Source organism: Knoellia koreensis (genome assembly GCF_013041615.1).
GTDB classification, from domain to species: domain Bacteria; phylum Actinomycetota; class Actinomycetes; order Actinomycetales; family Dermatophilaceae; genus Pedococcus; species Pedococcus koreensis.
Window position 1 is genome coordinate 741,109 of record NZ_JABEPQ010000002.1, and the last position, 56,308, is coordinate 797,416.

Below are 56,308 nucleotides of genomic sequence, written 5' to 3' on the forward strand. Positions count from 1 at the left end.
GCTCGCGGCCGCGGTGCTTCTTGTCCTGGCGCGCGTACCCGTAGAAGGGCAGCACCACCGTGATCCGCTTGGCACTCGCGCGCTTGAGGGCGTCGATCATGATGAGCTGCTCCATGATCGCCTCGTTGAGCGGCGTCGCGTGGCTCTGGATGACGAACGCGTCCGACCCGCGCACCGACTCCTCGTAGCGCACGTAGATCTCGCCGTTGGCGAAGTCGTAGGCACTCGTGGGCACGAGGTCGGTCCCGAGCTCGGCCGCGACCGCCTCGGCGAGGGCCGGGTGCGCGCGCCCGGAGAAGACCATGAGGTTCTTCTCGGTGGCCTTCTGGATGCCGGTCACGCGTTCGCCTGCCCTTCGCTCGTGGCGTTGTCGGTATGCCGCGTGCTCGCCTCCGCGTCGCCAGTCGCCTTGTCTCCCAACGACTTTGCGGCGCTCGCTTCCTGCGCGGCGGCGTGCGTCTTGGTGCCCGCACGGGCGCGCTCGACCCAGCCGTCGATGTTGCGCTGGCGGCCGCGGGCAACGGCGATCTGGCCCGGCTCGACGCCGTCGGTGACGGCTGAGCCCGCGCCGACGTAGGCGCCGTCGGCGATGTCCACTGGCGCGACGAGGACGCTGTTGGACCCGACGAACGAGTGCTTGCCGACCGTGGTGTGGTGCTTCTTCACGCCGTCGTAGTTGGCGAAGATGGTGCCGGCCCCGATGTTGGCGCCGGCCCCGATGGTGACGTCCCCGGCATACGTCAGGTGTGGCACCTTGGCACCCTCACCGATGGTGGCGTTCTTCGTCTCGACGAACCCGCCGATCTTGCCGCCCGCCCCGAGGACGGTGCCGGGGCGCAGGTAGGAGAACGGTCCGACGGTGGCGTCGGGGCCGATCTCGGCGAGCAGGGCCTCGGTGCGCTTGACCTCGGCGCCGTCGCCGACCTCGGTGTCGGTGAGGGTGGTGTCGGGGCCGATGGTGGTGCGCTCGCCGATCGTGGTGGCGCCGAGGAGCTGGGTGTTCGGCAGGACCGTCGAGTCGCGGCCGATGGTGACGTCGACGTCGACCCACGTGGTCTCGGGGTCCACGATGGTGACGCCCTCACGCATCCAGCGCTCGGCGGTGCGGCGGTTGAGCTCGCGCCCGAGGCGGGCGAGCTGGACCCGGTCGTTGACGCCCTCGGTCTGCCAGAGGTCGGCGATGAGGTGGGCGCTGACGCGGCCGCCGTCGTCGCGGGCGTGGCCGAGGACGTCGGTGAGGTACTTCTCGCCCTGGGCGTTGTCGGTGCCGACCTTGGCGAGGTTGTCGCGCAGGGTCTGGGCATCGAATGCGTAGATGCCCGAGTTGATCTCGGTGATCGCGAGCTGGTCGGGGGTGGCGTCCTTCTGCTCGACGATGCCGCTGACCGAGCCGTCGGCGTCGCGCAGGACGCGTCCGTAGCCGGTCGGGTCGTCGAGGTGGGCCGTGATGACGGTGACGGCCGACTCCGTGGACTGGTGCTCGTCGACGAGCGAGCGCAGGGTGTCGGCGGTGAGCAGGGGCACGTCGCCGTAGGTGACCAGGACGGTGCCCGTGAGGTCGCCGGGGAGGACGTCGAGCGCGCACTCGGTCGCGCGGCCCGTGCCCTTCACGTCGTCCTGGTCGGCGATGACGGCGTCCGGGTCGAACTCGCTGATGTGGGCGGCGACGAGGTCCCGCTCGTGGCGCACGACCACGGCGAGGTGCTGCGGCGCCAGCCCGCGGGCGGCGGCGATGGCGTGCCCCACGAGGGTGCGTCCGCCGATGCGGTGCAGGACCTTGGGAGTGGCTGACTTCATCCGGGTGCCCTCACCAGCTGCGAGGACGATGACGGCGGCGACGGCGGTGCCGGCCGGGGTGGTGCTCACGCGCGGACGCTCCAGTGGGTCGGGGGCGGCGGTCGGCTCATGCTACCCGCCGGTCGGTATGCCGCTCGCCCGGCTGCTCCTGCGCCCGAAGGCGAGTCGGGACGTCAGGCCGGCCACGCGGCATACCTGCCCATTTTGACCTGGTATGCCGCGTGCCTGGGTGGGGAGCGCGGGCTCGCTGCCCGTCCGGTCAAGTGCGCGAGCCCGAGTCGGGCACGCCCTCGTAGTCGGGCATGTCTGGGCCACCCACCGCGCGCTCGATCAGGGCGGTGAAGGCTTGCATGTCGGGCTCCGGACCGGGCGCAGCTTCCGGGTCGGCCGTGAGCATCTCCACGTGCATCCGGCCGATCTCCTGGTTGGCCTCGACGTAGTCGGTCATCCGCTGTTGGTAGCCGGCGAACCCGGCTGCGGGGTCCCAGCCGGTGGCCGCGAGCTCCCCGGCCAGGAGGTAGGCGCCCACCAGGGCCAGCCCGGTGCCCGCCCCGGACATCGGTGAGGCGCTGAACGCCGCGTCGCCGAGCAGTGCGACGCGACCGTGGTGCCAACGGTCCATCACCACCTGGGCGACCTGGTCGAGGTAGAAGTCCGGGGTGTTGTCGAGGTGGCTGAGGATGCGCTCCGTCTCCCACCCGAACCCGGCCATCTGCTCGCGCAGGAGGCGCTTCTGGGCATCGACGTCGCGGTAGTCGATGTCGAAGGTCGGCGAGGGGAAGGAGAGCATGGCAATCGCCCGGGTCGCGTCGGGGACGGGCCGCAGGCCGGCGGAGCGTCCTGCCTGCTGGAAGTCGAACATCCAGCCGTCCAGCCCGAACTCGTTTGGCACCGTGTAGAAGGCGAGGACGAGTCCGAGGTGCCGGACGAACCGCTCGCGCGGCCCGAAGACCATCGTCCGCAACGGCGAGTGCAGCCCGTCGGCGCCGATCACCAGGTCGAAGCGCCTCCGGTCGCCGCTCGCGAAGCCGACGTCGACCCCGCCCGTGTCCTGGGTGAGCTCGGCGATGCGGTCGCCGAAGACGTACTCGGCGCTGTCCTTCGTGGCGTCGTACAGCACCCGGGCGAGGTCGCCGCGCAGGATCTCGATCTCGGAGATGTACCCGTCGCCACCGTCGTCCTCCGCGCGGAATGTCTCGAGCACGTTGCCGGCCTCGTCCACCCGGTAGGCGCCCGCGGTGTTGGTGCAGGCGGCCCGGACCTCGGCGTCGAGGCCCATCCGCCGAATGACTTCCTTGGCCACGCCGCGAGCGTCCACGGCCTGCCCACCCGGACGCAGCGCGGGAGCCTGTTCGACCACGGTCACCTCGGCACCCCGCCTCGCAAGCCAGTGGGCCAGGGCCGGACCCGCGATACCGGCTCCCGTGACCAACACCTTGACGCTCATGACTGTCTCCTCTTGGTCCGTTGACTTTCTGAGGTGACTGACCCCCGGTGCAGGCGCTTCTCATCGGTCGCGGTTCGTGACGGCTTCGGCGTCCTGAGGCGCACCACGCTTCAGCCTCGAAGGTTGGCGGTCGAAGTGCGGATGCTCGAATCCACCAGACGCTGCACCGCGCGTTTCGCTTCTCAAACGACAGCAGCAAGGTCGTGCGCAGGACGATGCAACAGGTCTTCAGGTTCCGCGATTCGGCGGCGCATCCCTCGTCGGCCTTCGTGGAGCCGGTTGGCCATCCAGTTTTCCGAACAGGGATGGAGCCACGGTTTGTGATTTTCCGTGTGGAGAATGCAAACACGGCCTACCGGTTCGCTCACGACGTCATCAATCACTGCCTCCGCCATCCAAGGTCGCTTGGCAATGAATTCGCGGAGTGGTGCGCTGGCATGCTGGACCTTGTTGCCAAGACCGTTCCAGCGCCGTCGCAAGAAGGTCCGGCTTAACACCTTGGCCGGGTGGGGTGGCAAGTGGCACTGCGCGACGCGCTGATCGCGGCAGATCCGGGCAATCACGGCTCGGCGCGTACCGTTGCCCACCAAACTCTGCCGTCGCCTGCGAGGCCGATCCGCGATTGCCAGGTCAGGGCCTGCATTCCCTCGGTGTCTACCTCGATGAGCACTACTTGCACGAACCGATGTGCGTTGGCCCTGGTCCATAGGGGCTGCGGAAGCTCGCCCAGCGAGAACCTGGCCTCCGGATACCCGTCGACGGGATCGATCACCAGCCAGGAATCGCTCGCGGCATCGCGAACGTCGATCCCTTCGGGAGTTGGGCCGAGCGGGAGCGGCACACGACCTGCCGCAGATCGCAGTCCGACGACTGGTGCCCACTCATCGAGTGATGATCCATTCGCCAGCGCGTCGAGGGCGGCCGCGTCGATTCCAATCATCACTGCTGGATCGTGGTGGTCGTGGAGCAGGCCGAACTTGAAGGTTTGTGGCCCCGCGATTCCGATGCGGCGCTCGATGGGAGAGCTAGCGGCGTAGTGCAAGTCGAGCCGGCCATCGGAGCCTGTTCGCCACCGCGACCGCGCTTCTTGCTCGATGGGGACCCGGAACACCGGTGGCCTGCTCAAGCTGTCCTGTGGCATCTCTGGCCAGCATTCGAGCCGGTGGAGGACGTCCTCGGCTGCCATGTCTAGGACCGTGACGAAAAGCCGTTCCATGGCTGAGTCGCCGCGGTTGAAGCTCCACCTCTGGTTGAGGTCCATGGCAGTCAGGCCGGGATCGCGAACAACGTCGTGCCAGGTGCTGGATCCGATAGCCACCTGCAGCTGGTCGGCTTTGACCCCAGCGAGGGTCGGCGACGACGCCAAATGGTCGTGCGTGGTGAACCCAATCGCGACGTGGAAGTCGAGGTCGTGGGTTTGGATGGCGCCGCGGCCGCTGATCTGGATCACAGCCACGCCCCTATCGGAGACGGACCGGAACGTCCCGCTGCTCCGCTTGAATCCATGCCTGCGCAACACGGGTGCAGCGATATCTCTCACCATGAGCGCCAAGGGCTTCACGCCGCCGAGCATCGCATGCAGAGCTCGACGTGTCAGGGCCTCGCGGTCGGAACTATCGCCGTCACGCGCACTCCGAGCAGCGATGGCGGACGCTACGCGTCCTCCACGCGGCACGAGCGGACGTTAGCCCGCAGAGCGGCCACATACGCGTGAGTCCGCAGCGACGCACCGTCAGCTCGTCGGCAAAAGCATGCGTTGTCGCTAGGGCTATCAGGGCATCGCCCCAGAAGTCCGAGCCAGGTAGGCACTGAGCTGCGCGTCCGCATTGATGCTGGCTTCGAGCTCGAAATACCGGGCTCCCACGTCCTCAAACCGGGCAACGTGATGGCCTCCGCGGTCGATTCCGACCGGCCTGCTAACCCTGCTGTTAGCAAATCCGTGAGCAAGGCCGGCAGGAACGTTAAGGGGCCGAAGAAGCGCTAGGCCGCTGACCTGCCCCTTTGGCTCCCCGGGTAGGAGCCGCGTCTCGGCGCCGGTTCGTACCTCACCGCCGCACGCGCCGCTCCCAAGATTCCTACCCGGGTCGCTCACTCACTTCGTTCGTTTGCTCCCCGGGTAGGAATCGAACCTACGTCGCTTGTCCTGATTCAAAGTCAGGCGGGCCCTGCCAGCAGACCAACCGGGGAACGCCCCGCAAAGGGCAACCCACAGGTTATCGGGGCGCAGAGTGGGTAGATGACAGCCACAGGCGCCGGGGCGACTCACAGCACCCTCTCAGCCGCTGAGGATGACACCTACGGGACCGTAGGTTACGGTTTCGTAGGTTAGGTGAACGCCCCTGGCCCCGACGGAAAGGTCCTCGCCATGACGACCGTGGCCCCCTCCGCACAGACGTCCGCACAGACCGCCGCACCCGAGCGGGTCCCGGACCCGCGCACCGTCGAACCAGAGCACAAGCGCACGGGCGAGCAGGTCACGCTCGCGCTCTTCATCGGCGTCCCGTTCCTCGCCCTGCTCGCGGCCATCCCGGTTGCGTGGGGTTGGGGGCTCGGCTGGCGCGACATCGCCATCGCCGCCTTCATGTACATCATCTCCGGGCACGGCATCACCGTCGGCTTCCACCGCTTCTTCACCCACGGCTCGTTCAAGGCCAAGCGCGGCCTCAAGGTCGCCCTCGCAGTCGCCGGCTCCCTCGCGATCGAGGGTCCGGTCGTGCGCTGGGTCGCCGACCACCGTCGCCACCACGCCTTCTCCGACCGCGACGGCGACCCGCACAGCCCCTGGCGCTACGGCGAGACCATCCCGGCGCTCATGAAGGGCCTGTGGTGGGCGCACATCGGCTGGCTCTTCGACGTCGAGCAGACCCCACGCGACAAGTACGCACCGGACCTGTTGGCGGACAAGGACATCCAGAAGGTCGACAAGGCTTTCCCCTGGCTCGTCGCCACCTCAATGCTCCTCCCGCCACTCATCGGCGGACTCTGGTCAATGAGCTGGCAAGGCGCCCTCACCGCGTTCTTCTGGGGCTCGCTCGTCCGCGTCGCGCTCCTCCACCACGTCACCTGGTCGATCAACTCGATCTGCCACGCCATCGGCGAGCGGCCGTTCAAGAGCCGCGACAAGTCCGGCAACGTCTGGTGGCTGGCGGTGCTGTCCATGGGCGAGTCCTGGCACAACCTGCACCACGCCGACCCCACCTGCGCACGGCACGGCGTCGAGAAGGGTCAGATCGACTCCAGCGCCCGCATCATCTGGGCGTTCGAGAAGTTCGGTTGGGCCCACGACGTCCGCTGGCCCGTCGCCAAGCGCATCGACGCGCGCCGGCTCGCCGCCTGACCGTCACCCCGGCAACAACCTCACCCGACGTCGGCGACCAGCTGGCGGAACCTCAGCACCTCCGGACGCTGCCAGTCCACGTGGTCGTTGCGCCACCCGGCGAGGTCGCGAAAGTCCTTGTCATCATTGGCCATTGCGTGTCCGATGACTCGGTCGGGGGGTATGCCGTACTCCCGCTCCAGCCATGCCACCAGCTCGGCGCCGGCCTTGACTTGGGCCGGCCGCGCCAGCACCTGCTGCGTCGCCCACCGCGGCGAGTTGCCTTGCGACGACTGCACGAACTCAACGCCGATCGCCTCCTGGTTGAGGCCGATCGTGTGCCGGCAGACCATGCTCGGCGGCACCAGCTCGCGGATGGTGCCGCGCTGGTCCACGACGTAGTGCGCGCAGGTGCCCGGCCGCTCCCCCAGGTTCGGCTGGTTCGCCGCGAACACCGACCGCACCGACTCGTACGTGTCGCTCTCGCTGTAGTGCAGCACCACCATCCGCGGCTCGAGCTGCCACGTCGCCTTCCCCGCGTGGCGCTTCAGGTATGCCGCGGTGTCAGCCTTGCGCTCCGGGCCGAACGGGATGTGGTCGCGGACGATCCGTGGCTGGGTGGGTGCGGCCGTGGTGGTGGGCGCCAACGGCGTCGCAGTCACCGACGGCGCCGCAGGCGCGGTGGCAGCCGTCGTCGCGTCGGCATCGACCTTCGGCAGCCGGTCGGACACCACCACCCCACCGGCGATCACGGCACCGAGCAGGGCAGCCGAGAGGGCAGCGCGACGGGCGCCCGCGGCATACCCTTCCCTGCCCTTCACCTGGCCCACGCTACGGCGCAGGCATGATGGACACCGTGACCGACGCCTCCAGCAAGCCCACGTCCTCCTCAGCCCGCTCCCGCATGACGGGCAAGCAGCGCCGCGAGCAGCTCATCGAGGTCGGTCGAAAGCTGTTCGCGGACAAGGGTTTCGAGGGCACGTCGGTCGAGGAGATCGCCGCCAAGGCGAGCGTGTCCAAGCCAGTCGTCTACGAGCACTTCGGCGGCAAGGAGGGCCTGTATGCCGTGGTGGTCGACCGCGAGATCGCGGCCCTCCTGGGCGGCATCACCGGCACCCTCAGCGCCGAGCTGGGCAGCCGCGAGACCCTCGAGCGCGCGGCGATGGCGCTCCTCGACTACATCGAAACCAACACCGACGGCTTCCGGATCCTCGTGCGCGACAGCCCGCCCGGCCAGTCGACCGGCTCGTTCGCGAGCCTCATCTCCGACGTCGCCAGCCAGGTCGAGCACATCCTCGCGGCCGAGTTCAAGCGGCGGAAGCTCGACCCGAAGTCAGCGCCGCTCTACGCCCAGATGCTCGTCGGCATGGTCGCGCTGACGGGTCAGTGGTGGCTCGACTCACCCAAGATGAAGAAGTCCGACGTCGCCGCCCACCTCGTCAACCTCGCGTGGAACGGACTTGCCGGACTGGAGAAGAAGCCCGGCCTCATCTCCGAGCGCTGACCCCGCGGCTACACCTGCTGGAACTCGACGCGGTTGCCCACCGGGTCACTCGTGTGGAAGCGCCGCACACCGGGAACGTTGTCGTCCCACGTGACCGAACCGCCCTGTGCCGCAACAGCTTCCGCCGTGGCGTCGACGTCGTCCACGGCGAATGCCGGATGCGCCTTGAGCGCCGGTGAGAACGGCTCCTCGACGCCGCAGTGCAGCTCCTGGGTGCCCACCCGGAACCACACCCCGCCTCGCGCGGCGAGGACCGGCGGCTTCGGGATCTCAGGCAGCCCGACCAGCTCGCCGTAGAACGCGCGCAGCGCATCCTCACTCCCGGCCGGGCAGGCGACCTGCACATGGTGCAGGCCGACCACACTCATCGGCCACCGTCCGGACGCTGCGCGACGACGAAGAGCCGGCGGAAGGGGAAGATCACACCCGCTTCGCTGCGCGGGTATGCCGTCTTGAGCCTCGCGCCGTACTCCGCCAGGAAAGCCTCCCGCGCCTCGTCGTCGTCACCGAACGACTCGACGACCGGCCGGAGCCCCGTGCCGCGCACCCACTCGAGGACCGGGTTGTCCTGGGCCCCTTCGGGATCCAGCACGTGGAAATAGGTCGTCTCCCACCCGTCCACGTCGAGCTCGGCCCGGGTGAGGACGGCAAGGTAGTCCTCGACCGACGGGACGCGCAGGCGGTCGAGGTCATCGCCCAGGGCGGCCGGTGCGGCATACCCTCGGGCGACCTCACGCATGATGGCGTGCGACGGCGCGTCGATGTTGCCGGGCACCTGGTTGGCGAACCAGCCACCGGGCGCGAGGGAGTCAGCCCACGGGCCGAGGAGGTCCAGGTGACCCGGGACCCACTGCAGGGTCGCGTTGGTGACGAGGACGTCGATGGGCGCGCCCACCGTCGCCGGGTCCCAGGTGGCGACGTCGGCCTCGACCCACTCGACCCGCCCCTCGGCGTCCTGCGTGCGCGCGGACTCGAGCATCTGCGGCGAGTGATCGACACCGATGACCCGGGCGTCCGGCCAACGCTGGGCCAGGGCAAGGGTCAGCGGGCCGTTGCCGCAGCCCAGGTCGACGACGACCTTGGGATCGGTGGCGCCGATGCGACTGGTGAGGTCGTAGAACGGGCGCGATCGGTGGTCGGCGAACTTGGCGTACTGCGTCGGGTCCCAGGTCGTGCTCATCGTCGCGCCTCCTGCTTCGAAATTTATCTTGATATCAAGATACTTGATGGAGAGTAGAGTTGTCACCCATGGAGCCGCAACCCGACGATGTCGACCGGATCGTCGACGCGTGGCGCCGCGAACGACCCGACCTCGACGTCGAACCCCTGCACGTCCTGTCGCGCATCTCGCGCCTCGCGCGACGGCTCGACCTCGACCGGGTGCAGGCCTTCGCGCAGCACGACCTCGAGGGCTGGGAGTTCGACGTGCTGTCGGCGCTGCGGCGCGCCGGCGACCCCTATGAGCTGTCCCCCGGCCAGCTCGTCCGCCAGACCCTCGTCACCAGCGGCACCATGACCAACCGGGTCGACCGGCTCGAGCGGCGCGGCCTGGTCGAGCGCAGCCCCAGCCCCACCGACCGCCGCGGTGTCATCGTGCGGCTGACCGGCGAAGGCGCGCGCACCGTCGACGCCGCGATGGCGGACCTGCTCGCCCGCGAGCGGACCCTGCTCGCCGAGCTCTCCGGTCGCGACCGCACGGACCTCGCCGACAAGCTGCGCCGGTTGCTCGGCCCGTTCGAGACCGAGACCAACCCCGGCACCATCCCCACGACCACACCCGACACCACCACTCCCGACCCCGAAGCCAGCAAGGAGCTGCGGTGAGGCGACTGCGCCACCGGACCACGCGGCATACCCGACGCACGGCGGGCGTGGGCGCGACCCTCGCCGCCCTCGCCCTGATGACCGCAGGCTGCTCATCGGGCAGCGACACCGCGGGGTCACCCGGCACGACCAGCTCCACGACGACGCAGTCCCCGTCGGCCACGCCGAGCACCACCACCTCCGCGGCACCGTCGCCCACCGAGCAGGTCGGGCCACAGGTCCCCAGCCCCTCGGCCACGGTGGCCCCGGGCGACCCGGCCGCGGGTGAGCGGGGGCTCCAGGCCCTCCTGCCCGAGGGCGCGATGAAGAAGGTCGGCTTCAGCTACACCAACCAGCCGACCGCCGGGGTGTGGGCCTGGTACGACGCATGCGGCGGACGGCTGCCGTCGAACGCCCAGATCGTTGGCGGTGCGCACGCGCGCTGGACCGACTCGGTGAGCACCATCGACCAGGTCGTCGCCTACTACCCGAACGACGGGGCGGGCGAGGCCGTCAGCCAGGCGGAGGCGCTGACGAAGTGCGCGAACTGGAGTTTCGCCGACGGCACCAAGGTCACGGGCGTCAAGCCGCACAAGCTCGACAAGGTCGGCGGCCTGTCCGGGCAGTTCAGCTGGTGCGAGAGCATCAAGGCGGTCACGCGCTGCACCGCGGTGGTGTCGGCCGGCAACACCGTCACCCGCCTGTGGGTGCTCGCCAGCCCGGCGACGGAGGCCGAGCAGACCATCAACACCTTCGCGACACTCGCCTCCGCGCGGATCCTCAGCCAGCCGAGCTGACGTCGCCCTTGGCCCACTGCAGCACCGTCGTGGCGAGCGGCGTCCACTGCGGATCGGCGTCGGTGCCCTTGTTCAGCATGCCCCAGCCGTGGCCGGATTCCGTTGCCACGTAACGCTTCTGCTTCGCGGGTGACGCCTTCAACGCGGCCTCGACCTTGGCCGGCTCCATCTCGAGGTCGGTGGTGGCCATGGCGATGAGCAGCGGCACCGTAATGGCGGGCGTTGCCTCGGCGGCCGTCGGCAGGCCCTGGTAGCTGAACGGCCCGGACAGGTCGACCACGCCGTCCGCGCCCGCCTTGCCCCCGGCCGCCAGTGCGGTTGCCCCACCGAGCGAGGCGCCGACGATGGTCACGCGCTTGGCGCCCTGCTGCCTGGTCCAGTCGACCGCCAGCTTCACCTGCGCCGTGGGGTCCTCCGCGAACGCCCCCTTGCACTGCGACTTGCCCCAACCGCAGAGGTCGATGAGCACGCCGCGCACGCCCTTCCCAGCCGCCCACCCGGCATACGACACCCAGCCGCAGAAACCCGAGGGCGCGGTCTGGTGCAGATAGACCGCCGCTGTCTCCCCGTCCCCGATGCTCGCGCCGGTCACCACACTGCCGTCGGGTCCGTCGAGCGAGATGAGCTCGCCCCCGTCGAAGGGCACCTTGCACCGGTCCTGGATCGACGTCACCGTCGGAGTGGGCAGTGGTGTGGGCGTTGATCTCGTGGGCCCGCTGGCCGGGTCCCCGCTGCCGCCACACGCCGCCAGCAGCACCACGACCGCGGCGAGCACCGCTGCAAGACGTTTCATATGTCAACATTGACATATGCCGCCGGAAGCGTCCATCCCCTCGCACCTCGGCTTCGCCATCCTCGGGCTGCTCGCGCGCCGTCAGCGCACCGGCTACGACATCGCCAAGGCGATGGAGCGCCCGGTCGGCTACTTCTGGACCGCGCGGCACAGCCAGATCTACCCCGAGCTGGCGCGGCTCGAGGACGCCGGACTCGTGCGACACCGGGTCGTCGACGGGGCCGGCCCCAGACCGACCAAGAGGTATGCCGTGACGGCGGCCGGCAAGCGGGCGTTGCGCTCGTGGGTGGCGTCCGAGCTGGAACCGCAACCGGTGCGTGACCTCGAGACCCTCAAGCTCTGGTCCGTCTGGCTGGTCGCCCCGGAGATTGCAAAGTCCTTTGTGCGCCAGTCTCTTTCGGCACACAAGGCGCGGCTCGCGGCATACGAGGAAGAATTGGCGGGGGTGGACGCCGACACGGACTCGCGTGACCCCGGCCACCCCCTCTTCGCGAGCCGGCTCACCCTCGAGGGCGGCGTCAGGTCACGACGCGCCGCCGTGGAATGGTGCGAATGGATGCTCGATGAGCTGGACTGGGCCGGTGACCACCACCGATCCGACCGGCACCGCCAAGGTCACGGTGCTCGTCGAGGGACGTAGCGACGCGGCCGTGGTAGGCAGCCTGTTCGCGCACCACGGACTGGCCGACGCCGAGCTGATCGTCATGGATGGCATCACGAACATCGAGCGCCAGCTGGCACTGCTGTCCGCCGACGAGTGGGTGTCCGTCTGCGGGTTGTGCGACCTCGGTGAGGTGGGTTTCGTCGAGCGCGCCCTCGCCCGCCGCGGCATGGAGGTGCGCGACCGCGACGACCTGGCGCGCCACGGGTTCTTCGTCTGCGACACCGACCTCGAGGACGAGCTGATCCGCGCCCTGGGCGCCGACGAGGTCGTGGCTGCCGTCACCGAGCTCGGCGAGCTGGGACGGTTCCGCACCTTCCAGAACCAACCCGAGTGGCGGGACCGCACGACCGAGGACCAGCTGCACCGGTTCGCCGGGTCGGGGTCGGGTCGCAAGCTGCGGCTGGCCGAGGCGCTGGCGGCGCGGCTCACGCCGACCAGCACGCCAAAGCCGTTGCGCCGCTTGGTCGCCCACGTCGAGCAGCTCACTCGATGAGCTCTGCGGCCTCCAGCCACTCGAGCTCCAGCGACTCCCGCTCGTCGGCGATCTCACGCAGCTGCGCATTGAGCTCGGTGATGCGCTCGTGGTCCGTCGCGGCCTCGGTCATGGCCATGTGGATGCGCTCCTCGCGCTCGGTCAGCCGGGACAGCTGACGCTCGACCCGGGCGACGACCTTGCGCGCCTCCCGCTGCTCGGCCGGAGACGCTGCCGACACCGATGCGGGCGGCGCCGACTCGGCTTGTGCGGGGGTTGGCGACGGGGAAGAGGTCGACTGGTGACGCAGCTGGAGGTACTGCTCGACCCCACCGGGCAGGTCACGCACCTTGCCGTTGCCGAGCAGCGCGACCTGCCGGTCGCAGACCCGCTCGAGCAGGTACCTGTCGTGGGACACGACGACCAGCGTGCCGGCCCACCCGTCGAGGACGTCCTCGAGCGACGTCAGCGTCTCGACGTCGAGGTCGTTGGTCGGCTCGTCGAGCAGCAGCACGTTCGGCTCGTCCATGAGCAGCCGTGTCAACTGCAACCGGCGCCGCTCACCACCCGAGAGGTCCGCCACCCGCGTCTGCTGCCGCCCGCCCGTGAACCCGAGCCGCTGAGCCAGCTGCGCTGCGCTGATCTCCTTGCGTCCCAACCGGATTGACGTACGCACGTCCTCGATCGCCTCGATCACGCGCCGGTCGGCATACCGCTCGAGCTCACGCACCTCCTGCGTGAGGTGAGCCAGGCGCACGGTGACCCCCTGCTTGCGCTTGCCGCTCGTCAGCGGCACCTCGCCCGCGAGCGCGCGGAGCAGCGTCGACTTGCCCGAGCCGTTGACGCCGACGATGCCGATGCGGTCGCCGGGGCCGAGCTGCCACGTGACGCGGTCGAGCAGCACCCGGTCGCCGACGGTCACCGAGGCGTCGTGCAGGTCGATGACGTCCTTGCCGAGCCGCGCGGTCGCGAACCCCATGAGCTCGACGTCGTCGCGCGGCGGCGGCTCGTTCTCTATCAGCGCGTTGGCCGCCTCGATGCGGAACTTCGGCTTCGACGTGCGCGCGGGCGCTCCGCGCCGCAGCCAGGCGAGCTCCTTGCGGAGCAGGTTGTCGCGTCGTTCGGCGGTGACGTTGGCCATCCGCTCCCGCTCGGCCTTCGCCAGCACGTATGCGGCGTAGCCGCCTTCGAAGGACCCAACCGACCCGTCGACGACTTCCCAAGTCTGGGTGGCCACGGCGTCGAGGAACCAGCGGTCGTGGGTGATCGCGACAAACGCGTTGTCGGGGCGAGACCGGTGCCTGACCAAGTGGTCCGCGAGCCAGGCCACGCCCTCGACATCGAGGTGGTTGGTGGGCTCGTCGAGCAGCAGCACGGTGGGGTTGGCGACGAGGAGCCGCGCGAGCGCGAGCCGGCGGCGCTCACCACCGGACAACGGACCGACAAGCCCATCGAGGCCGCCGACACCGGGCGCGTCGACCCCACCCAGCAGGCCGTCGAGCACATCCCTCACCCGCGGGTCGCCGGCCCAGACGTGCTCGGGCAGGTCGCCGAGCACCACCGACCGCACGGTCGCACCCGGGTCCAGCACGTCGGCCTGCGCGAGCATCCCGACGGTCGCAGACCCGGTGCGGGTCACCCGGCCCGAATCCACCCCCATGGACCCGGCGAGCACGCGCAGCAGGGTGGTCTTGCCGCCGCCGTTGCGGCCAACGACACCGATGCGGTCACCGCCCTGCACCCCCAGCGAGACGCCGTCGAGCACCTGGGCGGTGCCGAGCGCGAGCGAGGCACGTTCGACACTGATGAGGTTGGCCATGCGCTATCCCGGTCGAGGTCCGCCGATGACATGCGCGCCGTGGGCCGGCCCGGTCGCACGCCGCACGTCCTGCACCGCACCCGAGGCCGTGAGCGCGACCGCGAGGTCGAGCGCCGACTCGGTGTCCTCACAGAGGAAGGCCACGGTCGGACCCGAACCCGACACGATGCCGCCCACCGCGCCGAACTCCAGTCCCGCGTCGATGACGTCGGTCAGCGCCGGCATGAGCGACAGCGCCGCCGCCTGCAGGTCGTTCTGCAGGGCGGCGCCGAGCGCCCGCGCGTCACCCGAGCGCAGCGCCTGCATCATCTCCGGGGTCGGCACCGGGTCGGGCACGGCGACGCTTCCCCGCAGGCGGTCGCACTCGGCATACACGGCAGGGGTCGAGAGCCCGCCCTCGCTCAGGGCGAGCACCCAGTGGTAGGTGCCACGCGCGAGGACCGGCGCGAGGATCTCCCCGCGCCCCGACCCCATCGCCGTGCCACCGCTGAGCAGGAATGCGACATCGCTGCCGAGGCCGCCGGCGATCTCCTCGAGCTCCTGTTTCGTCGTGCCGAGCCCCCACAGGTGGTCACACGCGACGAGGGTCGCGGCCGCGTCGGCGGAACCGCCCGCCATGCCACCGGCGACCGGAATGTCCTTGCGGATCGCGATGTGCACGGGTTCGTCGACCCCGGCCCGCTCGGCCAGCGCCTGGGCCGCCTTGGCGGCGAGGTTTGTGCCGTCGACCGGCACACCGAGCGACTGCGGGCCGCTCACGCTGAGACCCCACTCCTCGGCCGCCGTCACCGTCACCTCGTCGAACAGGTTGACGGCATGGAAGACGGTCGCGAGCGGGTGGTAGCCGTCGGCGCCCGGCGGCCCGACCAGCAGCTCGAGGTTGATCTTGGCCGGCACCCGCACCGTCACCGATGCGCTCGGCGGCAACGCGGCTGAGGTCATGTCGCCACCCTATTGGGCCCCACGGCAGGTCGCTGACCCGGACATCTGCACAGAACCTTCACAGGTTGTGCCCGCCTCCTGACCACACGCCCTCCTACGCTCGGTCCCGTGAGCCACCACACCAGTCCGCGCATCCTCGTGGTCGAGGACGAGCGCACCATTGCCGACGCGGTGACCAGTCGCCTCGTCGCCGAGGGTTTCGATGCGGTCGCCGTGCACGACGGGCTCACCGCCCTGGACCGCGCGCGGGAGTGGTCGCCTGACCTGGTCGTGCTCGACATCATGCTTCCGGGCCTCGACGGCCTAGAGGTATGCCGCCGGCTCCAGTCCGAGCCCACGTCGCCTCCGGTGCCGGTCCTCATGCTCACGGCGCGCGACGACGAGACGGACATGCTCGTGGGGTTGGGGATCGGTGCCGACGACTACGTGACCAAGCCGTTCTCGATGCGCGAGCTGGTCGCCCGCATCCGCGTCATCCTGCGCCGGGTCGAGCGCGCAGCGGCAGCGGCTGCCGACAACGGTGCGAACGGTTCGGGCAGCGACCGCGCCACGGCTCGCGTGCTCGAGGTCGGGCCGGTGCGCATCGACCAGGGCCAGCGGCGGGTGTGGAACGACGGCGACGAGGTGCACCTGACACCCACCGAGTTCGACCTGCTCGCCGCGCTGGCGGCCGAGCCGGGCACGGTGCTCAGCCGCGAGACGCTGCTTGCGGAGGTGTGGGGGTGGGGCGACGCCAGCGGCACCCGCACCGTCGACAGCCACCTGAAGTCGTTGCGCCGCAAGCTCGGTCAGGATCGGTTCCGCACGGTCCACGGGGTCGGGTACGCCCTGGAGACGGGCCAGTGAGCCAGGAGCCGAGGACGCCCTACGGGCTGCGTCCGCTGGACCCGGTGCGGTCGATCAAGACCAAGCTGGGGGCCCTCGTCGCGGTGACCGTCGCCGTCGCCACCCTGCTGGCCGTGCTGGCCACGCGGGCCGGCTGGTCGCCGTGGTTGGTGGTGCCTGTGGCCGTGCTGGTCGGGCTGGGCGTGACCCAGCTGCTGGCGCGTGGCATGACGAAACCGTTGCGAGACATGACGATTGCCGCCGGACACATGGCGCAGGGCGACTACACCCAGCGCGTGCGCACCGACTCCCGCGACGAGGTGGGCGAGCTGGCCCGCGCCTTCAACCGGATGGTCGCCACCCTCGAGCTCGTCGACCGGCAACGCCGCGACCTCGTCGCCAACGTGTCGCACGAGCTGCGCACCCCCATCACCGCGCTGCAGGCCGTGCTGGAGAACCTCGTCGACGGCGTCACCACCCCGGACGCGGCCACCCTGGCCGCTGCACACGCCCAGACCGAGCGGCTCAGCCGGCTCGTCTCCGACCTGCTCGACCTGTCGCGCGTCGACGCCGGCATCGCCCCCTTCCGAGTCGCCGACGTGGTCGTCGCCGAGCTGCTCGAGGACGCCGTCAATCAGGCCCGCACCGACGGCCTGCGGTATGCCGTGCGGGTCGACCCAGCCGACCTCACCGTCCCGGGGGACCCCGAACGGCTGCACCAGTTGCTCGCCAACCTCCTCGACAACGCAGCCCGACACAGCCCCGCGGGTGGTGAGATCCGTGTCGCTGCAACGGTTTCCGGTGATGACGTGGTCCTCACCGTCGCCGACCAGGGCCCCGGCATCGCCCCGGCCGACCGCGAGGCCGTCTTCGAACGCTTCACCACCAGCTCCGCCCAGCACAGCGGCACCGGCCTCGGCCTGGCCATCGCCCGCTGGGTCGCCCAGCTCCATGGCGGCGCCATCGGCGTCGCCGACTCGGCCACGGGTGCGCTCCTGCGCGTGACCCTCCCCCGTGACCACGACCGACCCGTCCGCCACCAGGAGGCACCGACGATGAGCACCCTCACCCCACCCGCACCGATGCCCGCAAGCCCGCCACCGCCTCCCGGTGCGCTCGAGCTCCGGCGGTTCTGGCCGGACGCCGGTGCCGGGCGCCCCGGGATCGTGGCTGCGTGCGCCGTCGCGGGCACCCTGGCGGCGCTCATCATCCCCGACCGCAACCTCGGGTTGGGCGTCGCGATCGTGTTCGCGACCATCGCCGGGGTGGTGCTGTTCGCCGGCAGCTGGCGGCCCTGGACCTGGCTCGACTGGGCCGACGTCGCCCTCGTGACGCTGTTGGTTGCCATGCTGGTCGTGCGCGACGCCGCGTGGATCACCATGCTCTGCCTGCTGGCCGCGCTCGCCCTGGTCGTCGTCAACGTCACCAAGGCCCGCACCGTCATCGGGATGCTGCTCGGGGCGGCCTCCGTGCCGTTCGCCGCCCTGCGGGGTCTGCCCTGGCTGGGCCGGTCCCTGCGCCCCGCCCAGGGGGCGCGCGCCTGGCTCCCCGTGGTCCGCACCGTCCTCGTCACCCTCGTGCTGCTGGTCGTCTTCGGTGCGCTGTTCGCCTCCGCCGACGCGGTCTTCGCCACCTGGGTCGACGCCATCACCCCGAACATCTCGATCGGCGACGTGCCGGCCCGGATCGTGCTGGGAGTCTTCATCGCCGCGGGCACCCTCGCCGCGGCATACGTCGCCCTCGCTCCCCCGGCCGTCGACTCGGTGCGGATCCCCCTCAAGGCGAGCCGTCGCCGGTTCGAGTGGCTGGCGCCGCTCGTGGCGGTCGACGGGGTCTTCGCGGTCTTCCTCGTCGCGCAGGCGACGGCACTGTTCGGCGGCCACGCCTACCTGCGCGAGACGACCGGGCTGACGTATGCCGACTACGTGCACCAGGGCTTTGGCCAGCTGACCGTCGCCACCATCCTCACGCTGACCGTCATCGCGTGGGTCGCGCACAAGGCGCCGGCCGACCTCGTGCGCAACCTGGCGCTCGGAGCCCTCGCCGTCATGACCCTCGTGGTCGTCGTGTCGGCGCTCTACCGGATGAGTGTCTACGAGGAGGCGTACGGCTTCACCCGGCTGCGGCTGCTGGTGTCGGTCTTCGAGGGGTGGCTCGGCGTCGTGGTGCTGCTCGTGCTGGTGGCCGGGGCGCTCGGCCGGGCCGGGTGGCTCGTGCCGACGGCGGTGCGGCTCGGCGCGGTCGGGCTGCTCGGGCTCGCGGTGCTCAACCCCGACCTGTGGATCGCCGAGCACAACCTGGCCCGTCAGGACACCGCCACCGTGCCGGTCGACTACGCCTACCTTGGCGGGCTCTCGGCGGACGCCTACCCGGCACTGTGGAAGCTCCCCCAGCCCGAGTTCGCCTGCGTCACCGGCACCGGCGAGCTGACCCTCCCGGACAGGGGCGACTGGCTGGACTGGAACCACGGCCGGTCCACCGGTCTCGACCTCGCGGCCCAACGCCCGCCGGCGACGACCGCCCAGGCCTCCGCAGCCGGCTGCGACACCCTCCAGCGCTGATGTCGCTGCGAGTCTTCGGAAGTTTCTGGACGCTGGAACGTAGGAAAACTTCCGAAGACTCGCGGGTCAGGGCTGGTCAGGGCGCAGGCAAGACGGACCGGGCGGCGGCGATGGCGGCGAACTGCTCGACGCCGAGCTGTTCGCCGCGGGTCTTCGGGTCGATCCCGGCCGCCACGAGGCATTCCTCGGCGCGCGCGGCCGACCCGGCCCACCCGGCCAGCGCCGCCCGCAACGTCTTGCGCCGCTGCGCAAACGCCGCGTCGATGCACGAGAACGTGTCCTCCCGTGTCGCCCCGACCTGCGGCGGGTCGCGGCGCACCATCTCCACGAGCCCGGAGTCGACGTTCGGCACCGGCCAGAACACGCCGCGCGGAACGTTGCCGGCGAGCCGCACCGCGGCATACCAGGCGGCCTTCACCGACGGCACACCATAGGTCTTGCTGCCCGGGGTGGCGGCCAGCCGCTCTGCCACCTCCAGCTGCACCATGACGAGCACGCGCCGCAGCGTCGGGAACGCCTCGAGGAACGACAGCACGACCGGCACCGACACGTTGTAGGGCAGGTTCGCGACGAGAGCCGTGGGTTGCGGGTCGGGCAGGGTGCGCACGTGCATCGCGTCCGCGTGGACGAGCGTGAGCCGGTCGGCGTATGCCGGCGCGAGCCGGCTCACCGTGTCACCGAGGGCCGCCGCGAGGGTCGGGTCGACCTCGACCGCCGTGACGTGCCCGGCGACGGGGAGCAGGGCGAGGGTGAGGGACCCGAGACCGGGACCGACCTCCACGACCGAGTCGTCCGGACCGACCTGCGCCAGGCGGGCGATGCGCTTGACCGTGTTGGCGTCGACGACGAAGTTCTGGCCCCACTGCTTGGTGGGTCGCAGGCCCAGGGAGGCGGCGAGCTCGCGGATGTGCGCCGCGCCGAGGTAGCCCGAGGCGTGCTCCGCGTCGCCGACCTCCTCACCCATGGGAGGTGACTCTATTGGCGTCGGTGGGCACGCGGCATACCGGCACCGGGCGTTGCCCCGAGAAACGCCGAGGACCGCACGAGCTCAAACCTCGTGCGGTCCTCGAGTGAGGCGCTGTTGCCTCGATGCGTGGGATCAGGCGGCGTGCGCGCAACCCCACGGGCCCAGACCGGCCTTGGCGTAGTAGCGGTTGGCCACGGTGATCTGCTCGGCGCGCGACGCGAGGTCGGCGCGGGGAGCGAAGTCGTCGCCGCCGTTGGCGAGCCACGAGCCGTAGTCGAACTGCAGGCCGCCGTAGTAGCCGTTGCCGGTGTTGATGCTCCAGTTGCCACCGGACTCACACTGCGCGATGCGGTCCCACATGGCGGCGTTGGAGAGGTTGATGCCGGCGCCGGAGGTGTTGCCGGCCGAGGGCTTGGTGCTGGAGGTCGAAGGCTTGGGCGCGGCCGCAACCGGCTTCTTCTTGGTGCCGACGGCGATGACCTGGGCGACCGGCTGCTGGGTCACCTGGGTGCCGACGGCCTTCTTGCTCTCGACCTTGCCGTCGACCTTGGTGATCTTGTAGGTCACGACCTTGGCGCCGTCCGAGCCGGCCTTCACGGTCTTGCTCTGGCCGACGAAGAGCGAGGAGTCGCTCTTGCGGGTCACGGTACGCGCGATGGCCTGGGTGTCCTTGAGCTGCGACACGGTCACCCGCTGCACGGCGATGCCGAGGCCCTTGGTCACCTTGGTGTCCAGGGCCGGCTTCACGCGGTCGTCGGAGTCCTTGGTGATGCCGAGCTCGGCGAGGACGTCGCCGACAGTGGCGCCGGTGGTGGTGACCTGACGGTTCTTGCCATCGGCCTTGACGGTGACCGCCTTGGGGGTGGTGACCGACAGGGCCAGGCCGTCGCGGCCGAGGCTCATCGAGCGCGAGGTCGACAGCTTCGCGGAGTCGGCGCGGATGCCGAGCTCGGCGAGCGCCGCGTCGACCGTGGTGGCGGTCGTCCAGTACTCGCGGGTGGCACCGTCGACGGTCACGGTCAGCTTGCGGCCGTACCGGACCACGATCTTCTGGCCGTCGGCCAGCGGGGTGCCAGGGCTGGGAGCGACGACGTCGTGCTCACCGACCTTGATGTTCTTCTTCTCGAGGATGTCCTTCACGTCGCCGCTGAACGCGTGGACGGTGGAGGTCTTGCCGTCGACCGAGAGGGTGACGGTCTTGTCGAGCTGGGAGACGCCGACGGTGCCGACGGCGAGGGCGGTGACGACGGCGCCTTGCACGATGCGCCGGACGGGACGGGTGATCACAATGCTCCAGTGGTCGAGCTCCCCGGGCATCGGTCCGTGCGACGCGCCCCGCCCCGGCAGCCGGTGCGGGCACCCGCACTGCTGGGAACAAAGGACGAGGGATGCCTGCCCTGGTGCCGCTGGTTCTGCGGCGGACAAGCACCCCTGCTCGCGTCACCCGGAGGTTCCGACCCCGGCCAACAGCCATCAACCATGACGGGTTGCCCGGCAAAGGTCAAATTTTGATAACGACCCCGTAAGCAATCGACCAACTCGCCGGGGCTCACCAGGGGCCGTAGACCGCCTCGGAGTTGGCACTGATCGCCTCGCACAGGGTCGGCACGGCGACACCGAGCACCCCCGCCATCACCCGCACCGTGAGCGGCACGAGGTAGGGCGCGTTGGTGGCTCCGCGCCACGGCACCGGCGTGAGGTAGGGCGCGTCGGTCTCGACGAGGACCCGCTCCAGGGGTGTCACGGCCAGGGCGTCACGCAGCCCAGCGGCGTTCTTGAAGGTCACCGTCCCCGCGAACGACAGGTAGTAACCCCGCTCGACGCACTCGCGCGCCATCTCCAGGTCGCCGGAGAAGCAGTGCATGACGGTGCGGTCCGGCGCGCCCTCCTCGGCCAGGATGCGCAGCACGTCGTCGTGCGAGTCGCGGTCGTGGATCTGCAGGGCCTTGCCGGTGCGCTTGGCGAGGTCGATGTGCCACCGGAACGAATCCTGTTGGCTCGCAAGGCCTTCCGGGCCGGTGCGGAAGTAGTCGAGCCCGGTCTCGCCGATGACGCGGATGCGTGGGTGGGAGGCCAGCGCCTCGATCTCCGCGTATGCCGCGTCGAGACTTCCCTGGGCGGCGAGCCTGGGTGCCTCGTTGGGGTGGATGGCAACCCCGCCGAGCATCTGCGGGTGCAGGTCGACCTGCTCGGCGGTGAACCGGGCGCCGGGCAGGTCACAGCCGATCTGCACGATGCGGTCGACGCCGACCGCGGTGGCGGCGGCGATGGCCGCGGCCACGTCCGGGAGGTCCTCGCCGTCGCGCGCGATGTCGAGGTGCGTGTGGTTGTCCACGACCGGGATCGGGAGCGGGTCGGGCGCGTCGGGGACGCGCCCATGCCCGCTGCGCTGGTCGTGGGGCGTCATGCGATCGAGCCGAGCTCTTCCTCGACCACCGACTCATCGAGCTTGGTGAAGATCGGGGTCGGCTTGGCGACCGGCGCCCCCACCGTCACCGGCACGGACTCCCAGCGCGGCGTCTGCGTGTACTCACCCGTGACGATCGGGTAGACCCGCTCACGGTCCCCGTCGTCGAGTCCGTGGACCTCCTCGATCCAGGGCATCGGCATGAACTCGCCCTCGCCCCCGATGGCCGCGTGAACGGCATTCGACGAGTGCGGCAGGAACGGCGCGAGGATGCGGTTGAGGTCGGCCACGGACTGCACGAGCGTGTGCAGCACGGTCGCCAGCCGCTCGCGCTGGTCCTCGCCCTTGAGCTTGAACGGCTCGGTGTCGGTGACGTACTTGTTGACCTCGCCGACAGTGCGCATCGCCTCGGCCACGGCCGCCTTGACCCGCTGCCGCGCGAGCAGGTCACCGACGGTGTCGAACGCCGCGAGCACCTTGGCCCGCACCGCCTCGTCGACCGGCTCGAGCGGCCCGGGCTGCGGCACCTCGCCGAAGTTCTTCGCCACCATCGATGCGGTGCGGTTGACGAGGTTGCCCCAGCCGGCGACGAGCTCGGAGTTGTTGCGCTGCACGAACTCGGCCCAGGTGAAGTTGGCGTCCTGGTTCTCCGGGCCGGCTGCGCAGATGTAGTAACGAATCGCGTCCGGGCCGTAGGTGTCGAGCACGTGCCGGATGCCGATGATGTAGCCGCGCGAGGTGGAGAACTGCTTGCCCTCCATCGTGAGGTACTCGCTCGAGACCACCTCGGTCGGCAGGTTCAGCTCACCGAACGAGCCGGGCTCGCCCCCGCGAGCCCCCTTCCCGGCATACCCGAGGAGCTCGGCCGGCCAGATCTGGGAGTGGAAGGTGATGTTGTCCTTGCCCATGAAGTAGTAGGACAGCTGGTCCTCACCGGTGGCGTCGGCGTTCCACCACTCACGCCAGCGCTCGGGCTCGCCGAGGCGGCGCGCCCACTCGACTGACGCCGACAGGTAGCCGATGACGGCGTCGAACCAGACGTAGAGCCGCTTGGTCGGCTGGTCGCGCCAGCCCTCGAGCGGCACCGGGATGCCCCAGTCGATGTCGCGGGTCATCGCGCGCGGCCGGATGTCGTCGAGGATGTTGAGGCTGAACTTGATGACGTTGGGCCGCCACGTGCCGCTCGCCTCGCGTCCCTCGAGCCACTCGCGCAGCGCGTCGGCCAGCGCGGGCAGGTCGAGGAAGAAGTGCTGCGTCTCGACGAACTCCGGTGTCTCACCGTTGATCTTGGACTTCGGGTCGATGAGGTCGGTCGGCTCGAGCTGGTTGCCGCAGTTGTCGCACTGGTCGCCGCGCGCCTCGGGGTAGCCGCAGATCGGGCAGGTGCCCTCGATGTAGCGGTCGGGCAGGGTGCGTCCGGTGCTCGGCGAGATGGCGCCCCGGGTGGTCTGTTCTACCATGTAGCCGTTCTTCCAGACCTGGGTGAACAGCTCCTGGGCGACCGTGTAGTGGTTGACGGTCGTGGTGCGCGTGTAGAGGTCGTAGGAGCAGCCGAGGTCGGCGAGCTCGTGGGCGATGATCGCGTGGTTGCGGTCGACGAACTCCTGCGGCGTCACCTGCGCCTGGTCGGCGAGGACGAGGATCGGCGTGCCGTGCTCGTCCGACCCGCTGACCATGAGCACGTCGTGGCCCGCCATCCGCATGTACCGGCTGAACACGTCGGAGGGCACGGCGAACCCGGCCACGTGGCCGAGGTGCCGCGGGCCGTTGGCATACGGCCAGGCGACAGCGGAAAGGACTTTGGTCACAGGCGAATCCTATGCGCGCACGGCAAGTCGCTTTCCCGCGCACATCACGTATGCCGCCCGCTCACCTCCGCGACCGCCTCCCCCAGCGCGCCCGCTGCAGCTTTCGGCCACCCGCCCGAAACCTCATCCACCCCCACCGATCGGACTGCAACTTTCGGCCCCCCGCCCGAAACCTCACCGTGCGCGCTGGGCCCGACGGCATACTCGGCTCTGTGGCGAAGCTCGCCGCAGCGCGCGACGTCGTGCGCTGGCGCGGCCCCGACGATGCCTGGCTCGACCATGCCGTTCTCGACGACGCGGATCTCGGCTGGATGGCCCCCGCTCGCCGGCTGACCCTGTGGGCAGTGATGGTCCCGGACGGCTGGCTCGCGCGGCTCCCACGGTTGGAGTGGCTCGACGTTCGAGGTGGCTCGCGGGAGTCGGCCGACTGCGTGCGCGGCTGCGACGGCCTGCTCTACCTGTGCCTCAACCAGATTCGCGGACTGACCGACCTGTCGGCCGTCGCCGAAGTGCGCTCGTTGGAGTTGTTGAGCCTGTACGGACTGCCGCGGGTCCACGATCTCCCGGACCTCAGGAACCTGACCCGGCTCGCCCGGATCGAGCTGGGCTCGATGAAGGGACTCTCGTCCATCGCACCAGCCCTGGCCGCGCCGGCGCTGGAAGAGCTCCAGCTCCAGAACCGGGTCGAGCTCGCCCCCGACGACCCCGAGCTGATTCGCACGCACCCCACGCTGTCGGCCTTTGGCTGGTTTGCCGAAGACGTTCCCTTGAAGGTCTGGCAGCCCGTCGTCGCCCACGTCGGCAAACCGCAGGTGCGGAGCCTGCACCCGCAGGAGTGGTTCGCCGGTCGCTCGTGAGGCGGTCAAGCGGACGGCAGGCTGAGGCTCAGCAACTTTCGGCCATTTGCCCGAAACCTCACCCCACCCCCACCAATCGGGCTGCAACTTTCGGCCACCCGCCCGAAACCTGCGCGGGTGAGGTCGCGTGACCCTGTGGACAACTCCCGACCCGCTCATGGCGAACTCGGCATGGTGGTCAGGTGCCCCGACGAGCCCTCCCGAGACGCAAGTTCAACCCGCGGGTTCCCTTCACGCGCGCTGAGGCGAAGCGGGCGGGTGTCAAGGACCACGCGCTGGCCGGGCCCGGCTACCAACAGGTGTTCTGGGGTGTCCACGTCTCCTCGGACCTGCAGCTCACCCTGCCACTTCGAGCCCTCGCGGCACTGACCATCTCCCCGGCCAAAGCAGTCATCACCCACCACACGGCGGCGCGGCTATGGGGCGCGATCCCACCCGATTCTTCGGCGATCCACATCACGGTGCCACACAAGAACCGCCAGAAAGTGGACGGGATCCGATCGCACCGCGTCGTGAAAATGCCGGCGTCCACGACCCAACGCGGTCTGCCCGTGACGTCCCCGGAGCGCACCTTCCTCGACCTCGGCCCCCACTGTGACCTGGTCGAGCTGGTGGTGCTCGGGGACTCGCTGGTGCGCGCCAAAGCCACCACACCGCGGAAGCTCGCGGCAGCGGCAGCGGCGTGGGACGGCCAGCATGCTCGGCTGCTCCGACAGGCGGCATCGCTGGTGCGCGCCAAGGTCGACTCGCCGATGGAGAGCCGGCTGCGGATGCTCATCGTGTTGGCCGGGTTGCCGGAGCCGGTCGTCAATTTCGAGGTGGTCGACGAGGGCGGCTGGGTGCGGTACCGCATCGACCTGTCGTTTCCCCAGCAGAAGCTCGGCATCGAGTTCGACGGTCGGCACCACATCGAGCGCGAAGACCAGTGGGAGGGCGACCTCATGCGCCGCGAGGACCTCGAGGCGGAGGACTGGAAGTTCGTGGTTGTCGTGTCGTCGCAGGTCTACGGCGACCCGACGCAGGTGCTGACCCGGGTGCGCACGGCCATGTCGTCGCGGGGCATCTGCGTGCCTCGCCAGCTCGAGCCACAGTGGCGACGACACTTCGCCAGCCGAGCCGACATCTGAGCCAAGCGGAGCGCGACTTTCGGCCACTCGCCCGAAAGCTTCCACCCCGGCACCATGGCTGACGCCGCGAAAACCGTTGGTGCGCGGCATACCTGCCCTGTCACCCTCGTCTGCGGCCCGGAGAGTCCGCGGTCACCGACGCACACACGTCCACGAAGGAGGTGCGTCATGCATCAGATCAACACCAAGCTCATCAACTGGGCCTCCGTCCTCGAGGACAAGACCCGAGAGCAGGCCCTGCGCACGTCCACCATGCCCTTCGTGTTCCCCCACCTCGCGCTCATGCCCGACGCGCACCTGGGGCTCGGCGCCACGGTGGGGTCGGTGATCCCGACCGAGCGTGCGGTCATGCCGGCCGCGGTCGGTGTCGACATCGGCTGCGGCATGATCGCGGTCCGCACGCAGTTCACGCGCGACGATCTCGACGGCAAGTCGCTCACTCCCCTTCGGGAGTCGATCGAGCGCGCCATTCCCCTGTCGGCCGGTGCCGCCAACCGCAAGATCGTCGCCACGGCCCAGCCGCGCATCGGCGAGCTCGAGGCGATGGCAACCAAGGCCGGGTTCGACCCCGACCAGCGGGCCGGGCGGTGGCGTGAGCAGCTCGGGACGTTGGGCAGCGGCAACCACTTCATCGAGCTGAGCCTCGACGAGCAGGACGGCGTGTGGGCGTTCCTCCACTCCGGATCGCGGGGTGTGGGCAACAAGATCGCGCAGCACCACATCGCGATCGCCCGGACCCTGATGGACCGGCACTGGATCCAGCTGCCCGACCGCGACCTCGCCTACCTCGTCGAGGGCACGGACGAGTTCTGGGCCTACATCCGCGAGCTGCGGTGGGCCCAGCACTACGCCCTGCTCAACCGCGAGGAGATGATGGACCGGGTGCTGCGCCAGCTCGGCGAGTTCCTCGGGACCGACGTCCAGGAGCACGAGCGGGTCAACTGCCACCACAACTTCACCCAGCAGGAGGACCACTGGGGCAAGAAGGGACTGTGGGTCAGCCGCAAGGGCGCCATCGAGGCGCGGGAGGGTCAGCCCGGGCTCATCCCTGGCTCGATGGGCACCCGCTCGTACGTCGTGGAGGGCCTCGGCAACAAGGTCGCGCTGAACTCGGCACCGCACGGCGCCGGCCGCCAGTTCAGCCGGAGCGCGGCCCGGAAGCGGTTCACGCACGACGAGCTGCGGGCGGCGATGGCGGGCATCGAGTTCCGGGACACGGACGCGTTCCTCGACGAGATCCCCGCTGCCTACAAGGACATCGACCAGGTCATGGCCGACGCTGCCGACCTGGTCACCGTCCGGCACACACTGCGGCAGGTGGTCAACGTCAAGGGCGAGTGACGCCCCGGTGCGTCGCCCACGGCGGCGGGTCGAGAGGTTGGGGGCGTGAGGGTGCGGTTTGCCGCACCCTCACGCCCCCAACCGGCATGGAACCGGCCCGTCGTTGCGCGCGTCTGGGCTGTGCCCGGTAGACAATGACCAGACCGGGCACGTCAGCGCCCCGCAGGAGGTAGCCGTGATCGCCGCACTCACCGGTATGGGGTTGTCCGCAGCAGCGGGACTCAACGCCTACATCCCGTTCCTCATCGTCGCGCTGCTGTCGAAGTTCACCGACGTCATCACCCTGCCGCAGTCGTATGCGTGGATCGAGTCATGGTGGGCCATCGGCGTCGGCGCCGTGCTGCTGCTCGCGGAGGTGCTGCTCGACAAGATCCCCGCGGTGGACTCGGTCAACGACGCGGTGCAGACGTTCATCCGGCCGAGCATGGGCGGGCTGATCTTCGCTGCGACATCCGCGGCCGAGAACATCGACAAGTCGACCTGGATGAGCGACCACCCGTGGGTCGGCATCGTCCTCGGCGTGGTCGTGTCCGGGCTCGTCCACACCGGCAAGACCGCCGCCCGCCCCGCGATCAACGCCGGCACGCTCGGCTTTGGCGCGCCGGTCGCATCCACGGTCGAGGACGGGACGTCGGTGGGGCTCAGCCTCGTCGCCGTCTTCCTGCCGGTGCTGGTGATCGTCGTGCTGATCGCTCTTGCCTGGCTGCTCGTGTGGCTGTGGCTCAAGGTGCGCCGCTGGCGTCGTCGCCGCGGCCGCGACCGCCCAGCCCTCGCCTAGTCGGCCCTCAGGCAAAACGGCGGTTACGCGCTGACCCCGACAGCAATTGCTGGTGGGTATGCCGCGCAACCGCCGTTTTTGCGACCGTGTCGGCTCCGGTCAGAGCACCTCGACCCGCACCTGGCCGTCGGCCACGTGCCAACGGTGGGTCATCGCGAGGTCCTCGACGAGCCGCAGGTCGTGGCTGACGAGGACCACCGTTCCAGTGAACGCTGCCACCGCCGCCTCGAGCTGCTCGATGGCCGCGATGTCGAGGTGGTTGGTGGGCTCGTCCAGCACGAGCGTGTTGACCCCGCGTCCCTGGAACACCGCCATCAGGGCCCGGGTCCGCTCACCCAGCGACAACGACCGCGACGGGCGCGCGACGTGCTCGGCACCGAGCCCGAACTTCGCCAGGAGCGTGCGCACGTCGGCCAGCTTCCACTCCTGCCCGGTCGCCGGATCCGCGCCCACTGCGGCCCGGACCACGTCCGCCACGGAGTCGTCGCTGTCGAGCAGCGCCCGCCGCTGGTCCAGCACGCCGAGCCGCACCCGAGTCCCGAGCGACTGCCGCCCCGACGTCAGGGGCAGCGACCCGAACAGCGCCGCCAGCAACGTCGTCTTGCCGCTGCCGTTGTCGCCCGTCACGGCCACCCGCTCACCCCGCGCGAGGACGAGACTGACTGGCCCCAAACGGAATTCGTCGCGTTCGACGACCGCTTCGGACAGGGTCGCAACCACGTCCGCCGACGGCGCGCCCTCCGTCAGGGAGTACCTCAGCTCCCACTCCTTGCGTGGCTGCTCGACTGCTTCGAGGCGGTCAGCCGCCCGTGAGATCCGCGCCGCCTTGGCCGACTGACGGTCCGCCCGCGCGCGGTGCTTCTCGCGGATGAACTTGTCGGCCTCGCTGCGCGTCCCGGCCAGGCGGTGCGCCGACTCGCGCCCCCGCTCGGCCCACTCACGCCGCTGGCGCGCCTGCGCGACCAATCCGTCGCGCGCCGCGGCATACGCCTCGAACTCCTCCCAGGCGTGCCGCCGGTCGAGGTCGCGCTGCGCCCGGTAGTCGCTCCACCCGCCCGTGTAGTGCGCCACCCGCTGCTGGTGCAGGTCGAGCTCGACCACGTCGGTGGCGACGGCGTCGAGGAACGCCCGGTCGTGGCTGGCGACGAGCACCGGCCCGCCGTGGCCGACCACGAACTCGGTGACGAGGTCGGCCCCACGCCGGTCGAGGTCGTTGGTCGGCTCGTCCAGCAACAGCACGTCATATCGGCTGAGCAGCACCGCGACGAGCGAGGCCCGAGCCGCCTGCCCGCCCGACAGCGACCCCAGCGGCCGCTCCGGGTCGGCGTCGAGGCCGACCCGGGCAGCCACCTCCGGCAGCCGCTCCTCGAGATCCGCCGCCCCGAGCGCGAGCCACCGCTCGAGCGCCACGGCATACCGGTCGTCGGCGCCCATCGCCCCCGACGACATGGCCGCCGTCGCGGCCTCGAGCTCGGCGTCGGCCGAGGTCACGCCGGTGCGGCGCCGGGCATAGGTGAGCAGCGACTCGGTGGCGTCGGGCAGCACCTGCGGCAACCAGCCGATCGTGGCGTCGCGCGGCGCGAGACGGATCGTGCCGTGCTCGACGGGCAGCTCCCCGACGATCGTGCGCAGCAGCGTGGACTTGCCGGACCCGTTGGGCCCGACGACGGCGGTGACGTCACCATCGGCGACGGCGAGGTCGAGACCGCTGAACAGCGGGCGGGCACCGAACGTCACGTCGAGATCGGTGAGGGTGAGGGTGGTGGGCATCAGGTTCCTGGGGACGATGGCGTCCCTTCGCGGCCACGAGGGGGCGGCAAAGGCGGGCACGGGTCGGCTCAGGAGATGTCCACGACCGAGACGGTATGCCGTGTGGGCGCCCAGGTCGAGTCGATTTCCACGGGTTACCCTCACCGCTGTGAGCGTGGACGAGCCCGCGGACCCAGGCGCCGACAGCGCCGACGGAGCATGGCGCCCGCCCACGCGGCGCGACCTGTTCACCGAGTCCGCCCTCGTCCTCGGCGTCGGCCTCGGCGCCTCGGCCGTCTGGTCGGTCCTGTCGCTGGTAAACAAGCTCACCCAGAACGTCGCGCTCAACCAGCAGACGACCGCGATGAACAGCTCGGTCACCCCCGACCGTCCGTGGCTCGACCTCGCCTACCAGCTCGTCGGCATCGCGGTGGCCGTCATCCCCGCGATCCTTGCCCTCTACCTGCTCGGTCGCGACAACGGCCAGGGCATGCGAACTGCCGCTCGTAGCATGGGATTCGACTTCCGCCGGCCCGGCCAGGACCTCTGGCGCGGCACCCTGCTCACCGCCGCCATCGGCATACCCGGGCTTGGCCTCTACCTCGCCGCGAAGGCCCTCGGCTTCAACACCACCGTCGCCGCCGCCAACCTCAGCGAGAACTGGTGGACCCTGCCCGTGCTCGTCCTCGCCGCCGTGCAGAACTCGGTGCTCGAGGAGGTCGTCATGATCGGCTACCTCTACAACCGCTGGCTGCGCGCCGGCTGGTCGCTGCCGGTCGTGATGCTCGTGTCGGCACTGATCCGCGGCAGCTACCACCTCTACCAGGGGTTCGGCGGCTTCATCGGCAACGTCGTCATGGGGCTCGTCTTCGGCTGGCTCTACACGAAGACCAAGCGGGTTGGCCCGCTGGTCGTCGCACACACCTTGCTCGACGTGGTCGCCTTCGTCGGCTACGCGCTGCTGCGCGACCACCTCTCCTGGCTCACCTGAGGCCTTAGCGGACGGCGGCGTCGTAGAGCGCCTTCTTGGACAGACCGGTGGTCGCCGCGACGTCGGCGCACACGTCCTTGAGCCGCTCACCTGCGGCAACGCGCTCCCGTATGCCGGGTAGAGCCTCCTCGACGGATGTCACCGTTGCCGCCGGGGCACCGCTGACGACGACGGTGATCTCGCCCTTGACCCCGTCGGCGGCCCAGGCGGCCAGCTCGGCGAGCCCGCCGCGCTTGACCTCCTCGTAGGTCTTGGTCAGCTCCCGGCAGACCGCGGCCTGCCGGTCGGCGCCGAACGCTTCCGCCATCGCGGACAGCGACGCCGCGATCCGGTGCGGAGCCTCGAAGAAGACCATGGTGCGGCGCTCGTCGGCGAGGGCCGCGAGCGCCCGTGCCTTCTCACCCGGCTTGCGCGGCAGGAAGCCCTCGAAGCAGAACCGGTCGACCGGCATACCCGACACCGCCAGGGCCATGAGCACGGCGCTGGGCCCGGGCACGCAGGTGACGCGCACGTCGGCGGCGACGGCCGCGGACACGAGCCGGTACCCCGGGTCCGACACCGACGGCATACCCGCGTCGGTCACGACGACCACACGGTCGCCCGCGATCAGCCGCTCGACCAGCTCGGGGGTCCGCGCCGACTCGTTGTGCTCGTGGTAGCTCACCACCGACCCCGCGGGCGTCACGCCCAGCTCGGCGCACAACCGGCGCAGCCGTCTCGTGTCCTCGGCGGCCACGACGTCGGCGCTCGCGAGCTCCTCGGCCAGCCGGGGCGCGGCGTCGCGCGGGTCACCGATCGGAGTGGCGGCCAGGACGAGGGTCACTGGCTCATCCTCGCAGCCCCGCAGATTAGGGTGCTCGGCATGACCCGGGTGGACGAGCTGCGCGCCCGCCTGCTCGGGTTCCGGCCGACCGACACCCTGTGGGGCTGGCTCGGGCCGCTGTTCTTCGCGGCGGTCGGCGGGGTGTTGCGGTTCTGGTCGCTGGACCGGCCGCACCAGCTGGTCTTCGACGAGACCTACTACGTCAAGCAGGGCGTCTCGATGCTGGAGTACGGCGTCGAGATGCGCGTGCCCGACACGATCAAGAAGCCCGACGAGCTGTTCACGCGCGGCACCCCGGACGTCTTCGGCACCGAGGGCGACCTGGTCGTCCACCCGCCCGTCGGCAAGTGGGTCATCGCCGTTGGCGAGCAGATCTTCGGGCAGACGTCGTCGTGGGGCTGGCGGTTCTCGGTGGCGGTGCTCGGCACCCTGTCGATCCTCATGATCGGGCGAGCCGCGCGACGGATGTTCGGGTCGAGCCTGCTCGGGACCATAGCGGCCTTCCTCGTGGCGTTCGAGGGGCACCACTTCGTGCAATCACGGACGGGGCTGCTCGACCTCATCGTCATGTTCTGGGCGCTGGCGGCGTTCTGCGCGCTGCTGATCGACCGCGACCGGTCGCGCGAGATCCTCGCCGAGAAGGTCGCCGGGATGTCGGTGCGCCAGCTCGCCACGGGGCTCGGGCCATGGCTCGGGTGGCGGCCGTGGCGGTGGGTCGCCGGCATCTGCCTCGGGCTGGCCGCCGGCACCAAGTGGTCGGGGCTGTTCTTCCTCGTGGCCTTCGGGCTGATGACGGTGTGGTGGGACCTGGGTGCGCGGCGGGCCGCGGGGCTGCGGCACTGGTTCTGGGGCACGATCACCAGGGATGGCCTGTGGGCGGCGCTGGTCATGTGCGGCCTCACCGCGATCACCTACGTCACCTCGTGGGTGGGCTGGTTCCGGTCCGACGGCGGCTACGACCGGCAGTGGGCCGAGCTCAACCCCGGCAAGGGCGTGCAGTGGCTGCCGCCGGCGTTCCGGTCCCTGTGGCAGTACCACACCGAGATCTACGCCTTTCACCGCAACCTTCACGACGACCACCCCTACAAGACCAACCCGTGGTCGTGGGTCATCCAGGGCCGTCCGACGTCGTTCTTCTACGAGGGTCCCAAGCGCGGGGAGGACGGCTGCACGGTGGCGCAGTGCAGCAAGGCCATCACCTCGCTCGGCACCGTGTCGATCTGGTGGCTGGGCGCGATCGCGATCTTCGTCTGCCTCTACTACTGGCTGTTCCGGCGCGACTGGCGTGCCGGGGCGATCGTCGCCGGGTTGGTCGGCGGCTACCTGCCGTGGTTCCCGCTGGCCGAGCGCACCATCTACTCCTTCTACACGGTGGCGTTCGAGCCGTGGGTGATCTTCGCGGTGGTGTTCGTGCTGGGCCTGGTCCTCGGCAAACGCACCGACTCGTGGCGTCGCCGGGAGCTCGGCCTGTATGCCGTGGGCGCGTTCTGCCTGCTCACGCTGGCGTTGTTCGCGTTCTTCTGGCCGATCTACACGGCGCAGGTGATCCCGCAGAGCCAGTGGTCGCTGCGGATGTGGTTCCCCAGCTGGGTGTGACCCGCGTGGCCGGCGGGCAGGTCCCCGGGACTTTCGGCCACTCGGCCGAGTGCGCGGCCCGCCCGCGGCTAAGGCCCCGGAACTTTCGGCCACTGGGCCGAGTTTTCCGCCAGCCCTCGGCCAGGACCCCGCAACTTTCGGCCACTCGCCCGAAAACTCGCCACCGTGCCACGCACCGGGCGCCCGCAACCCAGCAAGGGTCCGGCCGATCCGGAGGGTCCCCTAGCATTGGCCATCATGGGTGAGACCGACGCGGCACGGCCCGGCATGAGGCGGCTGCGCGCCGCCCGCCGCAACCGTCGTCGCCGCATCATCCGGCGCCGCCGGGTGGCTGCCGGGTTGCTGCTGCTTGCCCTCGTCGGGGCCATCGCGGCGACCGTCAACTGGGTCAAGGGCAGCGACGCGGTCGAGCTGGGTCGTGTGGGTGCCGCCGCCGGGCGTTCCGGGGCGCCGGAGTCCACCAGCGACGCGGGCGACGCCACCCAGGCCGGCTCTGCGGTCCCGGGCCCGGGCTCGCCCGGTGGTCCCGGCGCGCCGACGACCGCACCCACGACGGACCAGGCGTCCCTACCGCTCAGCCCGGCGGTAGCCGCCAAGGTGCCGGCCACCTCGACCCAAGTGGTGCTGGTCGAGGGCACCGGCATCGACAGCAACAAGGCCACGGTGCGGTTGCTCCAGCGAGACTCCGGCTGGGTCGAGAAGGGCTCCTGGTCGGCGCACGTCGGCAAGTCGGGCTGGTCGGCCAACCACCGCGAGGGCGACCTGCGCACCCCCATCGGGGTCTTCACCCTCAGCGACGCCGGTGGCCGCCTCGCCGACCCCGGTGCAGCGCTGCCCTACCACCGCTCGAACGCCTTCCAGGCACCCGCGCCGAGCCCCGGTTTCGGCGACTCCGACATCGACGCATTCGACTACGTCGTGGCGATCGACTACAACCGCGTCCCCGGCCGCTCACCCCTGGACTGGACCCGCCCCAAGGGCATGGGCGCCGGCGGCGGCATCTGGCTGCACGTCGACCGCGGCGGCCCGACCCACGGCTGCGTCGCGCTGCCGAAGGCCGCCATGAAGCTGCTCCTGACCGAGCTCGACCCCAAGCGCCGCCCGGTCGTCGTCATGGGCCCGAGCGACTCACTCTGAGCGGTCGCGCCACTCCTCGAGCACCTCACCGAGGCTGACTTCGCGGGCGGTCGGCGGCACCGGCGCAGCCCGTCGGGAGAAGCGTGGCGCAGGTGCAGCCTGCGGTATGCCGCCCGCCTCGGCGATGACTCCCCGCGCAGCCAGGTGCGGGTCGGCCTCGGCCTCGTCCCACGTGAGGACGGGGGTCACGCAGGCGTCCGTGCCGGCATACACCGCGTCCCACTCGTCACGGGTGCGGCTGGCGAACGCGGCCGCGAGCCGCTCCCGCAGCCGCGGCCACTGGTCGCGGTCCCACTGCCCGGGGACGTCGCCCGACTCGAGGCCGAGACCGGCGAGCATGGCGGCGAAGAACTGCGGCTCGATGGCGGCGACGGCGACGTGGCGGCCGTCGGCACACGCGTAGGTGTCGTAGAACGGGGCGGACCCGTCGAGCAGGTTCGTGCCGCGGCCGGTCCGCCACAGCCCCGCGGCTCGCATCGACCACTGCATCTGGGCGAGCGCGCTCACACCGTCGACGATCGCCGCGTCGACGACCTGCCCACGACCCGTGCGCTGCCCCTCCCACAGTGCCGCCAGCACGCCCACGACGAGGAACATCGACCCGCCGCCGAAGTCGCCGACGAGGTTGAGGGGCGGCACCGGTGGCTCGCCCGCGCGGCCGATGTTGTCGAGCACGCCAGTGAGGCCGAGGTAGTTGAGGTCGTGGCCGGCGGTGTGCGCGCGCGGACCGTCCTGCCCCCAGCCGGTCATGCGGGCGTAGACGAGGCGCGGGTTGGCCTCGAGGCACTCGTCGGGCCCGAGCCCGAGCCGCTCGGCCACACCGGGACGGAATCCCTCGACGAGGACGTCCGCGCCAGCCACGAGATCACGCACCTGCGCGAGGTCGTCGGCCGACTTGAGGTCTGCGTGGACGACCCTGCGGCCGCGCAGCAGCACATCGGGCGAGTCGCCGGCGCCGGGCACGAGGTCGGCGGTCGCGCCACGCCGCTCGACCCGCACGACGTCGGCGCCGAGATCGGCGAGCACCATGCACGCGTGCGGGGCGGGACCGATGCCGGCCAGCTCCACCACCCGCACGCCGACGAGCGGCCCGGTCGGGTGGTCGGGTGATGGGGTGCTCACCCTGCAGAGGTTAGGGCGCCGGGGGTATGCCGTGTCGCGGGCGGGCGACCACGCTCGCCGTCCGCGGGGCGGCCTCGTGCTCAGCCGGGCGCGCGAATGCTGACCACGGTCGTCGGCCGGCGGCCCCCTCGGGCGCACGGGGTGAGCACGCGGCATACCTGCTGACCTGCGGCGACATCGACCACCAAGGCCGCGCGCGGACCGGTCCGGACGTAGGGTTGGGGCCGTGACCGCTACCTCGGCGGGGGTTGAGGGACCTCCTCCTGAAGCCGACGAGCTCCTGGCGCTGCTGCGCCGGGTGGTCGGCGCACGCGTAGGCGGGCACCCGGACGCCGAGGACCTGGTGCAGGAGGCCTACCTGCGCGTGCTCGCGGCCTCGGACCGGATCGACCCGGGGATGACGGAGGCGTATGCCGTCACCACGGCACGCAACCTCGTCGCCTCGCACTGGCGGCAGGGTGACCGCTTCAAGCGCCACCAGCACCGACTGGTCGACCTCGACGAGCCTGATGACCCCGTGCGCCGGATGGAGGGCATCGAGGACCAGGGCGCGATGGCGCGGGCGCTCGCGACGTTCACCGACGACGAACGGGAGCTGCTGGTCGCCCACGAGGTCCACGGCACGCCCACCGCCAAGCTCGCCGCGGAGCAGAACTCGACCGCGGGAGCCGTCGCCGCCAAGCTGCACCGGCTGCGCGCCCGGCTGCGGGTGGAGTACCTCCTTGCGCACGAGAACATCGACCTGCCCAGTGACGAGTGCCGCCCGGTGCTCGTGGCCGTGTCCCTGCGGGACCGCCGGCGGCAGCGGGAGACCAAGGCTGAGAACCACCGGCTGCGCTGCGAGGTCTGCCAGGACCTGGCCCTGCGGCTCGAGCAGCAGGAGCCCGAGCGCGACGACTTCGCCCGCATCCGCATCGCCGTCGACGCCGACATCGTCACCGCCCGGCAGAAGGCACGCGAGCTGGCGAGCGCACTCGGCTTCCCCGGGGTCGACCTCACCGTCATCGCGACCGCCGTGTCGGAGATGACCCGAAACATCGTCCGGTTCGCCGGCGAGGGACAGGTCGAGATCGAGCTCGTGAACGGCGAGGCACCCGGCCGACGCGGCGTCCAGGTCATCGTGCGTGACGCCGGACCCGGCATACCCGACATCGAGGCGGCGATGCGCGACGGCTACAGCACGTACCACGGCCTCGGCCTCGGGCTACCCGGCGCACGCAGGCTCATGGACGACTTCGAACTGGTGACCGCGGACGGTCGCGGCACCACCATCACGATGACCAAGTGGCAACAAGGAGCGAAGAAGTGAGCGAGAGCATCAGCACCGACCCGTTCGGCGGGCTCGACACCACGTCCACCGCGGTGACCGACGAGCAGCTCCTGCCCGAGCTCGTGGCCCACCTGCGCGAGCACCGCGCCAAGCTGCGCGACGAGTGGGCGCGCCGCATCCAGGAGGCGCACCTGCTCGAGGCCATGACCGCCCAGGAGATGGCGGTCGAGACCACCTCGGTCTACGACAACTACGTCGAGGTGCTCGAGACGGGCAGCGTCGAGGCGCTGCAGCAGTACGCGCGCGACCTGTCCGAGCGGATCATCCCGCGCGGGGTGGAGACGCACGAGGTCGTCGGCATCGTCCTGCTGCTGCGCGACGTTCTCGCCCGGTCGCTCTTCGAGAAGTACCAGCGAGACTTCGGCCTCCTCAACCAGATTCTCGACGCCTACGAGCCGGCGGCCAACCGGATCGCCAACACCGTGGCGGTCAGCTTCGTCGAGGAACGCGAGCGCGTCATCCGCCAGCAGCAGGACGCGCTGCGCGAGCTGTCGACGCCGGTGCTGCCGGTCCGCGAGCGGCTGCTGATCCTGCCGATCATCGGCGTCCTCGACAGCGAACGCGCCCGCCAGCTCACCGAACAGCTGCTCACCGGCATCCGCACCCACCGCGCCAAGGTCGTCGTGATCGACATCACGGGTGCCCCCGAGGTCGACGCGGTGGTGGCCAACCACCTCGTACAGACCGTCGACGCGTCACGCCTCATGGGTGCGAGCGTCATCATCACTGGACTGTCCCCGACCATCGCCCAGACACTGGTGACACTCGGGGTCGACCTCAGCAAGATGAACACCATTGGTGACCTCCAGGGCGGCCTGGAGGAAGCAGAGCGGCTGCTCGGCTTCACCGTGACCAAGGAGGAGGGCTCGTCCCAGCTGTGAGCACCGGACCGGCGCTGTTTTCGATCCTGCGACAGGGTCAGTACCTCGTCGCGTCGGTCCACACTGCCCTCGACGACTCCCAGATGCTGCGGCTGCAGGGTGACCTCGTCGAGGAGGTCGGCCGGTCCCGCAGCCGCGGGATCATCATCGACGTGGCCGCGCTGGACGTGCTCGACTCCTTTGGCACCAAGACCCTGGGAGCCATTGCGGAGATGGCCCGGCTGCGGGGTGCGACCACGGTGATCGTGGGGATCCAGCCCGATGTCGCCTTCGCGATGGTGCAGCTGGGCATGGGCACAGGGGCCGTCGCCACCGCTCTCGACCTCGAAGAAGGACTCGCCTTCCTCGATGACACGCTGGCTCTGCCGTCCACCGTGCGGCACGGTCAATGACGACCCCGGCGACCGACGACGGGCTGACCCGCAACTACCGGGCGGCCTTCCTGCGCTACCTGCCCCGCCAGGACGAAGCCGCGCTCGCGGCGGCATACGACCTCGGCCGGTCCTCACTTCATGACGGCGTCAGCGTCCTCGACCTGGTGACCGTGCACCACCACGTGCTCGGGGAGGTCGTGCGCGCGACCGTCGTGGACGACGTGGACGACGTGGTGCGGCGGGCCGGTGAGTTCCTGGCCGAGGTGCTGGCGACCTCGGACATGGTGCAGCGCTCCCTGCAACGCGACTGACCCTCCCCCTTTGGGGGGGTGGGGATGCCAGAGGGCTGCCAGAGGCGCAGTATGCCGCGCGGCTGGCATCCCGGAGGACGTGCGTTTGCGCAGGTCAGCGGCGTGGACGCGACGGGCCGCAGCACATGACGCGGGAAACGGCAGCAATTTCTCGCGAGATCCGCTTGCCCAGCCCGCGTCATGCCGGAAGGGGCTGGCGCTCTACTCCCGTGATGGCGGCCAACCGCTGCCACGACCGCTCACGAAGGAGTTACCCATGAACCTCCGTACCACTCTCGTCAGTGGCGCCACCGCCTCGGTCCTCGCCGCCACGCTCTTCGCGGCCCCCGCGATGGCCTCCGCCGCCCCTGCTGCCGCCGCCAAGCCGGCCGCCATGGGGCAGGCCAAGAAGGTGGCGTCCTCGACGGTCCCCGTCACCGGCACGCTCGCCGACGGCTCCGCCTTCAGCGGCGCGCTGAGCGGCCTCAAGACCTCCGTGGTCGACGGCGTCCTCACCATGACCGGCACCGTCACCGGCACCGGGCTGCCGGCCGGCGGCACGACCTTCACCGCCCCGGTCCAGTCCCTCGCCGCCCCGGCCGGCTGCAACATCCTCAACCTCGACCTGGGGCCGCTGCACCTCGACCTGCTCGGTCTGGTCATCGACCTCGCCCCGGTCAACCTGGACATCACCGCGGTGCCCGGCAGCGGCAAGCTGCTCGGCAACCTGCTGTGCGGCATCGCCAAGATCCTCGACACCGGCGGCCCGCTCTCGGCCCTGCTGAACAAGCTGAACAAGCTTCTCTCAGGCCTCGGCCTGGGACTGTGATGTAAAGCGGGTCACAGCTCCCGGTTGGGAAGAAGAGGGTCCCGGCGCCACGCCCCCTCATCGGTGGCGCCGGGACCCGGCCGGTTCATCCCGGTTGCAGGACGAAGCGGGTCGGGCACGCCAGGTGCCCGACCCGCTTTCGCCTGTGCGCCAACGCTTTACGGCTGCAGAGGCGAGGTATGCCGTGTGGTCACCACGCGGCATACCCCGGCTATCGCCCGGCGAGGGCGAACTGGCTGGCGGTCACGGCCGCGCCGCGCGCCCAGTCCTCGAAGGTGAGGGGTTCGACGGTGACGTCGAGCTCGTAGGTTGCGGTGTTGCCGGGGCCGGACTGCATGCGGTCGGCGATCGTCTCGCGCATGGCGGGCCTGCCCGCGACCGGTTCGACGCCTTCACCGGCGAGCAGGATGCGGTCGGTCTGCAGCGCGCCGGCCAGGGTCGCGACGAGGTGGCCGAGGGCGCGTGCCGCAGCATCGAGCAGCCTCGCCGCCCTGCGGTCCCCGTCGGCCGCCGCGGCCACCACGTCGTCGAACGACATGGGGCGACCGAACGACTCGGTCGCCCGCGCCTCGATCTCCCACTGGTCGAGGTAGGAGCTGACACAGCCACGGTGACCGATCCCGCACCGCGGCCCGCGACCGTCGACGGGTGAGTGGGTGAGCAGCTGGCCGTTGTCCACGAGCCGTTCGACGACCACCCCCTCGCGCACGACCCCGATGCCGATGCCTGCCCCCACCGTGACGATGCCGAAGGTCGAGCGGCCCCGCCCGGCGCCGAGCCAGAGCTGCTCGCGGACCAGCGCCGTGACGTCGTTCGTGGTGATCACCGGCACGTCGAGGCGTTCGCGCAGCAGCCGGGTGAGGTCGACGTCGCGCCAGCCGAGGAAGCTGCCTTCCTGCACCACCCCGTCGGGCCGCACAATGCCACCCAGCGAGATTCCAACGGCGTCGAGAGTGCGGTCCCTGGCCAGCTTTCGGGCAAGCCGCGCCACGACGGAGACGACTTTTCCGACGGGCACCTCTCCGTCCGTGTTTGCTTGGGGCAGAGGCGCTTTCGCGCTCGCCAGCACGGTGCCGGCCAGGTCGCAGACGACGGCGTATGCCGTGTCGCCGGTGAGCTTGCAACCCAGGACGGTGCGCGCCGCAGGGTTGATCGAGAGGACCTTGGCCGGCCGGCCTGCCCCCGCTCCGGGGGCTGGCTGACGCTCTTCACCGTTGCCGTTCTCGAGCACGATCCCCAGGTCGAGTAGGGCCCGCGTCAACCGGGTCATCGAGGCGGGCGAGAAGCCGAGCCGCTCCCCCAGGGCGGCCCGCGAGGAGGGCCCGTGCATCAGCAACAGGCGGGTCACGTCGAGCTCGGCATGACTCAGGGGACGAGCTCGGTCGACGGTGGCCACAGACCGAGATTAGGGCACGAACCCTTGCGCGTGGGCCAGTGCACGTTTATTTTCATCCTGAGCGAAATTACTGCAAGGGAGCAGGCGCCATGAATCGAACACCACGCCCGACAGGTCGACGACCGGCCCCCGCCGGGGACGACCGCGGTCAGCGTCGGCGGCCCCGGCGACGCAGCCAGCTGGTGGCCGGCCTCCTCGCCACGGCTCTGGCGGCCGTCCTCGCGGGGTGCTCGGGCGGTGACACGCGCACGACGCTGACGTTCTTCCAGTTCAAGCCGGAGGCGCAGGCGTACTTCCAGGACCTGGCCCGGCAGTTCGAGCAGCGCAACCCGGACATCCGCATCGTCGTCGACAACCCCGCCGATCCCGAGACGGCCCTGCGGACCCGCCTGGTCAAGAACGACGTCCCCGACGTCATGACCCTCAACGCCAACGGCACCTTCGGCGAGTTCGCGACCGCCAAGATCTTTCGCGACTTCCGGGGCGCACCGGCGCTGGAAGGCGTCAACCCGGCATACCTCGACGTGCTCGGCACCCTGGGGCGCGGCGGCGCCGGTGAGGTGAACGGGGTGCCGTTCGCGGCCAATGCGAGTGGGCTGCTCTACAACAAGGAGCTGTTCGAGCAGCAGGGCATCGCGGTGCCGCGCACCTTCGACGAGCTCGTGACCGCCGCCCAGAAGCTCAAGGCAGCCGGCATCACACCGTTCTACGGCATGCTCAAGGACGCGTGGACCGCACAGTCGCCGCTCGCACCCCTGTCGTCGCAGCTGCAGCCCAAGGACTTCTTCGAGAAGCGGTTCGCCGGGCAGACGACGTTCCGGCAGGGGTGGGCGTCGACGGCGGCGGAGCTCAAGACGCTCTTCGAGTACACGCAGCCGGACCCGCTCTCCAAGGGCTACGCGGACGGCACGGCGGCGTTCGCGCGAGGTGAGTCGGCGATGCTGCTGCTCGGCAGCTACGCGGTGCCGCAGATACGCGCCAACAACCCGAAGTTCACGGTCGCGTCCATGGCCCTGCCCGCGACCGACGACCCGGCCCGCACGACCCTGGTCTCCGGCGTCGACGTCGTGCTCACGGCTGCCCGTGAGGGAGAGCACCCCAAGGAAGCCGAACGCTTCATCGAGTTCCTCATGCAGCGCGACGTGATGGCGGCCTACTGCAAGGCGCAGGTGGCGATCCCGACGCTGGAGGGACTGGCCAACACCGACCCGGCGCTGGCCGGTCTGCAGGACTACATCGACCAAGGACGCATCGTGGGCTTCACCGACCACCAGTTCATCCCGGCCATCCCGCTGGCGCCGCTGCTGCAGTCGTTCCTGCTGGGTGGCAGTGAGGCGACGTTCCTCGGGGACCTCGACGCCGCGTGGAACCGGGTGGCCGAACGTCGGACCTGGGGCCTCGGGGCGGTGATCTCATGAGCACCGACAGCTCTCGGGTGCCGCGGCTGCGCAAGCCGAAGCTCTCCCCCACCTACTACTGGATGGTGCTGCCGGCGCTGGCGCTCTTCCTCGTCTTCCACACCGTGCCGGTGGTGCAGGGCATCTACTACAGCTTCACCGACTCCCCCGGCTACGGGCCGTCGAACTTCGTGGGACTGCGCAACTACGCCGCGCTGTTCAGTGACCCGCGGGTCATCCACGCGTACTGGTTCACCTTCCTCATCGCGATCGTGGCGACCGTGGTCACCAACGTGATCGCGCTCGCGATCGCGATCGGACTCAACAGCCGGATCAAGTTCAAGAACGGGCTGCGCGGCATCTACTTCATCCCCAACGTGCTCGCCGTGCTCGTCGTCGGCTACATCTTCAACTATCTGTTCTCGAACTCGCTGCCCGCGCTGGCGGCCAAGCTCGACATCGGGTGGCTGGAGAACAGCCTGCTGGGGCAGGCGAAGACGGCGTGGATCGCGATCGTGATCCTGGCCGTGTGGCAGTCGGCGGCCTTCAACATCATCCTCTACCTCGCGGGACTGCAGACGGTCGAGCCCGAGGTCTACGAGGCATCCGCCCTCGACGGAGCCTCGGCATGGCGGACCTTCCGCAGCATCACGTTCCCGCTGATCGCAGGCTTCTTCACCATCAACATGGTGTTGTCCCTCAAGGGATACCTGCAGATCTTCGACCACATCGTCGCTCTCACCGGCGGCGGACCGGGCACCGACACCGAGTCGATCGCGCTGCTCATCTACAAGGGCGGCTTCCAGGGTGGCGAGTACGGCTACCAGAGCGCCAACTCGGTCATCTTCTTCATCGTCATCGTCACCCTGTCCATGGTGCAGCTGAACGTGCTGCGCCGCCGGGAGGTATCCGAGTCATGACCACCGCAGCAGCCCCTCCGCGGACATCGGGCCCAGCGCCCCGACCCGTGACGGCCCCCAAGCACCGGCCCAAGGTCAACTGGTGGCTCACCGCCCTGCTAATGGTCCTGTCGCTGACGATCCTCGTGCCGCTCTACTTCGCGGTCGTGACGGCGCTGAAGACCACCGCCGAGCTGGGCGGCACCGGCTTCGGTCTGCCGAGCTCGGTGCAGTGGTCCAACTTCAAGGACGCGTGGGAACTCACCAACTTCCCCCGCGCCGCCCTCAACAGCGCGCTGATCACGGTCGGAGCGGTCGTGGTCACGCTGCTGACGAACTCGATGGTGGCCTACGCGATCGCCCGCAACATGGACCGCAAGTTCTTCAAGGGGCTCTACTTCTACTTCGTGTCAGCGCTCTTCGTGCCGTTCCCCATCATCATGCTCCCGGTCGCGAAGCAGACGGCGCTGCTGCACCTGGACAACCGGGCCGGGCTCATCCTGCTCTACGTCGTCTACGGCCTGGCCTTCAACATCTTCATCTACACGGCCTACATCAACAGCATCCCCCGGTCGCTGGAGGAAGCGGCCCAGATCGACGGGGCCTCGACCTGGACGGTGTTCTGGAAGGTGATCTTCCCGCTGCTCGGCCCGATGAACGCCACCGTCGGCATCCTCACCTGCCTGTGGGCATGGAACGACTTCCTGCTGCCGCTGGTCATCCTCTCGGACCCGAACTCCGCGACGCTTCCCCTCGTGCAGTACGTCTTCCAGAGCCAGTTCTCGCAGAACTACCCGGCCGCGTTCGCGAGCTACCTCATGGCCATGGCGCCCATGTTCATCGTCTACATCTTCGCCCAGCGCTGGGTGATCTCCGGAGTCGTCCGAGGAGCCGTCAAGTGACCCTGGAAGTACTGCGTTCGGCGGGCACGGTGCTCGTCCTCGACACGACCGGCACCGGGCTGCCCCGGGTTCTGCACTGGGGCGCCGACCTCCCCGACGAGGCCGTCGAGTCCCTGCCGTTGCTCAGCCAGGGGCCCGTGCCGCCGAACGCCCTGGACGAGCCGTGGCCACTCACGCTGCTCCCCACCTCCGCCGATGGCTGGCTCGGCACTCCCGGGTATGCCGCGCACCGTGGCGGGGGCGCGACCGACCCCCGGTGGCGCGTGGAGACGTCCCGGACGGGCGAGCGCGAGGTGACCTCGACGGCATACGAGGTCGGGGTGGAGGTGCGCGTCACGGTGGCGCTGGACGAGCACGGGGTGCTCACGATCGGTTCGTCCGTCACCAACACGGGCGACTCCACTCTCGACGTGGCGGCGTTGCGTGCCGTCATGCCGCTGCCGTCACGCGCGAGCGAGGTGCTCGACCTGACCGGTCGGTGGTGCCGGGAACGGTCGCCCCAGCGGTCGGAGCTGCAGCAGGGCACCCACCTGCGGGCTTCCCGGCGCGGTCGTACGGGTCACGACGCGACGCTGCTCCTGGTCGCGGGCACACCCGGGTTCGACTTCGGTCACGGCGAGGTGTGGGCAACCCACGTCGCGTGGAGCGGGAACCACGAGCACCTCGTCGAGCGGCTCCCCGAAGGTGCGGGCATGCACGCGGCCGTCCTCGGCGGCGGCGAGCTGCTCGAGGCGGGTGAGGTGCGGCTGGCGCCGGGTGAGACGTATGCCGCACCGGAGGTCGTCTTCGTACACGCCACCGACGGGCTCGACGGACTGTCGCGGCGGCTGCACCGGCGTCAGCGGGCTCAGCGCGAACGCGCCACGGGCGCAAGGCCTTTGGTACTCAACACGTGGGAGGCCGTCTACTTCGACCACGACCTCGACACGCTCAAGCGCCTGGCCGACACCGCGGCCCGGATCGGCGTCGAGCGGTTCGTGCTCGACGACGGGTGGTTCGGCGGGCGACGCGACGACCACCGCGGGCTCGGTGACTGGGTCGTATCCGACGAGGCGTGGCCGGGCGGGCTCGAGCCGCTCGTCGAGCACGTCAAGGGACTGGGTATGGAGTTCGGACTGTGGTTCGAGCCGGAGATGGTCAACGAGGACTCCGACCTCGTTCGCGCCCACCCCGACTGGGTGCTCGGGCCGCGCGCCGGACGTCCACGCGAGTCACGGCACCAGCAGGTGCTCGACCTCGCCAACCCCGAGGCCGCGGCACACGTCGAGGGCCAGATCAGCTCGCTCGTCGGCGAGCTCGGCATCGACTTCATCAAATGGGACCACAACCGCGACCTGCACGAGGCCGTGCGATCGGACTCCCGCGGCACCGACCGCCCGGCGGTTCACGAGCAGACGCTCGCGTTCTACGCCCTGCTCGACCGGCTCCGTGACGCGCACCCGGCGCTCGAGATCGAGTCCTGCTCCAGCGGTGGCGCTCGCGTCGACCTCGGGGTGCTCGCCCACACCGACCGCATCTGGACGAGCGACTGCAACGACCCGCTCGAACGCGCCCAGATCCAGCGCTGGACCTCGCTGCTCGTGCCGGCCGAGACGATGGGCACCCACATCGGCCCGGCGACGGCACACACGACGCACCGCACGTTCGACCTTGGGTTCCGGATGCTCGTTGCGCTGCAAGGACATTCGGGCCTGGAGTGGGACATCACGACGTGCACCGACGATGAGCTCGCCGCGCTCGGGGACTGGTCGGGGCTCTACAAGGAGCTCCGTCCCCTCATCCACAGCGGCGACCTCGTCCGCGACAGCGCCGACGACGGCACCATCCTCGTGACCGGCACGGTCGCGCCCGACCGCAGCCACGCGGCATACACGGTGTTGCGGACGGTCACGGGCCCGCAGGCGGTGCCCGGTCTGGTGCGGCTGCGGGGGCTCGACCCCGAGCGTTCGTATGCCGTGCGCGTGCGTCCCGAGGCCGGCTTGCCGCAGGCGGTGCAGCACGTCGAACCGGGTTGGTGGGCAAGGGCTTTGGCGGGTGAGCTGACGCTCAGCGGTGCGCTGCTCGGTGAGGTCGGGTTGCCGATGCCGGTGCTCGCGCCGGCGCAGGGTTTCCTGCTCGAGCTGACGTGACGGCCGGCCGGCGGGCCTAGCATCGGCTGCATGCTGGTGTACTCGATGGGTCCCTCGGCGGACGGGTATGTCATGGACCGGGACGGCGCCTTCGACTGGGGTGCGCCGGACGCGGAGCAGTTCCGGTTCCACGTCGAGCAGACGCGGGCGCTCGGCGCACACCTGCTGGGGCGCAAGCTCTACGAGACGATGCAGGTCTGGGAGACCGACCTGTCGTTGCGGGGCACTGACGACGAGGCCGAGTTCGCGGAGCTGTGGGTCGCGTTGCCCAAGATCGTGTTCAGCCGCACCCTCGATCGCGTCGACGGCAGCAACGCCCGGCTCGCGGAGGGGTCGCTGGCGGAGGAGGTGGAGCGGGTCCTCGCGTCGACCGACAAACCGGTGGGCATCGGCGGGGCGACGCTCGCAGCCGAAGCGATCGGGCTGGGGATGGTCGAGGAGTTCCACGTGTTCCGCAACCCGGTGGTCGTAGGCGGTGGGACGCCCTACTTCCCCGCGGTCGAGGAACGGATCGAGCTCGAGCTGCTCGAGACGAGGACGTTCGCCGGCCGGGTCGTCTTCGAACGCTACGCCCGCGCCCGCTCGACCTAAGGTCGGGGGCCGTTCAGCCGGGCTGCCGAACAAGTGCCCACGGGCGACAGCGATTGCATGCCGCGTGGCCGCTTCGTCTAACTTGCGCCCCTCAGAGGTCGTGGCGACGTTCGGCCAACTCTGCGCGTCCGCGCGAAACCGAGCGGCGGATCCGCATCGCCAGCCAAACGCCGAGGACCACATAGCCGACAAAGGCCAGGGCGTACCACGCGAGGATGCTCCAATCGGGAACCTTGTGCCGGAGTGGAATGGGGACAGCACACGCAGCGAGAAAGACGTAACCCTACGTGAGGAGGCCGGGCCATGTGGCGCGTTCGCCCCTGTGCCACTCCTCCGAGAGCTGGGCTTCGCGGCGTCTCGCCATCCACCGTTCCTCTCCCTTGAGTCGGGCCCAGCGGGTCCTGGGTGACCTTAGGCGTCACAGTGCCGCACATGAGTGGGCTGCGCCAAGCGTTAGGTCCGTCGCGCCGTGCCCGAACCAAACCCGACCGGACCCGCCCGCGGCCCGGCAGTCGTGCCGACGGGCGACCACGGTCGTAGGCCGCGAGGCCGCCTTGTGCTCAGCGAACCGCCGCTCTGCCCCACCGTGATAGTCCGCCCGCAGCCGCCCTAACAGAAGTCGTCGGGTTCGGACTTACGATCAGCTTGTTCACGTAAGCCTGGAGGTGTCACCGCCCAGTCGCGGCCGGCCGTTTTCTCACCGGAGTGAGGCTGGTGTTACAGTTTCGTCCGCATCAAGGGGCTGTGGCGCAGTTGGTAGCGCGTCTCGTTCGCAATGAGAAGGTCAGGGGTTCGAATCCCCTCAGCTCCACCCATGTGGAAGAGGGCCGGACAACTCGTCCGACCCTCTTCACATGTGTCCGGACGACCAAGGGCCCGCACGGCCGCAAAGAGGACTTCTCCCCATCTGCCTTCTGGCACCATGGAGGCGTGAGTCGAACGGCAACCTTGCTGCGCCGCCTCCGGCGCGCGGAGTGGGCCGTTTCGCTCGTCGCGTCGTTGGGCTTGGCCTACCTCCTGCTCCTCGGCTCGCCGCCTGGGCGGCGCGATCTGGTGATCGGCCTCCTCGCACTGGGGATGGTCTTGGTGTGCGTGGGCGCACTCCTGAAACCCGACCGGGGTGACGAGCGCCCGCGTCACCCCACAGGACTCTGGGACGTCATTGGCCCTCTCTTCTTCCCCGCCCAACTGCTCTTCCATGGTTCTGAACGCGATTGGCGTTACGGACTCGCGGGCGGTGTGACGCTGGCCGCGGCGATCTTGCTCCAGATCGCGAGCAGTCGCGCGGTACGTCGTCCATCCGTCGAAGCGCCCTCGAACGCCTAACGGGTCAGGCCCCCACCGGGCAGGGCGAGGCCCCGGTATGCCGCGTGGTCGCCTTCGCGGGTCAGCTCAAGGCAGCGCGCAGCACCGTCGTGTCCGAGTCGGCCAGGCGGATCTCGAGCGAGCTGATCTGCGCGACGTCCAGGTTGGAGAGGGCCACGGGGTGCATGACCGTGTCGGCCTGGGCGGTCCAGGCCTTGACCTGGGTGCCCCGTCCGGTGCGGTCGAGCACCCAGAGTGAGTACCGCGGCCCTGAACCCACGCCGTAACGCGCATCCGTGCGGGCCACCGAGCCGCTCACCGAGCCGCTCCCGACAGACGCCCCCGTGGAGGTCGGCCGGCTGTCGTCGGCTCCCTTGCCACCGGAACCGTTGCCCGACCGTCCGCTCGAGTCGTCGCCAGAACCTGTCGTCGAGCCATCCGTCGAGTACTGGCACTCGATCCGCAGCTCGGTCCCCTGCCGCAACGGCACCACGTCGACCACGGCCGTCATGGGGATGTCGTCGGCCACGGGTGCAAACGCCATCCGCTGTGGCGCCGCCAGCACGACACCGGACCGATCACCCACACCGGCGCCCTCCGAGCCGCGCTGCGACACGGCATACCCGGCGACACCGCCGATGAGCAGGGCCGCCGCCGCGGCCGCCAAGGGTGAGACCCACCGACGCCGCGCACGCGACCGCGAGCCAGACCGTGACGCCGCCGAGGAGCCGGGCCCCACGACCCGCGGCAGTTCGGGCATCAGCGACGCCGGCGGCCGGGCCAGCACCTCCTCCGGCGACCCGATCGCCAGCGCCTCGCCCGCCGGCACCTGGGCGAGCAGACCCGGCATACCGGCGATCTCGGCGACGGACGCACGACAGGAGGCGCACCCGGCCAGGTGGTCCTCGAAGCGCGCCCGGTCGGCGGCACTCAGCGCCCCGAGCACATAGGCCGCGTCCCAGTCGGCGAACTCGTCACGTGGGGTCATGGCCGGGTCACCCCCTTCTCCTGCAACGCCAGCCGCAGGCTGCGCAGCCCGTAGTGCAGCCGCGACTTCACGGTGCCCTCCGGCACGTGCAGCTCGGCGGCGATCTCCGCAACCGAGCGTCCCTCGTAGTAGGCAGCGGTGATGACGCGGCGGTGTTCGCTCGACACCTGCGCCAGCCCGTCGGCGATGAGCCACCGGTCGAGCACCTCGGTCGCGCGGTCCGGCTCGACCACCTCGGGCGCCTCCACCCCGGCCAGCTCGTGCCGCGACACCGCACTGCGCCACCGGTCGATGACGAGGTTGCGCACGACCGTGAACAGCCAGGCGCGGTGCTGTGGCTCGGTGCGCGCCCCCAGCTGCGGGTCGCGCCAGGCGCGCAGCAACGACTCCTGCACGACGTCCTCGGCAACCTGGGCGTCCCGCGTGAGGCGCAGCGCGAACCGCCACAGCTCGGCGGCGTGCCGGTCGTGCAGACCCTGCAGCACGGCCTCGCGCTGGTCCGCCTCCACCGCCACTCCTTCGCCCGTCACTGCCGCCAGCACCGCCCGGTCACCATCTCCCCGCACCTGATCTTCCCGCCACACCCCTCACCGGGAAAGGACGAAGCAGCCACCCGGAGAGTTCATGGCTGAACCACAGGAGTGCCCGCTACGTTCCCCGGTCATGGAGATCAACGGCCTGCCGGCCCACCCGCTGCTGGTCCACCTCGTCGTCGTCCTGCTCCCCCTCACTGCCCTCGCGGCGATCCTCGTCAGCCTGTGGCCAGCCGCCCAGCGCAAGCTCACCTTCCTCGTGCCGCTGGGTGCGGTCATCGGCGCGATCGCGGTCCCCGTCACCACAAGGGCCGGCGAGAGCCTCGCCGAGAAGCTGGGCAACCCGCCGTTCATCTCCCAGCACGAGGAGTACGGCGAGAAGGTCCTCCCCTGGGCCGTCGCGTTGGCCGTGACGACGACCGCGCAGTGGCTCTACCTGCGTCGTGGCGGCAGCAAGGCCGTGCGAATCCTGTTGTCCCTGGCCGTGATCGCGAGCGCGGCGGGCACGGCGCTCTACGTGTTCCTCACCGGCGACTCCGGCGCCCGCGCCGTGTGGGAGTCGAAGTAGCTCAGGCGCCGGCGACGCGGCGCTCGGGCAGCTCTGCGTCGCTCGCCGTGTCGGCGTACTCGGTGTCGGCATCCCCCACGAGGTCGGCCGAGGTCGGCGCAGGACGCGTGGCGCGCGCCTTCATCGTGTAGGTCGGGCGCGGCACCGGCACGGGGTCCCAGGTGAGCGGGATGTCGTCCTCGTCAACGAGCGGAGCGGGCGGGTATGCCGCGTGCTCGGTCTCGGCGTCCGGGCTCGCCTGGGCGGCGGGTGCCGCCGGCGTGGCTGGCGCGGCAGCGGGAGCCGGCTGCTCGATCGCGTGGATGTCGTAGAGCTCGGTGGTGCGGGCGGCCGGCGCCTCGGGAGCGGCGCCCTCGACTCCGGAAACATCGGCATCGGTCGCGGTTGCACGGGGCGCCGGGACGGCGGTCGCTTCCGGAGCCTGACGACGCACGGGGGCGGGCGCTGCCTGGCGCGGAGCCGGGCGGCGGGCCGCGGCACGGCGGGCGAGCCGGGCCTGCTGGACGGTCTGGCGGACCCACACGAACGAGCCCGCACCCGCAACGAGGGGCAGGGCGAGCAGCCACAGCGGCACGACGGAGAAGATCGCCAGCACCCCGACGAGGACGAAGGCCACGAGCGAGCCGAGCAACGACAGGCCCGGCGCCCGACTGGGGGCAGGAGCAGTAGCAGGAGCGGCCGGCTCCTCCCGGAACCGCCCACGGGGGGACGGCCCCCCGGTCGAGTGGGACAGCGGGGCGGCCGCGCCGACGGACGGCTCGACCGTCTCGGCCGACTCCGTCGCGAAGGCGACCGGGGTTTCGGCCCGCTTCACGAGGATCTGGGGACGCGACGCCCGCGCCGGGCTCACGGCATACGACTCACGGCGTGGGCTCGACAGGTCGGTGGCGGGCAGCGGGCTGCGGCGCTCGAGCACGCGCATCGACTCCGAGAACTGGTCGACCGAGCGCGCGGTGGCGAGGTGTTCGCGACGGCGCACCCAGTACTGGATGAAATAGGCAGCCCAGACACCGATGATGACCACGAAGATGAGTGAACTGAGACCGCCGGGCTGCACGAACACGACGTTAGGTGCCGTTCGTGCTGCTCCCGGGGACGTGCGGCGGTGTGTCGCCAATGTGACTGGTGTGATTGGTGTGCATTCGCTCGACGAGCGTCCGCCCGCCGAGGTCGTCGGTCGTCAGGGCGAACGACCGGTGGTCGCGCCAGCGCCCGGCGATGTGCAGGTATGCCGCCCGCGTCCCCTCCTCGCGGAACGCCAGCTTGCGCACGACGGCGAGGCTGCGGACGTTCTCGGGCCGGATGTTGACCTCGAGCCGGTGCAGGCCGAGGGTCGTGAAGGCGTGGTCGCCCGCCAGGGCCAGCGCGGTCGGCGCGACGTCGTGACCGGCGACCCGCTCGTCGACCCAGTACCCCGCGGCGGCAGACAGCAGCGACCCCCAGCTGATGCCGAAGAGCACCATCTGGCCGACGAGCCGCCCCTCGAACCGGATCGTGAACGGTGCCATCCGCCCCGCGCGCGCCTCGCCGTTGTAGTGGCGCACCAACCCACCGAACGACACCGCCGGCTGCCCCGGACCGGGCGACGTGGCCTCCCACGGACCCAGCCCCTCACGGTTGCGTGAACGCACCTCGACCCATTCGCGCTTGTCGCGACGCCGCAGCGCGTCGAGCACGACCACCTCGCCGGCCGGCGTCTGGCCGTGCAGCTCGACGGGCCAGATCGCCATCAGTGGTCGCCGCCCCGGATCTGCGAGATGGCATGGGGCACAACGGGTTCGAGCACCGCGAGCGCGTCCTTCACGCCACCGCTGGAACCTGGAAGGTTGACCACGAGAGTCGAGCCCGCGAGCCCGGCGAGACCTCGCGAGAGCATCGCGGTCGGCACCCCCTTGGCGACACCCGCGGCCCGGATCGCCTCGGCGATGCCCGGGACCTCCCGGTCGAGCAGGGGCCTAGTCGCCTCAGGAGTCCCGTCGGTGGGCGTGAGGCCGGTGCCGCCGGTCGTCACGACGAGGTCGGGCTGCGTGGCGAGCGCCGCCGACAGGGCCTCACCGACCTCGGGTCCGTCGGGCACCACGGTGGGGTCGCCGACGTCGAATCCCCACTGCCGCAACGCCTCCACGACGAGCGGGCCACCCTTGTCGGCGTAGACACCGGTCGCCGCGCGCGTCGAGCAGGTGATGACGACGGCACGGTATGCCGCGCGGTCGCCTCCGCCCTCCCGCTGACTCACGACTCGCTCCAGTCACCGGAGCGCCCACCGGACTTGGCGGTCACGCGGACATCGGTGATGCGGGCGTGCTTGTCGACGGCCTTGACCATGTCGATGAGCGCAAGGGCGGCAACGGCGACCGCCGTGAGGGCCTCCATCTCGATGCCGGTGCGGTCCGCCGTCCGGACGGTGGCGGTGATGTCGACTCCGTCGTCGGCGACCGCGAGGTCGACCTCGACGCCGTGGACGGCGATGGGGTGGGCCAGCGGGATCAGCTCGGGCGTGCGCTTGACCGCCTGGATGCCGGCGATCCGGGCCACGGCGAGGGCGTCACCCTTGGGCACGTCGCCGCCACGCAGGGCGGCGATCGCGGTGGCGGACAACAGGACTCGTCCGGCGGCGCTGGCCTGCCGGGCGGTGACGTCCTTGGCCGACACGTCGACCATGTGCGCGGACCCGTCGGCCCGCACGTGCGTCAGGTCCACGCGGTCATGACTTCGTGGGGTACTCATGCGGGGTCCCCGCGAAGTATCTGGGGGAGCGAAGCGGAGGAAGAACTTCGTGGGGTCATCACTGCCCCTCCCGTCCGAGCAGGGGCAGGCACTCGATGGGATCGCCGGGCCGCACTTGGGTGACGTCCTCGGGGATGACCGCGAGGGCGTCGGCGGCGGCCAGTGCTCCGAGCATGTGCGATCCCTGACCCCCGGCGAGCCGGGCCTGGTCGTCGTCGAGCGTCACGCGCAGGAACTCCATCTTCCCGGGGACCGAGGTCATCGGCTCGGCGGCCACGGCCGGCACGTAGCCGGGCGGGAAGGACGGTTCGGGTCGCCCGGCCATCGCGCGCAGCGCCGGCGCGACGAACACGTGGAACGACACGAGCGCGCTGACGGGGTTGCCGGGCAACGTGAAGACGGGCACCTTCTCCTCGCCGAGCGTGCCGAAACCCTGCGGCATACCGGGACGCATGGCGACCTTGTCGAACTGCATCGTCCCGACCCGCGACAGCACCTCCTTGACCGTGTCGAACGCGCCCATCGACACGCCACCGGTCGTGATGATCGCGTCGGCCCGCACGAGCTGGCCCTCGAGAGTCTCCCTCAGCTGTCGGGCGTCGTCGCGCACGCCGCCGACGCGGTAGGGCGTGGCACCCACGGCGGTCACGGCGGCGGTGAGCATGACCGAGTTGGAGTCGACGATCTGCCCGAACGCGGGGGTGCGCCCCACCTCCACGAGCTCGTCGCCCGTCGAGAGCACGACGACACGCGGTCGCGGCGCCACCCGCACCCGGGCCACCCCGGCAGCGGCAAGCAGCGCGATCTGGCCGGGGCCGAGCAGGGTTCCGGCGCGCAGGATGACGGCGCCGGACTCGACGTCCTCGCCGACTTCGCGCACGTGCTGCCCGACCACGGAGGCCTTGCGCACCTCGACCCGCACCAACCCGCCGTCGGTGGCCTCGACCGGCACCACGGCGTCGGCGCCGCGCGGCATCGGGGCGCCGGTCATGATCCGCATGGTCTGGCCCGGCACCAGCGACAGAGCCGCGGTGTTGCCGGCCGCGATGTCACCGACGACGGGCAGGACGACGGGCGACTCGGGAGCCGCGCCGGCGACGTCACTGGCGTGAACGGCATACCCGTCCATGGCCGAGTTGGTGAAGCCGGGCAGGGACCCCCGGGCGGTGACGTCCTCGGCGAGGACGCAGCCCTGGGCGTCGAGCACACCGAGCTCGAACGGCCGGATCACGGAGACGGTCGTGAGGATGCGGTCCAGGTGCTGTTCGACCGAGATCACGAGACCGAGAGCTTCCCGTCGAGAGTGGCGCCGTCCTCGACCCGGATCGGCTCGTCGCCCTCGACCACGACGTCTCCGACGCAGCGCACACCCGCCCCGAAGGTCGCGTCGGCGTGCACAGTGAGGGAGGTGCAGTCAACGAGCGACGGTGCGCCGGAAGGGAATCGGGAGTCGAAGTCGTCGATCAGCTTGTAGTGGTCGTCGAGGTCGACCCGCGGGTCGGGCCGGTCGCTGCGGGCCACGACGCGGCTCTCGTCATCGAGGGCGAACAGGTCGGAACGCAGCAGCAGCAGCTCGTTGGTCGTCTTCACCGGGCGGAACCGGCTACGCGGCACCTGCAGCGCACGCGAGCCCTCGAACACCTCGATGGCCGCACCCATGGCCGACTCGACCTGGATCACCTTGGGGGTGTCCTTGCGGCTCGGGTCGACGGTCTTGCGGTTGACGATGATCGGCAGGCCGAGGACGCCGTCGCGCTGCTCCAGCGCGGTCGCCAGGACCTCGATGTCGACCCACAGGTTGTTGGCGTGGAAGAGGCGGTGGCGGTGCTCGTCCTGGAAGAAGTGCTGGTCCTCCTCCGGCGTCATGGCGCTGTCCCGCAGGACGAGCTGGCCGTCGGACTTGCGAATGGCGAGGTGGCCGCCCTTGCGGTCATTGGCGGTGCGGTGGCACACCTCGGCGACGTAGGGGATGTCCTCGCGGGCCATCCAGGCCGGGATCGTCGGATCGCACGTGGCGCCGAGGTTGTCCGAGTTCGAGAGGAACACATAGCGGAAACCCTTGTCCTGCAACGTCTTCAGGATGCCGCTAGCAAGAAGGGCGACGTAGACGTCGCCGTGACCGGGCGGGCACCACTCGAGGTCGGGATTCGCCGGCCAGTCCACGGGGGTGAGGTCATCGGCGAGCAGCTTGGGCTCGGCGTTCTGGAGGAAGTCCAGGGGCAGGCCGTCGACGGCGAGGTCGGGGTAGGCATCGAGGACGCGCAGCGAGGCGTCGCGGGTGCGGAAAGAGTCCATGAGCAGCAACGGCACCTGCACGTCGTAGTGCTTGCGCAGCGCGAGGACCTGGCGCGCGATGACGTCGAGGAAGCTCAGCCCGTCGCGGACCTCGAGCACCGACTTCGGACCCGACAGGCCCATGCTCGTGCCGAGGCCGCCGTTGAGCTTGACGACCGCGGTGCGGCCCAGCGCCTCCGCGCGCTCCTGCTCGGTGACGTCGAGGTCGTCGAGGGCCTGGACATCGCCGATCGGGTCGATGCTGGACTCCGGGATGAGGCCGGTGCTGCCCGCCTCGAGCTCGCGGTAGTAGTGCTCGAAGACGCGGATCGCGCGCTCGTCGATGTCGCGATCACGCATGCGCTCCACTGCTGCTGCCAGACCGGCGTCGCTCATGGTGGCAACCCTAGTGCGACGATTCTCGACATGACCGTTCCGTCCCAGCCCAAGGACGCGGTGCGCGCTGCGGGGCGCGAGCGCCGTCGCGAGCTGGTGCCCGGGCGTGACCGCGCGGCCGACGCCTCGGCCATCGCCCGGCTGGGCCTCGATGCCGCGTATGCCGCGGGCGTCGCCCCCGGCGACTGGGTCGCCGTCTACGAGTCGTTGCCGTCGGAGCCACCGACGGGGGCGCTCGTGCAGGCGTTGGAGGCACGCGGCATACGCGTCATGGTGCCCATCACGCTCACCGACTGGGAGCTGGACTGGCGCGAGGTCGGCGATGCGGACGGGACCCCGCTGGGGCTGGACGCCATCGGTCGGGCGCGGGTCGTCTTCGTCCCGGCGCAGACCGTCGACCTGGCTGGCACGCGCGTGGGTCGCGGCAAGGGTTGCTACGACCGGGCCCTGCCGCGCACGTCGGCCCGTGTCATCGCCGTCGTGCACCCCTGGGAGGTGTCCGACGAACCGCTCCCCCACGACGCCCACGACCGCCCCGTGGATGGCGTCCTCACCGCCGACGGGCTGACCCCGCTCGAGCGCACCTGATGGCACCCGCGCGCGGACGTTGGCCGCTTGTCGGCCCGTTGGCCGTTATCCCGACCACGAACGCGAGAACCGACCAGCTTTCGCCGCCGGCGTCAGCGGCCGGGGTCAGTTGCCGGGTGAGGCGGTGGTCGAGGCCGGCACCAGGGTGAGCTCGTCGCCACCGGCCGCGCGGACGGCCTTGTCAGTGAACGGCCACGGGTAGAGCTCGTTGCGGACCCACGCCTTGGTCTGATCCGAGTAGTGGTCGGAGTAGACGTGGCCGCTGTTGCCGGTCTGGTTGACCCACCGCGACGCGTCGAGGTTGGACAGGTCGACGACCATCCGCATCGACGGCGCCCAGTCGACGTCGTATGCCTCGCCGGGCTCGCCGTCGAGGCCCTTGCTGGCGTTCCACCCGTTGGCGTTGACGATCGCCGAGCCGCCCGGCATGTCGAACGGTCCCTGGTTGAACAGGTCGCGCACGAACCC

Annotated in this window: 56 protein-coding genes and 2 tRNA genes (2 of these 58 running past the window's edge); 29 read left to right on the forward strand and 29 right to left on the reverse strand. The window is 70.5% G+C overall.

The features are described 5' to 3' along the window. The 6 genes from HJG52_RS11780 to HJG52_RS11805 form a co-directional block, all read right to left on the reverse strand. Positions 1–340: the start of a ribose-phosphate diphosphokinase gene (locus HJG52_RS11780; RefSeq protein ID WP_171243756.1), read on the reverse strand. It extends 641 nt beyond the left edge of the window; only the first 340 of its 981 coding nucleotides appear in the window; it begins with the start codon at positions 338–340; the stop codon falls past the left edge of the window. Continuing rightward, the gene (gene glmU / locus HJG52_RS11785) at positions 337–1,866 is read right to left on the reverse strand and encodes a bifunctional UDP-N-acetylglucosamine diphosphorylase/glucosamine-1-phosphate N-acetyltransferase GlmU (protein WP_346767708.1); all 1,530 of its coding nucleotides are present in this window, start codon (positions 1,864–1,866) and stop codon (positions 337–339) included. The genes HJG52_RS11780 and glmU overlap by 4 nt, the downstream gene beginning before the upstream one ends. Positions 1,867–2,056: 190 nt before the next feature. Beyond that, positions 2,057–3,244: an FAD-dependent monooxygenase gene (locus HJG52_RS11790; RefSeq protein WP_171243757.1), complete on the reverse strand. Its 1,188-nt coding sequence runs from the start codon at positions 3,242–3,244 to the stop codon at positions 2,057–2,059. 182 nt (positions 3,245–3,426) lie between these two features. Next, the gene (locus tag HJG52_RS11795; protein WP_171243758.1) at positions 3,427–3,807 is read right to left on the reverse strand and encodes a hypothetical protein; all 381 of its coding nucleotides are present in this window, start codon (positions 3,805–3,807) and stop codon (positions 3,427–3,429) included. Then, positions 3,804–4,805 (reverse strand): hypothetical protein, encoded by a 1,002-nt coding sequence (locus HJG52_RS11800; RefSeq protein WP_171243759.1) that lies wholly within the window; start codon positions 4,803–4,805, stop codon positions 3,804–3,806. Before HJG52_RS11800 ends, HJG52_RS11795 begins: the two co-directional genes overlap by 4 nt. 547 nt (positions 4,806–5,352) lie before the next feature. Next, a tRNA-Gln gene (locus tag HJG52_RS11805) sits at positions 5,353–5,431 on the reverse strand. 178 nt (positions 5,432–5,609) lie between these two features. Between HJG52_RS11805 and HJG52_RS11810 the strand changes: the two genes are divergently transcribed. Continuing rightward, on the forward strand, positions 5,610–6,581 hold the full coding sequence (locus tag HJG52_RS11810; protein ID WP_171243760.1) for an acyl-CoA desaturase: 972 nt from the start codon (positions 5,610–5,612) through the stop codon (positions 6,579–6,581). Between the two features lie 20 nt (positions 6,582–6,601). On the opposite strand, the gene HJG52_RS21650 is transcribed toward HJG52_RS11810, so the two are convergent. After that, on the reverse strand, positions 6,602–7,381 hold the full coding sequence (locus HJG52_RS21650; RefSeq protein WP_171243761.1) for an N-acetylmuramoyl-L-alanine amidase: 780 nt from the start codon (positions 7,379–7,381) through the stop codon (positions 6,602–6,604). Between the two features lie 83 nt (positions 7,382–7,464). Here HJG52_RS21650 and HJG52_RS11820 point away from each other — a divergent pair, with 83 nt between their 5' ends. Then, a complete protein-coding gene (locus HJG52_RS11820; protein WP_206070742.1) occupies positions 7,465–8,064 on the forward strand; it encodes a TetR/AcrR family transcriptional regulator in 600 nt (199 codons plus the stop codon). Positions 8,065–8,072: 8 nt separating this feature from the next. Here the strand turns inward: HJG52_RS11820 and HJG52_RS11825 are convergent, their stop codons facing one another. Further along, positions 8,073–8,432 (reverse strand): VOC family protein, encoded by a 360-nt coding sequence (locus tag HJG52_RS11825; RefSeq protein WP_171243763.1) that lies wholly within the window; start codon positions 8,430–8,432, stop codon positions 8,073–8,075. Further along, the gene (locus HJG52_RS11830; RefSeq protein ID WP_171243764.1) at positions 8,429–9,244 is read right to left on the reverse strand and encodes a methyltransferase domain-containing protein; all 816 of its coding nucleotides are present in this window, start codon (positions 9,242–9,244) and stop codon (positions 8,429–8,431) included. Before HJG52_RS11830 ends, HJG52_RS11825 begins: the two co-directional genes overlap by 4 nt. Before the next feature lie 68 nt (positions 9,245–9,312). On the opposite strand from HJG52_RS11830, the gene HJG52_RS11835 reads away from it, so the two are divergent. Next, positions 9,313–9,888, forward strand: a complete 576-nt coding sequence (locus HJG52_RS11835) for a MarR family winged helix-turn-helix transcriptional regulator (protein ID WP_171243765.1) — start codon at positions 9,313–9,315, stop codon at positions 9,886–9,888. After that, positions 9,885–10,664, forward strand: a complete 780-nt coding sequence (locus HJG52_RS11840; protein WP_171243766.1) for a hypothetical protein — start codon at positions 9,885–9,887, stop codon at positions 10,662–10,664. The genes HJG52_RS11835 and HJG52_RS11840 overlap by 4 nt, the downstream gene beginning before the upstream one ends. Here the strand turns inward: HJG52_RS11840 and HJG52_RS11845 are convergent. Further along, positions 10,648–11,457, reverse strand: a complete 810-nt coding sequence (locus HJG52_RS11845) for an alpha/beta hydrolase (RefSeq protein WP_171243767.1) — start codon at positions 11,455–11,457, stop codon at positions 10,648–10,650. The genes HJG52_RS11840 and HJG52_RS11845 overlap by 17 nt on opposite strands. Positions 11,458–11,473: 16 nt before the next feature. Between HJG52_RS11845 and HJG52_RS11850 the strand changes: the two genes are divergently transcribed. Then, positions 11,474–12,097, forward strand: a complete 624-nt coding sequence (locus HJG52_RS11850; RefSeq protein WP_171243768.1) for a PadR family transcriptional regulator — start codon at positions 11,474–11,476, stop codon at positions 12,095–12,097. Beyond that, positions 12,039–12,614 (forward strand): ATP-dependent endonuclease, encoded by a 576-nt coding sequence (locus tag HJG52_RS11855; RefSeq protein ID WP_171243769.1) that lies wholly within the window; start codon positions 12,039–12,041, stop codon positions 12,612–12,614. Before HJG52_RS11850 ends, HJG52_RS11855 begins: the two co-directional genes overlap by 59 nt. On the opposite strand, the gene HJG52_RS11860 is transcribed toward HJG52_RS11855, so the two are convergent. Continuing rightward, entirely contained in the window at positions 12,604–14,412 is a 1,809-nt protein-coding gene (locus HJG52_RS11860) for an ABC-F family ATP-binding cassette domain-containing protein (RefSeq protein ID WP_171243770.1), read from the reverse strand. The two genes, HJG52_RS11855 and HJG52_RS11860, sit on opposite strands and share 11 nt — an antisense overlap. Positions 14,413–14,415: 3 nt before the next feature. Then, positions 14,416–15,354: a 4-(cytidine 5'-diphospho)-2-C-methyl-D-erythritol kinase gene (locus HJG52_RS11865; RefSeq protein ID WP_171243771.1), complete on the reverse strand. Its 939-nt coding sequence runs from the start codon at positions 15,352–15,354 to the stop codon at positions 14,416–14,418. A gap of 108 nt (positions 15,355–15,462) precedes the next feature. On the opposite strand from HJG52_RS11865, the gene HJG52_RS11870 reads away from it, so the two are divergent. Continuing rightward, positions 15,463–16,200, forward strand: a complete 738-nt coding sequence (locus tag HJG52_RS11870) for a response regulator transcription factor (protein WP_346767709.1) — start codon at positions 15,463–15,465, stop codon at positions 16,198–16,200. Next, a complete protein-coding gene (locus tag HJG52_RS11875) occupies positions 16,197–18,740 on the forward strand; it encodes a DUF4153 domain-containing protein (RefSeq protein WP_171243772.1) in 2,544 nt (847 codons plus the stop codon). Before HJG52_RS11870 ends, HJG52_RS11875 begins: the two co-directional genes overlap by 4 nt. A gap of 76 nt (positions 18,741–18,816) precedes the next feature. On the opposite strand, the gene rsmA is transcribed toward HJG52_RS11875, so the two are convergent. The 4 genes from rsmA to metG form a co-directional block, all read right to left on the reverse strand. Further along, positions 18,817–19,704: a 16S rRNA (adenine(1518)-N(6)/adenine(1519)-N(6))-dimethyltransferase RsmA gene (gene rsmA / locus HJG52_RS11880; protein WP_171243773.1), complete on the reverse strand. Its 888-nt coding sequence runs from the start codon at positions 19,702–19,704 to the stop codon at positions 18,817–18,819. A 135-nt stretch (positions 19,705–19,839) separates the two neighbouring features. Then, on the reverse strand, positions 19,840–20,994 hold the full coding sequence (locus HJG52_RS11885) for a resuscitation-promoting factor (protein ID WP_346767710.1): 1,155 nt from the start codon (positions 20,992–20,994) through the stop codon (positions 19,840–19,842). 262 nt (positions 20,995–21,256) lie between these two features. Continuing rightward, positions 21,257–22,114: a TatD family hydrolase gene (locus tag HJG52_RS11890; RefSeq protein WP_171243775.1), complete on the reverse strand. Its 858-nt coding sequence runs from the start codon at positions 22,112–22,114 to the stop codon at positions 21,257–21,259. Continuing rightward, positions 22,111–23,922: a methionine--tRNA ligase gene (metG, locus tag HJG52_RS11895; RefSeq protein ID WP_171243776.1), complete on the reverse strand. Its 1,812-nt coding sequence runs from the start codon at positions 23,920–23,922 to the stop codon at positions 22,111–22,113. Before metG ends, HJG52_RS11890 begins: the two co-directional genes overlap by 4 nt. Positions 23,923–24,134: 212 nt before the next feature. Here metG and HJG52_RS11900 point away from each other — a divergent pair, with 212 nt between their 5' ends. The 4 genes from HJG52_RS11900 to HJG52_RS11915 all read left to right on the forward strand — a co-directional run bounded on the left by HJG52_RS11900 (position 24,135) and on the right by HJG52_RS11915 (position 28,025). After that, positions 24,135–24,779 (forward strand): leucine-rich repeat domain-containing protein, encoded by a 645-nt coding sequence (locus HJG52_RS11900; RefSeq protein WP_206070529.1) that lies wholly within the window; start codon positions 24,135–24,137, stop codon positions 24,777–24,779. Between the two features lie 182 nt (positions 24,780–24,961). After that, positions 24,962–25,906: a type IV toxin-antitoxin system AbiEi family antitoxin gene (locus HJG52_RS21655; RefSeq protein WP_171243777.1), complete on the forward strand. Its 945-nt coding sequence runs from the start codon at positions 24,962–24,964 to the stop codon at positions 25,904–25,906. Between the two features lie 168 nt (positions 25,907–26,074). Next, entirely contained in the window at positions 26,075–27,247 is a 1,173-nt protein-coding gene (locus HJG52_RS11910; protein ID WP_171243778.1) for an RtcB family protein, read from the forward strand. Between the two features lie 175 nt (positions 27,248–27,422). Next, on the forward strand, positions 27,423–28,025 hold the full coding sequence (locus HJG52_RS11915) for a DUF4126 family protein (protein WP_171243779.1): 603 nt from the start codon (positions 27,423–27,425) through the stop codon (positions 28,023–28,025). A 99-nt stretch (positions 28,026–28,124) separates the two neighbouring features. Here the strand turns inward: HJG52_RS11915 and HJG52_RS11920 are convergent, their stop codons facing one another. After that, positions 28,125–29,795, reverse strand: coding sequence for an ABC-F family ATP-binding cassette domain-containing protein (locus tag HJG52_RS11920; RefSeq protein ID WP_171243780.1), 1,671 nt, complete (start codon positions 29,793–29,795; stop codon positions 28,125–28,127). A gap of 154 nt (positions 29,796–29,949) precedes the next feature. Here HJG52_RS11920 and HJG52_RS11925 point away from each other — a divergent pair, with 154 nt between their 5' ends. Further along, entirely contained in the window at positions 29,950–30,765 is an 816-nt protein-coding gene (locus HJG52_RS11925) for a CPBP family intramembrane glutamic endopeptidase (RefSeq protein WP_346767740.1), read from the forward strand. 4 nt (positions 30,766–30,769) lie between these two features. Here HJG52_RS11925 and rsmI read toward each other — a convergent pair whose 3' ends face one another. Then, entirely contained in the window at positions 30,770–31,588 is an 819-nt protein-coding gene (rsmI, locus tag HJG52_RS11930) for a 16S rRNA (cytidine(1402)-2'-O)-methyltransferase (RefSeq protein ID WP_171243781.1), read from the reverse strand. Positions 31,589–31,627: 39 nt separating this feature from the next. On the opposite strand from rsmI, the gene HJG52_RS11935 reads away from it, so the two are divergent. Beyond that, positions 31,628–33,184, forward strand: coding sequence for a dolichyl-phosphate-mannose--protein mannosyltransferase (locus HJG52_RS11935; RefSeq protein WP_171243782.1), 1,557 nt, complete (start codon positions 31,628–31,630; stop codon positions 33,182–33,184). 237 nt (positions 33,185–33,421) lie between these two features. Next, a complete protein-coding gene (locus HJG52_RS11940) occupies positions 33,422–34,321 on the forward strand; it encodes a L,D-transpeptidase family protein (protein WP_240977798.1) in 900 nt (299 codons plus the stop codon). Here HJG52_RS11940 and HJG52_RS11945 read toward each other — a convergent pair. Next, complete coding sequence (locus HJG52_RS11945; RefSeq protein WP_346767711.1) at positions 34,313–35,443, reverse strand: CaiB/BaiF CoA transferase family protein; 1,131 nt, start codon at positions 35,441–35,443, stop codon at positions 34,313–34,315. The genes HJG52_RS11940 and HJG52_RS11945 overlap by 9 nt on opposite strands. 226 nt (positions 35,444–35,669) lie before the next feature. Between HJG52_RS11945 and HJG52_RS11950 the strand changes: the two genes are divergently transcribed. From HJG52_RS11950 to HJG52_RS11970, 5 genes are all read left to right on the forward strand, one after another. Continuing rightward, positions 35,670–36,752: a sigma-70 family RNA polymerase sigma factor gene (locus HJG52_RS11950; protein ID WP_171243784.1), complete on the forward strand. Its 1,083-nt coding sequence runs from the start codon at positions 35,670–35,672 to the stop codon at positions 36,750–36,752. Beyond that, a complete protein-coding gene (locus tag HJG52_RS11955) occupies positions 36,749–37,654 on the forward strand; it encodes an STAS domain-containing protein (protein WP_171243785.1) in 906 nt (301 codons plus the stop codon). Before HJG52_RS11950 ends, HJG52_RS11955 begins: the two co-directional genes overlap by 4 nt. Next, complete coding sequence (locus tag HJG52_RS11960) at positions 37,651–38,046, forward strand: STAS domain-containing protein (protein WP_346767712.1); 396 nt, start codon at positions 37,651–37,653, stop codon at positions 38,044–38,046. Before HJG52_RS11955 ends, HJG52_RS11960 begins: the two co-directional genes overlap by 4 nt. Beyond that, positions 38,043–38,339, forward strand: coding sequence for a phosphatase RsbU N-terminal domain-containing protein (locus HJG52_RS11965; RefSeq protein WP_171243786.1), 297 nt, complete (start codon positions 38,043–38,045; stop codon positions 38,337–38,339). Before HJG52_RS11960 ends, HJG52_RS11965 begins: the two co-directional genes overlap by 4 nt. 256 nt (positions 38,340–38,595) lie before the next feature. After that, positions 38,596–39,147 carry an ABC transporter substrate-binding protein gene (locus HJG52_RS11970; RefSeq protein WP_206070531.1) on the forward strand — a complete coding sequence of 184 codons (552 nt, stop codon included), beginning with the start codon at positions 38,596–38,598 and terminating at the stop codon, positions 39,145–39,147. A 211-nt stretch (positions 39,148–39,358) separates the two neighbouring features. Here HJG52_RS11970 and HJG52_RS11975 read toward each other — a convergent pair whose 3' ends face one another. After that, positions 39,359–40,543 (reverse strand): ROK family protein, encoded by a 1,185-nt coding sequence (locus tag HJG52_RS11975; RefSeq protein ID WP_171243787.1) that lies wholly within the window; start codon positions 40,541–40,543, stop codon positions 39,359–39,361. Between the two features lie 182 nt (positions 40,544–40,725). Between HJG52_RS11975 and HJG52_RS11980 the strand changes: the two genes are divergently transcribed. From HJG52_RS11980 to HJG52_RS12010, 7 genes are all read left to right on the forward strand, one after another. Next, complete coding sequence (locus tag HJG52_RS11980; protein WP_171243788.1) at positions 40,726–41,961, forward strand: extracellular solute-binding protein; 1,236 nt, start codon at positions 40,726–40,728, stop codon at positions 41,959–41,961. Then, the gene (locus HJG52_RS11985; protein WP_171243789.1) at positions 41,958–42,860 is read left to right on the forward strand and encodes a carbohydrate ABC transporter permease; all 903 of its coding nucleotides are present in this window, start codon (positions 41,958–41,960) and stop codon (positions 42,858–42,860) included. The genes HJG52_RS11980 and HJG52_RS11985 overlap by 4 nt, the downstream gene beginning before the upstream one ends. Positions 42,861–42,961: 101 nt before the next feature. Continuing rightward, positions 42,962–43,741: a carbohydrate ABC transporter permease gene (locus HJG52_RS11990; protein ID WP_240978006.1), complete on the forward strand. Its 780-nt coding sequence runs from the start codon at positions 42,962–42,964 to the stop codon at positions 43,739–43,741. Beyond that, positions 43,738–45,870: an alpha-galactosidase gene (locus HJG52_RS11995; RefSeq protein WP_171243791.1), complete on the forward strand. Its 2,133-nt coding sequence runs from the start codon at positions 43,738–43,740 to the stop codon at positions 45,868–45,870. The genes HJG52_RS11990 and HJG52_RS11995 overlap by 4 nt, the downstream gene beginning before the upstream one ends. 30 nt (positions 45,871–45,900) lie before the next feature. Then, positions 45,901–46,461, forward strand: a complete 561-nt coding sequence (locus HJG52_RS12000) for a dihydrofolate reductase family protein (protein WP_171243792.1) — start codon at positions 45,901–45,903, stop codon at positions 46,459–46,461. A gap of 738 nt (positions 46,462–47,199) precedes the next feature. Then, positions 47,200–47,272 (forward strand) — tRNA-Ala (locus HJG52_RS12005). A 119-nt stretch (positions 47,273–47,391) separates the two neighbouring features. Continuing rightward, positions 47,392–47,787 carry a hypothetical protein gene (locus HJG52_RS12010; RefSeq protein ID WP_171243793.1) on the forward strand — a complete coding sequence of 132 codons (396 nt, stop codon included), beginning with the start codon at positions 47,392–47,394 and terminating at the stop codon, positions 47,785–47,787. Between the two features lie 61 nt (positions 47,788–47,848). On the opposite strand, the gene HJG52_RS12015 is transcribed toward HJG52_RS12010, so the two are convergent. Continuing rightward, positions 47,849–48,754 carry an anti-sigma factor family protein gene (locus HJG52_RS12015; protein ID WP_171243794.1) on the reverse strand — a complete coding sequence of 302 codons (906 nt, stop codon included), beginning with the start codon at positions 48,752–48,754 and terminating at the stop codon, positions 47,849–47,851. After that, positions 48,751–49,263 (reverse strand): sigma-70 family RNA polymerase sigma factor, encoded by a 513-nt coding sequence (locus tag HJG52_RS12020; RefSeq protein ID WP_346767713.1) that lies wholly within the window; start codon positions 49,261–49,263, stop codon positions 48,751–48,753. The genes HJG52_RS12015 and HJG52_RS12020 overlap by 4 nt, the downstream gene beginning before the upstream one ends. Before the next feature lie 154 nt (positions 49,264–49,417). On the opposite strand from HJG52_RS12020, the gene HJG52_RS12025 reads away from it, so the two are divergent. After that, positions 49,418–49,855 (forward strand): DUF2231 domain-containing protein, encoded by a 438-nt coding sequence (locus HJG52_RS12025; protein WP_171243796.1) that lies wholly within the window; start codon positions 49,418–49,420, stop codon positions 49,853–49,855. Between the two features lies 1 nt (position 49,856). On the opposite strand, the gene HJG52_RS12030 is transcribed toward HJG52_RS12025, so the two are convergent. From HJG52_RS12030 to HJG52_RS12055, 6 genes are read right to left on the reverse strand one after another with little or no spacing between them, the layout of a single operon-like run. After that, on the reverse strand, positions 49,857–50,912 hold the full coding sequence (locus HJG52_RS12030; protein WP_171243797.1) for a hypothetical protein: 1,056 nt from the start codon (positions 50,910–50,912) through the stop codon (positions 49,857–49,859). A gap of 10 nt (positions 50,913–50,922) precedes the next feature. Then, positions 50,923–51,585 carry a GNAT family N-acetyltransferase gene (locus tag HJG52_RS12035; protein WP_171243798.1) on the reverse strand — a complete coding sequence of 221 codons (663 nt, stop codon included), beginning with the start codon at positions 51,583–51,585 and terminating at the stop codon, positions 50,923–50,925. Beyond that, the gene (locus tag HJG52_RS12040; protein ID WP_171243799.1) at positions 51,585–52,091 is read right to left on the reverse strand and encodes a molybdenum cofactor synthesis domain-containing protein; all 507 of its coding nucleotides are present in this window, start codon (positions 52,089–52,091) and stop codon (positions 51,585–51,587) included. The genes HJG52_RS12035 and HJG52_RS12040 overlap by 1 nt, the downstream gene beginning before the upstream one ends. Further along, entirely contained in the window at positions 52,088–52,582 is a 495-nt protein-coding gene (gene moaC / locus HJG52_RS12045) for a cyclic pyranopterin monophosphate synthase MoaC (RefSeq protein WP_171243800.1), read from the reverse strand. Before moaC ends, HJG52_RS12040 begins: the two co-directional genes overlap by 4 nt. 58 nt (positions 52,583–52,640) lie before the next feature. Then, positions 52,641–53,861 (reverse strand): molybdotransferase-like divisome protein Glp, encoded by a 1,221-nt coding sequence (gene glp, locus HJG52_RS12050; RefSeq protein WP_171243801.1) that lies wholly within the window; start codon positions 53,859–53,861, stop codon positions 52,641–52,643. Continuing rightward, positions 53,858–55,252, reverse strand: a complete 1,395-nt coding sequence (locus HJG52_RS12055; protein WP_171243802.1) for a UTP--glucose-1-phosphate uridylyltransferase — start codon at positions 55,250–55,252, stop codon at positions 53,858–53,860. The genes glp and HJG52_RS12055 overlap by 4 nt, the downstream gene beginning before the upstream one ends. 30 nt (positions 55,253–55,282) lie before the next feature. Between HJG52_RS12055 and HJG52_RS12060 the strand changes: the two genes are divergently transcribed. Beyond that, on the forward strand, positions 55,283–55,840 hold the full coding sequence (locus HJG52_RS12060) for a 5-formyltetrahydrofolate cyclo-ligase (RefSeq protein WP_171243803.1): 558 nt from the start codon (positions 55,283–55,285) through the stop codon (positions 55,838–55,840). Positions 55,841–55,945: 105 nt separating this feature from the next. Here the strand turns inward: HJG52_RS12060 and HJG52_RS12065 are convergent, their stop codons facing one another. Continuing rightward, a protein-coding gene (locus tag HJG52_RS12065; protein WP_171243804.1) for a penicillin acylase family protein crosses the window boundary here: on the reverse strand, positions 55,946–56,308 show its final stretch. The gene runs 2,283 nt beyond the window's last position; the window shows 363 of its 2,646 coding nt (coding positions 2,284–2,646); its start codon lies off the right edge, out of view; it ends in the stop codon at positions 55,946–55,948.

Excerpts from the sequence above, each read along its gene's own strand:
- HJG52_RS11790 (WP_171243757.1), bottom strand. The coding sequence starts at position 3,244 with ATGAGCGTCAAGGTGTTGGTCACGGGAGCCGGTATCGCGGGTCCGGCC.
- HJG52_RS11810 (WP_171243760.1), top strand. The coding sequence starts at position 5,610 with ATGACGACCGTGGCCCCCTCCGCACAGACGTCCGCACAGACCGCCGCA.
- HJG52_RS11820 (WP_206070742.1), top strand. The coding sequence starts at position 7,465 with ATGACGGGCAAGCAGCGCCGCGAGCAGCTCATCGAGGTCGGTCGAAAG.
- HJG52_RS11825 (WP_171243763.1), bottom strand. The coding sequence starts at position 8,432 with ATGAGTGTGGTCGGCCTGCACCATGTGCAGGTCGCCTGCCCGGCCGGG.
- HJG52_RS11830 (WP_171243764.1), bottom strand. The coding sequence starts at position 9,244 with ATGAGCACGACCTGGGACCCGACGCAGTACGCCAAGTTCGCCGACCAC.
- HJG52_RS11835 (WP_171243765.1), top strand. The coding sequence starts at position 9,313 with ATGGAGCCGCAACCCGACGATGTCGACCGGATCGTCGACGCGTGGCGC.
- HJG52_RS11845 (WP_171243767.1), bottom strand. The coding sequence starts at position 11,457 with ATGAAACGTCTTGCAGCGGTGCTCGCCGCGGTCGTGGTGCTGCTGGCG.
- HJG52_RS11850 (WP_171243768.1), top strand. The coding sequence starts at position 11,474 with ATGCCGCCGGAAGCGTCCATCCCCTCGCACCTCGGCTTCGCCATCCTC.
- HJG52_RS11860 (WP_171243770.1), bottom strand. The coding sequence starts at position 14,412 with ATGGCCAACCTCATCAGTGTCGAACGTGCCTCGCTCGCGCTCGGCACC.
- HJG52_RS11865 (WP_171243771.1), bottom strand. The coding sequence starts at position 15,354 with ATGACCTCAGCCGCGTTGCCGCCGAGCGCATCGGTGACGGTGCGGGTG.
- rsmA (WP_171243773.1), bottom strand. The coding sequence starts at position 19,704 with ATGGGTGAGGAGGTCGGCGACGCGGAGCACGCCTCGGGCTACCTCGGC.
- HJG52_RS11890 (WP_171243775.1), bottom strand. The coding sequence starts at position 22,114 with ATGACGCCCCACGACCAGCGCAGCGGGCATGGGCGCGTCCCCGACGCG.
- HJG52_RS11910 (WP_171243778.1), top strand. The coding sequence starts at position 26,075 with ATGCATCAGATCAACACCAAGCTCATCAACTGGGCCTCCGTCCTCGAG.
- HJG52_RS11920 (WP_171243780.1), bottom strand. The coding sequence starts at position 29,795 with ATGCCCACCACCCTCACCCTCACCGATCTCGACGTGACGTTCGGTGCC.
- HJG52_RS11935 (WP_171243782.1), top strand. The coding sequence starts at position 31,628 with ATGACCCGGGTGGACGAGCTGCGCGCCCGCCTGCTCGGGTTCCGGCCG.
- HJG52_RS11940 (WP_240977798.1), top strand. The coding sequence starts at position 33,422 with ATGGGTGAGACCGACGCGGCACGGCCCGGCATGAGGCGGCTGCGCGCC.
- HJG52_RS11965 (WP_171243786.1), top strand. The coding sequence starts at position 38,043 with ATGACGACCCCGGCGACCGACGACGGGCTGACCCGCAACTACCGGGCG.
- HJG52_RS11970 (WP_206070531.1), top strand. The coding sequence starts at position 38,596 with ATGAACCTCCGTACCACTCTCGTCAGTGGCGCCACCGCCTCGGTCCTC.
- HJG52_RS11985 (WP_171243789.1), top strand. The coding sequence starts at position 41,958 with ATGAGCACCGACAGCTCTCGGGTGCCGCGGCTGCGCAAGCCGAAGCTC.
- HJG52_RS11990 (WP_240978006.1), top strand. The coding sequence starts at position 42,962 with ATGGTCCTGTCGCTGACGATCCTCGTGCCGCTCTACTTCGCGGTCGTG.
- HJG52_RS12000 (WP_171243792.1), top strand. The coding sequence starts at position 45,901 with ATGCTGGTGTACTCGATGGGTCCCTCGGCGGACGGGTATGTCATGGAC.
- HJG52_RS12015 (WP_171243794.1), bottom strand. The coding sequence starts at position 48,754 with ATGACCCCACGTGACGAGTTCGCCGACTGGGACGCGGCCTATGTGCTC.
- HJG52_RS12025 (WP_171243796.1), top strand. The coding sequence starts at position 49,418 with ATGGAGATCAACGGCCTGCCGGCCCACCCGCTGCTGGTCCACCTCGTC.
- HJG52_RS12035 (WP_171243798.1), bottom strand. The coding sequence starts at position 51,585 with ATGGCGATCTGGCCCGTCGAGCTGCACGGCCAGACGCCGGCCGGCGAG.
- moaC (WP_171243800.1), bottom strand. The coding sequence starts at position 52,582 with ATGAGTACCCCACGAAGTCATGACCGCGTGGACCTGACGCACGTGCGG.
- HJG52_RS12055 (WP_171243802.1), bottom strand. The coding sequence starts at position 55,252 with ATGAGCGACGCCGGTCTGGCAGCAGCAGTGGAGCGCATGCGTGATCGC.
- HJG52_RS12060 (WP_171243803.1), top strand. The coding sequence starts at position 55,283 with ATGACCGTTCCGTCCCAGCCCAAGGACGCGGTGCGCGCTGCGGGGCGC.